Genomic DNA, 56,190 nt, shown 5'->3' on the forward strand with positions numbered 1-56,190 from the left:
CACCGAAGTCTCGCTCAAGAGCGGCCGTTTCGGTCCGTATGTCGAACGCGCTCCACAGTCAGAGGACGAAAAGCCCAAACGGGCCTCGATCCCGAGGGGCTGGAACCCGCAGGAGATCGACCTCGACAAGGCGCTCATGCTTCTCAACCTTCCCCGCGATGTCGGTCCGCACCCGGAGGATGGCCAGACCATCGAAGCCGGCATCGGGCGCTTCGGCCCCTTCGTGAAGCACGGCAAGACCTACGCATCGCTCGAGAGCGTCGATGATGTGTGGGAGATCGGTATCAACCGTGCCGTGACCCTGATTGCGGACAAGATCGCCAATCCCAGAGGCCGCGGCCGGGCAGCGGCGAAGCCCAAGAAAGAGCTTGGCAAGCATCCCGACACGGATGAAGTGGTCGGCCTCTATGACGGCCGCTACGGCCCCTACGTCAAGCATGGGAAGACCAACGCCACGATCCCGAAGGACATCAACCCCGACGAGATCACCCTCGAACAGGCCCTCGCCCTGATCGCCGACAAAGAGACCAAGAAGCCGACCAAGAAAAAGGCCACGAAGAAAAAGGCGGCGAAGAAGAAAGCTACAAAGAAGAAGGCCACCAAGAAGGCGACGAAGAAGACCACCAAGAAGGCTGCGCCGAAAGCCGACGCGGCGGATTGATCCCTGCTGTCATCCCGGGGCCGCGCAGCGGAGCCCGGGACCCAAACAGCGCTACCTATGGGTTCCGGGCTCAGGCTTCGCCTGCCCCGGAATGACAGGCTTTGAACTCTTCCGTGTCCCTCTTCGATTGCCTGCAGCCCATGCGGATCTTCCCCGCACTTGCGCCCACGCCCACCGACCCCAACATCTCCTCTGAAGCAGGGGAGACGATATCATGTGGCTAGGCATACTCTGGTGGCTGTTTGACGATCACCTCGCCGAGGCACTCGGCACGCCGGGGCTTGGCGAGCTGCCGATCTGGGTGCCGTTCCTGATCGGCATCGCGTTCAGTTTCACCATCTCCGCTTCGGTCAAGAGTGGACGGCGCGACTAGCGCATCTTCCGCGCGACTCGCTCGACCTCTTCCCAGACCCGCAGGGCATTGCCCGAGAGGATCTTCTTGATGTCCTCGTCGGAGTATCCGCGATCCATCAGGCCCTGCACAAGGTTCGGCATGGTCGAGGCGTCTTTCAGGTTCGTCGGAAGGCTATCGCCCACGCCATCATAGTCCGAGCCGAGCCCCACATGGTCGATCCCGGCCAGTTCCACCACGCGGTCGATATGGTCGAGGACATCTGAAAGATCCGCATAAGGATAGGGATTCTCTTCGCGGAAGATCGCATCGAACTCGGCGAACGCTTCATCGCTATGCTGACGGCCGTTCGCGCCCAGCCATTCGTTATAGGCATCGCTGCGCGCCTTCGACCAGTCACGCGGCTCGTTCGACAGGAAGCTCGAGCCGTAATTGATCATGATGACCCCGCCGTTCTCGCCCAGCTTGCGCACCATGTCATCGGACATGTTACGCTCGAATCCGGGCGTGAAGTGGCGAAGGGAAGAGTGCGAGGCGATCACTGGTGCCTTGGTGATCTCCATCACGTCGTCAAAGGCTTCGTCGGAGATATGGCTGACATCGACCATCACGCCGATGGCATTCATCCGTTCAACGAGCATCTTGCCGAATGGTGACAGCCCGCGCCAGCGGCGCTCATCGTCATAGGAGCTGTCCGAGATGTGGTTTACCTTGGAATGGGTCAGCGTGATGTAGCGGATGCCGCGGTCGTAGAAGTGCTCGAGGTTCTCGATATCCCCTTCGATCGGCGCACCGTTCTCCATGCCCAGCGGCAGCGCGATCTTGCCCGCCTTGGTGATACGGCGGACGTCCTTCGGAGATTTCGCAATCTCGAACTTGTCCGGGTGCTGATAGACAAGGCCTTCGATCAGGCCGATCAGGCGGTCCGCCTGTGCCTTGGCGCCGCCGGTCTCCTGGAAATCCGCCGCGACATAGATCGACATGAACGGCGCGTTGAGCCCGCCTTGCATGGCTCGGGGAAAGTCGAAGTCGCCCTTCTCCGTCGCCTCGCCGACATCTTCGCCCGAGCGAGCGACGCGATAGGGCACGTCCACATGGCCATCGAGGATGATCGTCTCCTGCGCGATGCGGCGGGCCTCCTCGGAGACTTCCATCTGGAATGCGAGCGCAGTAGTGAGAAGAAGGGTCGTCAGCATCGGAAATCTCCCGGAGTTCCGCGTTGCCTAGCCTGTTCGCTGCAGATGGCCAAACGCCGCATTTGCGTTGCGGGCGGTTTCTTGGTTCCCTCCCGGCCATGAGAAAGCTCGCCGCCCTTGCCGCCTCCGCCCTCGCCCTTTCCGCCGCATCCGCCCAGGACCTGAAAGCCGATGCCGCCAAGGACTGGAAAGCGCTGCGCCCGCTCTACGAGCACCTGCACGCCAATCCCGAGCTTTCCTTCGAGGAGCATGAGACCGCCAAGCGCATGGCGCGGGAGCTGAAGAAACTCGGCTTCAGGGTTACCGAGGGTGTCGGCGGCACCGGCGTCGTCGGCGTCATCGAGAACGGCGAAGGCCCCGTCGTCATGGTCCGCGCCGACATGGACGGCCTGCCCGTGGTCGAGGACACCGGGCTCCCCTACGCCTCGAAGGTCACCGCCAAGAACCGCTTTGGGGAGACCCAGCCTGCCATGCACGCCTGCGGCCATGACGTCCACATGACCGCCCTCATCGGAACGATGCGCCAGCTGATGAACCGGAAGGACGACTGGTCGGGCACGCTCATCGCTATCCTTCAGCCTGCCGAGGAAATTGGCGAGGGTGCCAAGGCCATGCTCGATGATGGTCTCTACGATCGCTTCCCGACCCCGGATTATGTCCTTGGCCTCCACGACGCAGCGCAAATGCCTGCGGGCATGGTTGGCTATTCCTCAGGCTGGGCGCTCGCGAACGTCGACTCCGTCGACCTCTACGTGAAAGGCGTCGGTGGCCACGGCGCCTATCCGCATACGACCAAGGACCCTATCGTCATCGCCTCGCAGATCGTGAATGGCCTGCAGACCCTTGTCAGCCGCGAGACTGATCCCCTGGACAGCGCCGTCGTGACCGTTGGCGCCTTCAATGCAGGCTACAAGCACAACATCATCCCGGACGAAGCCCACCTACAGCTTACCGTGCGGAGCTATTCCGACGAAACCCGCCAGCGCCTCCTTTCCGGGATCGAACGCATCGCCCGCGCCCAAGCCCTGGCGGCGGGCCTGCCGGAAGAGCTTATGCCGGTGGTGGAGATTTCCGATCCCTACACGCCCTCGACCTATAACGACCCGGACCTGACCGCCCGCGCGACGTCGGCCATGGCTGCAGTGCTCGGGGAGGAGAACGTGATCGCGACCCCGCCTGTCATGGGCGGCGAGGACTTCTCACAATTCGGACGGACCGAGGAGGATGTCCCGACGCTGATCTTCTGGGTCGGAGCGGTCGATCCTGAGACCTTCGCGAAGTCCCAGGCGGGCGAGGTCGAATTGCCCTCGCTCCACTCGCCCTTCTTCGCCCCGGATGCAGAGCCGACGATCACCACGGGCGTCACGGCCATGACCGCCGCGGTCCTCGATCTGATGGACACTGAATAAACTTCATTCCGGGGACCCGTGAAGCCGGGTCCCGGGACCCCGACAGTGCCGGCTTTGGATCAAGGGCTCGCTCGACCAGCGCCCGGGGATGACGGTCGGAGAGATCGCGCGCCTCGCCGACTTATCCCCCGGGCGGGATGATCTGCTTCACTCAGTCCGTATACGCGGGCGCAAGCACCACGGCATTGGCGACCAGCAGGTCGAGCCCGTCGAGATAGCCCCGCACCGTCGGGTCCTGCGCGAAACCGATGGCCATCCCGTCGCCGACACGGTCGGCAACGACGAATGGCTTGCGGCCAAGCTGCTTGCGCACGTCGTCCCAGAGATAGCCCGAGGCGAGGAGGTTGTCCGGCCCGCGATAGCTGAAGACATTCGTGCCCTCATTGGCTCGCATCGGCGCATAGATCGTGCTGCCGCGGAAGAGCGTGATGGCTTCGTCATAACCCGAGCTCAGGAAGTGGTCCTCGTTCGCGCTCGCACGGAGAAGCACCCCCGGCACCCGATCCGGTCGGCCGCCGGGCGAAGCCGTCGCGGCAGCGTAGTCCTCTTCCGACCAGAGCTCGGTGCCCGGCACGACTTTCTCGTCACCGTCGCTGGTCTCCTTCGCGCCGACCTTGTTCTCGCGCCGAAGGGTCAGAAGCCCCACATCATCGGAGGCAAGGGCATCGACGCCAGAGCCGAGGCCAATCACGACGCCGCCTTCTTCAGCGAACTCCTTGAGCGCCGCACCGCCACGCCCCAGCACCGTTCCGAAGCTGAAACGGGTTTCCGGCACGATGATGACATCATATCGTGAGAGATCGGCACGCCCCATGCTCCGCACCCGGATCGGTGTCACGGGGATGCCAAGACGCCGCTCGAGGACGTAGCGGGTGCTGCCAGCGGAAAGCGGGGATGTCCCCTCGCCCCAGGCCATGGCCACTTTTGGCATACGGACATCGCTGAAGCTTCGCGAACCGAAATTCGGGCCCTCATCGACCCAGCTTGAATCCATCGCCACGAGGTCGCCGCCATGCTCCGCGACAAGCTTGCTCAGCGTCTCGCGCAGTCCGTCTCCATTCATCGCATGCGTGAAGACCACCGTCCCGCGCGGCAGGCTTTCTCCACCGGTCACGAACCCCGTATCGGTCGTCCGCCCACGGATGCCGGCCTTCAGCGCTGCGACCAGGAGCTTCGCCTGCTCGGCATCGTCCCAGGGCAGCGCGTAGCCGAATTGCGCTTCAGGCAGCCGCGCAATGACCTGTTCCTTGCGGAACGGATCGAGCGCACTCTCGTCCAGCGTGGCACAGGTCGTGAAATCGAGGTCGTTCATCAGCGGGAGCGACCAGGCAGTGACGTCGTAGAGCTCATGGCCGAGCCCCCGCGAACGGCGATCTTCCTGCTCCTTGACGAAATCCTCCGGAAGCGGGGTATTCTCGTCGAGCAGTGTACGGACCAGACGACCATCGGGTTGCGCCCGGTCGATGACGATCGCACCCTCTGGATAGTCAGCGCCGCAGATCTTCGCGCCTTCGTCCGCCTTCATGACTTCGATGCCCTGCTCGACCAACCTCTCGGCCATGGCCTCGGCCTGGCTGTCGCGATGGCGGAGATCGATGACCGTATAGCGGTCCCGCGCCCTTTCGTTCTCCTCAATCGCGGAAGCACGGTCATCCGCGTAGACCGACAGGAAGCGGTCCTTGTTCCCGGCCACTGTCGCTGCAGTCATCAAGGTTGCATAGAAGTGGTTCCTGACGCCGTCCTCATAGGTCAGCGTCTCGCCGTCGGCCCGGTCATACTTCAAGCCGCGCGGCGAAGCCTGTTCATAGGTCATCGCCACGGCACCGCGCAGCGCCGGCCACATGTCGCCGAAGCCGGGATAGAAATTGTCGTACACTTCGCGGGTGAAGTACGGAATGCCCAGCTCGTCGAACTTGCTTGCGATGGACCGGCCCACGATCTCCTGACTCTCGCGAGTGTTCTCCGTAAGCTGAGGGTTGAATGGTCGCGCCGCCGGAGCGAAATAATAGGTCGAGTCCGAACCCATCTCATGCGCATCGACCACGGCGACCGGGTTCCAGTCGATGATCGCGCTGACCTTGCCCTTCGTCTCCGGCTGGGAGAGCGTGAACCAGTCGCGGTTCATGTCGAAGAGATAGTGATTGAAGCGCCCGCCCGGCCACGGCTCGTCACGCTCCGCCGCGTAGGCCGCTCCTTGTGTCTCAAGGCCACGGGCCTGCTCGAAGCTCGATACAAAGCGCGCCCTGCCATCCGGGTTCTGCATCGGATCGATGATGACGATCGTCTCGTCGAGAATCTCATCCACCGTCGCATCGTCTCGCGCGGCGAGCAGGTGGTAGGCGAGCGCTAGGCCGGCATCCGTGGACGTGATCTCATTGCCGTGGACGCCGTAAGCGAGCCAGGTGACGGCGGGCAGTTCCTCGACCAGCGCGTCCCGTTCCTCTTCGGACAGCACTCCGGAGGCAAGGCGGTCGAGGCCTTCCTTGATCTCGTCGATCCGCGAAATGTTCTCCTCGCCCCCGATCACTGCATAGACCAGCGGTCGGCCTTCCCAGCTCTCGGCATACTGGATGAGCTTCATGCGCTCGGGCGCTGCGGCCTGCAGCTTCTCGAGATAGCGGATCGCCTCGTCCGGCGCCGTGATCTCCGCACCATTCACGTGCCCGAGCACGGTTTGCATGGTCGGCACGCCGGCGGCGTAGGAGCCATCGGTGAAAGGAAGCTCAGCGTGAGCGGACGCGGCCAGAACAGCCACGGAAGCGAAAAGAGAACGCATACCCATCCCCAAAATCTGGAAGCCCCGAGGCTAGAAGAAAGGCGTGAATATTCCAAACACGCGGAAAGGGAACTTATATTCGGCCACTCCACTGACTTGTTTTCCACATAGCGTCACAGGATCATGCTAAGGACACGGGGCATGAGGGGAATTTGACCATGAGCGAGCGGTCTGACGCCGGCAAATTGGCGGCGATCAAGTCTTGGGTAATCCGCAACCGGGAGGCGCTGGAGCGCGGTGCCTTCGCAGCAGGCATTCTGTTCGTTGTGTTCATGGCCGGGCTCACCATGGGATTCCTCAAGATCGGCCCAAGCTTCATCGTCCGGGACACACTGGACGTCGCGCGGGAGCTGGCCCGTGACGGGAAAGCCTATTTTGCCTCCAAGCCGACCAAGCACATCGCCCCTCTTCGCTATGACGAGACGGGGATCGTTGTCGCTGATTCTTCACGGATGCAGCCCGGCGTCACCTTCATCACCGGGCTTTTCGGAAACACGCTTGGCGTGCGCCTTTATGCCGAAGACGGAGCATTGCTGCACGAGTGGCCGATCAATTTCTTCGATGTTGCGCGAGAGGAGATGGGGTATCCCTTCGATACCCTGATCCACGGCTCGGCCCTCATGCCGAACGGCGACATCATCGTGAACCTCGATGGCCGCGGCGTCATGCGGGTCTCCGCCTGCGGAGAAATCCTGTGGCGCAGCCGCGACCGGAGCCACCATGCTGTCGACCTTGCGAGCGACGGCACCATCTGGACGCCGATCTACAGGCCCCGCTACCGCGAGGAACGCCTCCTGCCAGGCACGACCTTCAACTATGACGCCATCGGAGCGTTCGACCCTGACAGCGGAGAGATGCTGCGGGAAGTCGACATCGTCGATGCCGTGATCGCCTCGGGGCGCCAAGGTCTCGTTCTCAGCAATGATGTCCATCCCGGCGACGTCATGCACCTCAACGATGTCGAGGTGCTGAGGCCGGATATGGCCGATGCCTTCCCCCTGTTCGAGGCAGGCGACCTCCTTCTCTCCAGTCGACACTTCAACCAGATCTGGGTGCTCGACGGGAAGACCGGTGCGCTCAAATGGTGGCATGTGGGCAGCACGATCGGCCAGCATGACCCGGACTTCCAGCCCGACGGCACGATCACCGTTTTCGACAACCGCACCCTTGGCCGGCCCGCTCCCGAAAATGGCTGGCTGGGCACCGGAGGCGGCAGCCGGATCGTCAGCATCGATCCTGTCACCCACGAGGACCGGGTCCTTTACCAGTCGACCCCGGACAATCCGTTCTACACAGCCTTTCGCGGCAAGCACCAGGTCCAACCCAATGGCAACATCCTCATCACCGAGACAGACGCCGGGCGCGTCTTCGAAGTGACGCCGGAGGGCGAGATCGTCTGGTCCCTCGTCAACGCCTATGACGAGGACGAGATCGGCTGGCTCATGGGTGCGCTGCGCTACCCAGCCGACCACCTCGCGCCGGGCAGCCTGAGCTGCGATGCGGAGGCGAGCTGAACCGTCGGCCCTTGCGCCCGCGGGCGCCCTCACGCACACGGGCAGCCCATGGCATTCCTTCGCGACAATTTCCGTTGGCTCCTCGGAGGCTTCCTGCTGACGCTCTTCTCCGGCTTCGGGCAGACAATCTTTATCGGCGCATCCGGCGGCGAGCTCCGCGAGGCCTTCGGCATGTCGAACGGGCAATGGGGCAATCTCTACGGCCTCGCGACCCTCGCCAGCGCGGCAACCCTGCCCTTCGTTGGCAAAATCATGGACTACCGCCCCGGTTGGCAGGTCGCGGCGATGGTCATTCCGGGCCTCGCCATCGCCTGCGTCTCGATGGCCTTCGCACAGTCGGTGCTGATGCTCGGCGTCAGCCTCTACCTGCTCCGTCTCCTCGGTCAGGGAATGATGAGCCACATCGCGCTGACCGAGACAGCGCGCTGGTTCGCTGCCAGTCGTGGCAAGGCGATCAGCCTTGTCGTCCTCGGCTTCCAGGCGCAGGAAGCGATCTTGCCCCTCACCTTCACCCTGCTGGTGGCGAATTACGGCTACCAGACCGGGTGGCTCGCGGGCGCGGCGGTCCTGGTGGTCTTCGCGCTCCCCGTGATCGTCTGGCTGCTGAAGAAACCGCGTGAGCCGCAGGGCGAAGCGGAGGTTGCCGTCACCTCGGGCCGCGACTGGACCCGTGGCGAGGTAATCCGTGACCCCCTTTTCTACGCCATGTCCACCGGTGTCCTCGCGCCGCCCTTCATTGGCACGACGCTCTTCTTCCACCGCGATCATCTGGCCGAGCTTCGCAGCCTTTCCGACGCCACCATGGGCGCAGGCATCCCGGTCATGGCTTTTCTCACGGTCGGTTTTGCTCTGCTGACCGGCAGGCTGGTGGACCGCTTCGGTGCCTCGCGGCTGCTTCCAATCGTCATGGCACCCCTGGCGCTTGGCTGCCTTGCCGTCGCCTTCCTCGACGGCGCCCTCGGCGTCATCATCTTCTTCGCACTCTTCGGTATCAGCTACGGCTTCGCCACCACCCTCTTCGGTTCGATCTGGCCCGAGGCCTATGGCACCCGCTATCTCGGCTCCATCCGCTCGGTGACCCAGTCGGCCATGGTGTTTGCCACGGCCCTCGGCCCGTGGATCACGGGAGCGCTGATCGATCAGGGCATCTCCCTGCCAACCCAGTTCGGCTGGATGGCGGTCTATTGCGCGGTCGCCGGCGTGTTCCTCATGGGTGCATCGCGCAGGCTCGTTGCCCGCAACGCCTCGGCCACCGCGACGGCCTGACGCTCGACCTCCCTCTTGCAGTTCCTTTCAAGACGGAACATTATGCGAACATGAGTATCTCCGAGAAGACGATCTCCAAGCTTCGCGTGCTTGCGGATGCGGCCAAATACGATGCCTCCTGCGCCTCGTCAGGCAGCACGAAGCGCGACAGCCGCGATGGCAAGGGGGTCGGCTCGGTCGAGGGCATGGGCATCTGCCACGCCTACGCGCCCGATGGCCGGTGCATCAGCCTGCTGAAGATCCTTCTCACCAATTCCTGCATTTTCGATTGCGCCTATTGCATCAACCGCAGCTCTTCCTCCGTGGAGCGCGCCCGCTTCACCCCGCGGGAGGTCGCCGACCTCACCCTCAATTTCTACAAGCGCAACTATATCGAGGGTCTTTTCCTCAGCTCAGGGATCATCCGCTCGCCCGATTACACGATGGAACAGATCGTCGAGGTCGCGCGAATACTGCGCGAGGAGTACGACTTCCGCGGCTATATTCACCTCAAGACGATCCCCGAGGCCGCGCCCGAGCTGATCGAGGCCGCTGGCAGGCACGCCGACCGCGTGTCGATCAATGTCGAACTCCCCTCCCGCAAGTCCCTGAAAGCGCTCGCGCCTGAGAAAGACCGTGACGGCATCGAGGGTGCCATGGCGAAGATGCGTGAACGGATCGATGCCTTCAAGGCGGACAAGACCCGCCGGGCAAGGAAACCGCTCTTCGCCCCCGGCGGCCAGTCGACCCAGATGATCATAGGCGCTGACGACGAGAAAGATGCCAGCGTCCTGCGCACGGCGACGGACCTTTACAACCGGCACCGCCTGCGCCGCGTCTACTATTCCGCTTATTCACCGATCCCCGATGCCAAGCCCGGCATGCCCGCCCAGAAACCGCCGCTGGTTCGCGAGCACAGGCTCTACCAAGCCGACTGGCTGACACGTTTCTACGGCTTCCAGCCCGATGAGATCATCTCCACCATGGAGAACGGGATGCTCGACCTCGCCACGGATCCTAAGCTCGTCTGGGCGCTCAAGAACCAGGGCTTCTTCCCGATCGACGTCAACCGGGCGACGAAGGAGCAGCTCCTGCGTATACCCGGCGTCGGCACGAAGGGCGTTGCCAAGATCATTGCCGCCCGCCGTCACGGGGCGCTCCGTTATGACGACCTCGCGAGGATCGCGGCGAGCATCCGCAAGATCAGTCCGTTCGTGACAACGCCCGATTGGCGTCCTACATCGCTTCTCGATTCAGGTGCTCTGGAGGCAAGAATGCGAAAGCCTGCCGAGCAGCAGGACCTTTTCGCGGTGGCGGCATGAGCAGCGGACGATTTCTCGAGAACACGACCGACGAGCTTTTTGACTGGTGCATGGTGGTTCTGGAAAACGCCTACGGCTTCTACGCAGAGCGTTTCCCTAACCTGCAGCCGCTGACCGACCAGTACGAACGCCAGCGGGACCTGCTCGAGAAGACCCGTTCCAATGACGACCTGCGCGGGATGCGCATCCTGTCGGTGGACTTCTTCGACGCAACCTCACGGGCGCATCACGACCTCGTCGCCCGCGTGAACGACGCGCTGGTCAGCCGCTTCGGACCGGACACCGCGCTGATCCCCACCCGTGATGAGCGCGCCTGAACGCATCGTCTCCCTTTCATCCGACGATGACCTTCAGGCCTGGAAGCGCGAGGCCCGCGCACTCCTCAAGGAAGGTGTCCATCCCGACAGCGTTGTCTGGCGTGTCGGTGGTGAAGGGGATCTCTTCGCCAGCGAGCTCGGCGGAACCTACGCTCCGCCTGCGGAGAAGGTCTCGATTCCGCGCAAGGCTGCAAAACTGGTCGAGACGGCGCTCCACCATTCTGGCTCGGGGCGCTTGGGGCTTCTTTATCGCTTTCTCTGGCGCGCCCAGCGTGACCGCTCGCTGCCGGACAACATGGCTGACCCCGACACACTTGCTGTCCACCGCCTGGAAAAAGCCGTGCGGCGCGACGCGCACAAGATGCACGCTTTCGTCCGCTTCCGGAAGGTTGGGGAGGACGATGGGCGCGAGCGGTATGCTGCCTGGTTCGAGCCTGACCATCACATCGTCGAGCGCGAGGCGCCTTTTTTCGTCCGTCGATTCGCCAATATGGATTGGGCCATCGTGACGCCGCGAAAGACAGCGATCTATTGGGGCGGCGAGGTGTTCTTCGCCGAAGGAGGCCGCCGCGAGGATGTTCCGGCGGAGGACGCTTTCGAGGATGCCTGGCGCGCCTATTACGCCAGCATCTTTAACCCTGCGAGGATCATGACCGATGCGATGCGCGCCGAGATGCCGAAGAAATACTGGAAGAACCTTCCCGAGGCGGCGCTCATTCCCGAGCTTCTCGAGCAGGCTCCGGCACGGGTCGCGGTGATGAACGCCCGCGCCGCCGCTGACGACACGGCCCGCCACACATCGAGAATGCTCCGCGTGGAGCCGGGTCACAACAGCCTCGAAAGCGTCCATGACGCCATCCGCCGTTTCCATGCGGAGGAACTAGGGGACGCCGTCACGAAACCCGTCCCCGGCGAAGGTCCGCCGGATGCCAATCTGTTCTTCATCGGCGAACAACCGGGCGATCAGGAAGACATCACAGGCCGTCCCTTCGTCGGGCCTGCGGGCCAGCTCTTCGATCGCTTCCTGCAGGCGGCTGGCATTGACAGGTCTTCCGCCTACGTGACGAATGCAGTCAAGCGCTTCAATTTCATCGAGCGCGGGAAGCGCCGTATCCACCAGACCCCGAAGGCCGGCGAGATCGACATTTGGGCGCCTTTCCTGATGCAGGAGCATCGCCTTGTGCAGCCCAAGGTGACGGTCACGCTCGGCGCGACCGCCCTGCGCGGCTTCTTCGGCAGGCCGGTCAAGCTGTCGGAAGTCCGCGGCGAAACCATTCCGCTGCCGGAGGAATTGGGTGGCGTCTGCGTGCCCACCTTCCACCCTTCCTATCTCTTGCGGATCCAGGACGAAGGCCAACGTGCGATCGAAGAACGAAAATTCGTTGCGGACCTTGAAAAGGCACGCGAGCTGGCCTTCGCTTGAAGCGTGACCGAGGAAACCGCCCGTCTCGACAAATGGCTCTGGTGCGTTCGCATCTACAAGACGCGCGCACTGGCGGCGCAGGTCATCTCGGGCAAGAGCCCGCGCATCACCCGCGATGGACAGACCATGCGCACGGACAAACCGGCCTTCAAGCTCAGGATCGGTGATACTGTGACAGTGATGCGCGGCCGCCAGCTCTTTGTTCTCGAAGTTTTGAACCTACCTGACAGGAGGGTCTCGGCGCCCGAAGCGCGGACCTGTTATGTGAACCATGCCGCCGAGGAGGAGCAGCCCGATGCTTGACCGCCTGTTCAAGAGCTTTGCGAAAGACAGGGGCGAGGAAACGCCAGACGAGGATGCCCTCCCCCGCGCCGTCGCTGCCCTGCTCGTCGAAGCCGCCAGGGCCGATGAAGAGTACACGGACGAAGAACGCGGGTTGATCGACCGCATTCTGATGGGACAGTTCAGACTGTCGGCCGAAGGTGCAGCCGATCTCCGCGCCAGGGCTGAAGCCGCGCAGGCGGAGGCAAATGACCTCTACCAGTTCAGCCGCGTGGTGAAGGATGCCCTCGACCGCGACGGCAAGATGCAGCTTGTCGAGGATATGTGGCGGGTGGTCCTTACCGATGAAGAACGCGACCCGCACGAAGAGATGGTGATCCGCAGGCTGATCGGCCTCATCCATCTCGAGGACACGGACAGCACCGCCGCAAGGCGCCGTGCCGAGGCTTCGGCGGAATAGCTCGGGCTTAAATCCCATCATCCCGGCCGTCCTGAGGGGGCCGGGATGCCAGCCAGCATAGCGCGCAACAAAAAAGGCGCCCGGAGGCGCCCTTTCCATTGCCTGGAAACCGAGCTCAGTCCGCTTTTCTGAACTCGATGATCTTTGTCGGGTTGGCCGGCGGCTCGCCTTTCGCGATGGCGTGCACGTTCTCCATGCCTTCGACGACCTTGCCCCAGACGGTGTACTGCTTGTCGAGGAAGCTTGCGTCATCGAGACAGATGAAGAACTGGCTGGACGCCGAATTGGGATCCTGCGCACGGGCCATCGAGCAGACACCTTCCTGGTGGCTGACATCGTTGAATTCGGCCGGGAGCTGCTTGTCCGCGCCGCCCATGCCGGTGCCGTCGGGGCAGCCGCCCTGCGCCATGAAGCCGTCGATGACGCGGTGGAAGGTCAGCCCGTCATAGAAGCCTTCTTCTGCGAGGCGGGTGATCTGTTCGACGTGCTTCGGCGCCTTGTCCTCGAAGGTTTCGATCAACACGTCGCCGGTTTCGAGCTTCAGTTTGAGCATGCCCATCAGCCAATTTCTCCATCAATGCGTACGGGAACATGGACGGAGCACGAATCGACGAGAAACCCGTCATCGGTGATCAGCCTGTTCGCCCGGAGCCACGCCTTGAAGGTTTCGCTCTCCGCCCTCAAGGCCTCCACGGTTTTTTGCTCTTCCGGCGGCAGGTCAGCCATGATCCGGGCGCGGAGAATGGGCGTCGGACGTTCGGGGGGCTCGCCGCGATTGATCCGGCGGACATTGCGCTCACCGTCGATCACCCGGCCCCACGCGGTGTATTGCTGGTCGAGCCCGCGGCGGTTGTCGCCGAACATGATGAAAAACTGCGAGTTTGCAGAGTTCGGATCGCCCGCACGGGCCATCGACAGGACTCCGGGGCAGTGCATCGGCCAGGCGCCGACCTCCTCGGTCTTCAGGAATTCCTTCATCGAGGGCGTCTGGCTCGCCACCGGCATGGTGCCGAGGAAACCGATATCCGAGGCGCGGTCATCGCGACCGATCGGGACATATTCGCTCAGCTCTTCGCGTGCCGTCACAAAGCGGCCCTGCAGGTTCGGGTAATCCGACCCGCCCTTCCCGGTGCCCGTGGGGTCGCCGCCCTGCGCCATGAAGCCGTCGATGACGCGGTGGAAGATGGTGTTGTTGTAGAACCCCTGCCGTGAAAGCGTCTTGATCCGCTCCACGTGCTTGGGCGCGAAATCGGGTCGCATCTCCACGAGGACCGGGCCTGAGGGCAGGTCGATGACCAGGATGTTCTCCGGATCGATGGTCCGCCATGCGCGATCGGGCGCTCTTTCGAGCAGCTCCTCGGGCGACGGACCCTCTTGGTCCTGAGCCACTGCAACACCGGCGGAAAGCGCGGCAGCCGCCGCGAACGCGAGAAACTTCTTCATGGGGTTCCGGTAGCCTATCACGGCCCGCTCTTCCAGCGGTCGCGCGCTTAAACGAAGGTCAGCCTTTGAGTTTTGCCTTCAGCGGCGCGGCCACGGCCTCGGGGACGAATTTCTCGAAATCCCCGCCGAGGACCGCGATCTCCTTCACCAGCCGACTGGCGATCGCCTGGTAGCGGACATCAGCCATCAGGAAGACGGTCTCGATCTCGTCATTGAGCTCGGCATTCATGCCAACCATCTGGAATTCATACTCGAAATCCGACACGGCCCGCAGGCCGCGGATGATGACACCGGCCTTGAGCCGCTCCGCATAGTGCATGAGAAGCCCCTCGAAAGGCTCCACCCGGATCGTCGCCCGCTGGCCCTCGTCCATGTCGGCAATCGACGCCTTCACCAGCTCCTGCCGTTCCTCGAGATCGAAAAGCGGGTTCTTGCCCGAATGCATCGCCACGCCGATGACCAGCTCATCCACGAGCTTCACCGCCCGCTTGATGATGTCCACATGCCCAAGGGTGATCGGATCGAACGTCCCAGGATAAAGGCCGATGAGCGGTTTGGTCATGACTACGCTATCTGTTCTCTCAACTGGCACCACTCACTGGCATAATGTTACAGCCTCGTGAAGCGTGGGGGTCAGGGATTTCGGGATGAACGAACCGGAGACACGGGCTCTCCCGGCAAAGGCTTGGAAAATCCTCAAGTCCGAGTGGGAGGATTATGGCGGCGGGATGGATGTGAACATCCTGCTTCCGAGCCTGCCTTTTGAGCATCGCCAGTTCCTACTTTCGACCGCCGTTTCGTATTTCAACGACCCAAGCATCAACCGCGGCGACACAGGAGAGACCGTCTCGCCCGCTGGGGCTCTCACGGCATTGGAGAAACCGACAAGCCTCTCGTTGGTTGGCAACGATATCCACGGTCGACACCTGCAGGTATATTTCTACACGGACGACCTGAAAACGATAATCGAACTGGAGATCACCTTCTTCGAACCCGAACAGCTCGATCGTGAACTGACTGATCCTGAAAACGTTGACCGGCTCAAAGCGCTGATCGAACTTTCAGATCGCTTCAACTCCATTGCACCCGGGAGCCCTCGCTATCTCTGCGAGGGAAACTACTCCCCCGGCTCGGAGCTCCTGCGCTTCTGACGAGTCTGGAAGAGCTACCAATGGCACACCATTCAGGCTTTACTCTGTGGACTGAGGCTCTGCGGACTGGTGAAGGACCGTATGTCTACGAGCCATCCCCGTATCTGAACCCGCTGGCGACGAGTTCACGCCAACGCGCCTGGCGGTGGCTGTAGAAGCTGCGCGCGAAGGCTGCAACAACCGGCGTCCGCCACCCTGCGTCGAGGGTCAGGCGGTCTTCGTAGCGGGTGCCCTCGCCTTCAGGTTCGATCGTCACCCAGTGGTCCCACCGCTTGATCGAAGCGCTGTGGCCATCGTCGCGGAGGAAGCGCTTGCCGCCCTCCGCCGGCGGGTAGGAGATGCCGATCACCTGCTGGCCGATCGGCAGCACCCCGGCGAGCTTCATGGCGCAGAGATAGTCACCGGTCTCCCAGCGCTCAGGAAACGCGGGAGGGTTGATCGCCTCGAAGGCGATCATCGGACTCGCGACGTAGTGGAGCACGCGCGGCTTCGTCGCGTGCTCCCAGACTTCGTCAGCAGACGCATCGAGATAGGTCGAAAGGACGACCTCGGCGGTCACCCTGCCGGGGCCTCATCGCCACCATCGTCGTCTTCGTCGCGTTCACCGACACCTTCGACAGAGACCACTTTCTCGTCCTTGCGGGTCTTGAGAATGGTCACGCCCTGGGTGTTGCGGCCCGCGATGCGGATGTCGTCGACCGGTGTACGGATGAGCTGCCCGCCGTCGGTGACGAGCATGACTTCCTCGCCGTCCATGGCCGGGAAGCTCGCGACCACGCGACCGTTCCGCTCATTCGTGACGATGGAGATGATGCCCTTGCCGCCGCGTCCTGACGTTCTGTACTCGAACGAAGATGTCCGCTTGCCGTAGCCGTTTTCGGTCACGGTGAGGATGAACTCCTCCGCCGCCGCCATGGCCGCGATCCGCTCCGAGCTGAGCGCGACATCTGCCGTGCCCTCGTCCTCGGTGCCTTCGGTCTCGCCATCGCCAGCCGCCCGGCGCATGGCCGCCGCGTGCTTGAGATAGGCTGCCTTCTCGTCCGCCGAAGCGTCGAAGCTGCGCACCACGGACATGCCGATGACTTCGTCACCCTCGGCGAGCCTGATGCCCCGGACGCCTGTGGAGGTCCGTCCACTGAAGACCCGGACAGCATCGACCGGGAATCGGATGGCCATCCCCTCGGCCGTGGTCAGCAGCACATCCTGGTCCGGCCGAGCCAGGCTGACACCGACGAGGTTGTCACCGTCATCGAGCTTCATGGCAATCTTGCCGGCCCGGTTGATGTTGGTGAAGTCCGCCAGCTTGTTCCGACGCACATTGCCCGACCTGGTTGCGAAGAGGATGTCGAAGCTCTCTTCATCCTCCGGCATCGGAAGAATGACGTTCACCCGTTCGCCCTGCTCAAGGGGCAGGAGGTTCACGAAAGCCTTCCCGCGCGAAGTCGGCGCGCCTTCGGGCAGGCGCCAGAGCTTGAGCCGGTAGACCATGCCGCGGTCGGTGAAAAACAGAAGCGGCGTATGCGTATTACCGACGAAGAGCTGGCTGACGAAATCCTCGTCCTTCATCGCCATGCCCGAGCGGCCCTTGCCGCCCCGGCGCTGGGCCCGGTAGGTCGAAAGCGGCGTCCGCTTGACGTAACCGGAATGCGTGACGGTGACGACCATGTCCTCGCGCGGGATGAGGTCTTCGTCCTCCATCTCGATTGCGTCAATGAATTGCGAGCGGCGCGGTGTGGCGAACTTCTCGCGTACCTCGGTCATCTCGTCCTTGGCAATCGTCAGCACACGGTCCCGGTTGGACAGGATGTCGAGATAGTCCTTGATCTGCTCGGCCAGCTTTTCGAGCTCGTCGCCGATTTCGTCGCGGCCGAGGGCCGTCAGGCGCTGGAGGCGCAGGTCGAGAATCGCGCGCGCCTGCACTTCGGACAGGCGAAGCGTTCCGTCCTCGGACAGCGTGTGGCGCGGATCCGCAACGAGGCGGATCAGCGGCGCCATGTCTTCGGCCGGCCAATCGCGCGCCATCAGCTGCTCACGGGCTGTCTGCGGGTTCGGCGCGGCGCGGATGAGGCGCACCACCTCGTCGATATTGGCAACGGCAATCGCAAGGCCCGTCAGGACATGGGCCCGGTCACGGGCCTTCCCCAGCTCGTGCTTCGTCCTCCGGGTGATGACCTCCTCGCGGAACCTGATGAAACTCGTCAGGACACTGCGCAGGTTCATCTGCTCGGGACGGCCACCATTGAGGGCCAGCATGTTGACGCCGAACGAAGTTTGCAGCGGACTCTGCTTGTAGAGGTTGTTGAGGACGACCTCGGCATTGGCGTCGCGCTTCAGCTCGATCACCACGCGGATGCCGTGGCGGTCGGACTCGTCGCGAAGGTCGGCGATGCCCTCGATCTTCTTGTCACGGACCAGTCCCGCGATCTTCTCGACCATCGCGGCCTTGTTCACCTGGAACGGGATCTCGGTGATAATGATGGCGTAGCGGTCCTTGCGGATCTCCTCGACATTGGCGACCCCGCGCATCACGACGGAGCCGCGTCCCGTCATCAGGCCCGATCGCGCACCGGAACGGCCAAGAATCAGGCCACCAGTGGGAAAGTCAGGACCCGGAACGATCTCGAGCAGTTCCTCGTCCGAAACATCCGGCTCGTCGATGAGCCTGATCGTCGCGTCGATGATCTCGCCGAGGTTATGGGGCGGGATGTTCGTCGCCATGCCGACGGCAATGCCGCCCGCGCCATTGACGAGGAGGTTCGGGAACCGCGCCGGCAGGCATACCGGCTCCTGGCGTTCGCCGTCATAGGTGTCCTGGAAATCGACGGTGTCCTTGTCGATGTCCGCGAGAAGCGCCATCGCCGGATGGTCCATCCGGACCTCCGTATACCGCATGGCGGCCGGCGGGTCGTTGTCGATGGAGCCGAAGTTGCCCTGCCCGTCGAGCAGCGGCAGGCGCATCGAGAAGTCCTGCGCCATCCGCACCAGCGCGTCATAAACGGCGCTGTCGCCATGGGGGTGGTACTTACCGATCACGTCACCGACGACGTTGGCGGATTTCTTGTGCTTCTTGTCCGGCGTGAAGCCGTTCTGGTGCATCGACCAGAGGATGCGGCGGTGGACCGGCTTGAGGCCGTCCCGCGCATCGGGGATCGCCCGGCTGACGATCACCGACATGGCGTAGTCGAGGTAGGATTTCTCCATTTCGCCAGTGATGGAGACGGGGCTGACGCCCGGCGTCAGCTCTCCTTCGACAGCGGGCTCATTCTTGTCGTCGTTTTCGTTTTCAGCCACGTTGGGCGCAACTTTCTTGAGGATGAATCATGGTCTGAAGGCGTTAGCAGTCTTCGAGAGACACCGCCACACAATGACCTCCGGAGGAACGATGACACCGAAGAAAATTGCGCTCTTTGCCGTCCCGCTGGCCCTGGCCGCCTGCTCCGAGGACGCGAGCATCGCCTCCAGCGCCGGCGCAGTGCCCGTCCCCGTGGCCGAAGACGCTGATCCCACTGGTGAAATGACGGTCGCCATCACCGGCACCGAAGGCACGGCCATCGGTGAGGCCACGGTCCGGCCCGGACCCCACGGAATGGTCATCCGGTTGATGGCGGAAGGGCTGCCCGAAGGCTGGCACGGCGTGCACCTGCATCAGGTCGGGGACTGCTCGGACTTTGACGGCGGATTCAAAAAATCCGGCAGCCACATCAATATCTCCGGCACGGAGCATGGCGTCCTGAACCCCGAAGGCTACCACACAGGCGCGGACTTCCCGAACCTGTGGGCGGACGCCGATGGCCTCCACGGAGAACTCTTTGCCGGTGGCCTTCTTCTCGACCAGGCCAGGGACGATGACGGCTTCGCGATGATTATTCACGCCAACGAGGACGATCACGTTACCCAGCCGATCGGCGGTGCGGGCCCCCGTCTCGCCTGCGCGGCCTTCCGCTAGGTTCTGACGCCTGCTTCGGGCGGTTCGGGCTCGGGGGCAGGCTCCTGCTCGCGCGGGTCGGCGCGGGGGTCGAGCTCGAAGATGCCCGTGTTGGTGCGCATGATGGGGACGTACTCCTCGCGCACCTTGGGCGCCTCGCGAAGGCTGATCCGGACGATACCAAACGCGGCAAGCGCCACATAGATCGCGGCGATCCACCAGAAGAGCGCGTTTGTCCCGAACAGCCTCATCAACTGGCTCGCCGCAAGGGGGCCAAAACAAGCCGATGCTCCGTAGAGGAGCAGGAGCCCGGCATTCACCGCGACACTGCTGCCGGGCTCAGCGTGGTCATTGGCATGGGCGATCGCCAGACCGAAGGCAGGCACGGCGACAGCGCCAAAGACGAGGCCTGAGACGATAAGCATCGCTTGGCCCAGGCCTGCCAGCAACGGAACGGAAAGAGCGATGACGACGGCGGCTGCAGCCATGCCGATAATGACGTAGCGCCGGTCCATCCGGTCGGAGAGCCAACCCAAGGGCCACTGCGCCAGCGCGCCACCGAAAATCAGCGCCCCGATGAAAAGACCCGTCGCCTCCGCGGGGTAGCCGAGCCCCGATACGAACAGCGGTCCCATCGACCAGTAAGAACTCGCTGAAAGCCCGATCAGCGCCGCCCCGACCGCAGCGAGCGGCGAGACTGTCCACAGCCGCCGCAGTTGCAGGCTCGATGACTTCGGAACGGGCGGCGCGGGAATGCGCGTCAGCGCCACAGGAACGAGCGCGACCGAGATCAGGATCGTCAGGACGCCAAAGGGGACGAAGCTCTTCGGATCGAAGACAGGCAGGATCGCCTGGAAAAGGGTTGCCGAGGTAAAATCGGTGACCCTGTAGACCGACAGCACCTGCCCGCGGTTCTCGTTCGTCGCCCGCTCGTTGAGCCAGCTTTCGAGGATCATCTGGAGGCCGGCGAAACAGAAACCGGTCACGACCCGCGTGGCGATCCAGAACCAGCTCTCCACGAGAAGCGCGTGGCTGACCGCAGCAGCCGAAGCGATCGAAGCGAAGGCCGTGAACGCCCGGATATGCCCCACGTCACGGATGATCTTCGGCGCACGCCTGCAGCCTGCGATGAAGCCGACATAGTAAGCCGTCAGGAACAGCGCGATCGCCGTCGCCGGAAATCCCTCCAGCGTCCCCCGCACACCGAGCAGGGTCGAATGCATCCCGTTGCTCCCGAACAGGAGCGCTGCGGCAAAGAGGAGGGAGATGAGAGAGAAGGCGACGCGCATCCGGCCCACATGGCACGGTTCAGAACCTGCGCAAGGGGGTTCGCCATCTCGTTCTAGGCAGGCTCTTTCTCGCGCTCGGGCTTGATCAGGGGCTTGTCCATGATCTCCTTCTTGGCGTGGACACCGTCCGCCTTCTGGGCCAGCAGGCGGGCCTTGTCGCGCTCGCGGAACTCCGCCTCGATATCGCCGATGATGCTGTCCGAGCGGCCGAGATAGCTCAGGGTCCGGGTGGCCATCTTCACCGCGCTCTCGAAGGTTTCGCGCACGATGAGGTCGATGTCCTCGTCAAGCAGTTCGAGTTCATGCAGACGGTCCCGCGCCCGGACGATGATCTTCACCTTGGGACAGCGTTCCCGGAGGGCGGCAAGAGCGTCCCGGACTCCCTTGTAGTCATCGATCGCGAAGATCACGGCATCGGCGCTGATCGCGCCTGCCCTCAGGAGGAGATGCAGCTTGGTCCCGTCGCCATAGAAGACCTTGGCGCCGAATTCACGGGCCGTCTCGATCCGCGCCGGATCGTTGTCGATCGCGGTGACGGAAATGTTCGAGCCGCGCAGGATCTGGGAGATGATCTGCCCCATCCGTCCGTAGCCCACGACGAGGACCTGGCCCTCCGAACCGTCGAGGCCGTCCGGCCCGGCGGGCGCTTCGCTTTTCGGGTCGGAGGCGATCCGGTTGATCGCGATCATGATGAACGGCGTGGCGATCATCGACAGTGTCACGATCGCCGAGGCGAGGGTCGCGAATTCGACATCGAAGATCCCGCGGCCGACGCCGAGGCTGAAGACGACGAAGCCGAACTCGCCGCCCTGGCTTAGGATACCACCGACGCGCATGGCCTGCCGGTGGTTCGAGCCGAAGAGCCGCGAAAGGCCGTAGATGATGACGCTCTTGGTGCTGATGAGTGCCAAGGCGCCGAGGATCACGATCCACCAGTTCGCCAGCATCACGGCAAGGTCGAGCTGCATCCCCACGGCGATGAAAAACAGGCCGAGCAGGACCTCGCGAAACGGCTCGATATCGGCTTCGATCTGGTGCCTGAACGAACTCTCCGCCAGGAGCACGCCCGCCATGAACGCGCCCAGCGCCATGGAGAGCCCTGCTTCGGCCAGCAACAGTGCCGTTGCCGCCACCACGAAGAGGGCTGCGGCAGTGAACGCCTCGCGCGACCCCGACACGGCGACCAGCCGGAAGAAACGGTTGAGCGCAAATCGTCCGACCAGGATCAATCCGACAATAGCCCCGACCGCGCGGAGGATGGCCGTCACGTCGATCGGCATCGGTCCGGCGCTCGACGAGCTTTGCGCAACAAAGGGTATCGCCGCGAGCAGCGGGATTACCGCGATGTCCTGGAACAGGAGGACCGAGAACGCCTTGGTCCCATAGGGCGTGTTGAGCTCCCCTCTTTCCTCGAGGAGGCTGAGCGCGAAGGCCGTCGACGAACAGGCGAGCGCGAAGCCTGCAATGTAGCTCGGCCCGTTCCCAAAAAATCCGAACTGCTTGATGACGAACCCGAACAGCGCACCCGTGACGACCATCTGGAGAAGGCCTAGGCCGAAGATCGTCTTTCGCAACGACCATAATCGGCCTGCGGACAATTCGAGACCTATCACGAACAGGAACAGGACAACGCCGAGCTCCGCGATCTCGAAGACGCCTTCTTCAGCGGACAGAATACCGAGGCCCGAAGGGCCGAACAGGACGCCCGCCGCAAGGAAGCCAAGGATCGTGCCAAGCTTCAGCTTCTTGAAGATCGGAACGGCAATCGCGGTCGCGCCGAGATAGACGGCCGCGTCGACCAGAAATTCCGAACCGCCTGCACCCGCCATTGAACACCTCTTTCCGTGAGTGGGAACCTAGGGAGCGTCGGTTGGCAAAGCCAGCTTCCTAGGCGCTCTCTATCGCAGCACCGAGCGAGGCCATGAGCGTGGCAAAGCCGGGAAAGCTCGTCGCGATCGCTTCGGCTCCGGTGATCCGCATCGGCTCCTGCGCGGAGAGCCCCAGAACCAGGGTTGCCATGCCGATCCTGTGGTCGTGGTCGGTGTCCACCGTTCCCCCGCCCCTGATGTCGCCGCCGTCGATCTCAAGCCAGTGGTCCCCGGTCCGGCAGGTCACGCCCGCAGCCGTCAGCAGCCCGGCGGTAGCCGCCAGCCGGTCGCTCTCCTTGACCTTCAGCTCTTCGAGCCCCTCGATCCGCGTTGTCCCCTCGGCGGAGGCTGCAGCCACGGCGAGGATCGGGATCTCGTCGATCATGTCCGGCACGTCGCTGGCGGGGACCTTCACCGCTTTCAACGGCGATGCCCGAACCCTCAGGTCAGCGACCTCCTCCCCGCCAACGAGGCGCAGGTGCTCTTCGGTGATCTCCGCACCCATGCGCCTGAGCGTCGCGAAGAGGCCCGTCCGGCGCGGGTTGAGCATCACCTCGGGCAGCACGACCTCGGAGCCAGGCCGCATCAGCGCTGCGACTATCGGGAAGGCCGCCGAAGACGGATCGGCGGGGATTGCCAGCGTCTGGCCGACAAGGCGCGCACCGGGTGTCAGCGTGATGCGGTGGCCATCGGTCTCGAGATCGGCACCGAACGCCTTCAGCATCCGCTCGGTGTGATCCCGCGTCGGCGTTTTCTCGATCACCGTCACCGGCCCTTGCGCGCCAAGGCCAGCCAGCAGGACCGCGGACTTCACCTGCGCGGAGGCCATCGGCAGCTCGTAGGTGAAGCTCCTGAGTTGCGAGGGCTTCAGCGTCACCGGCAGCCTGCCCTCCCGGTCATCCGCCTGTAGCCCCATCGCTCGCAGCGGGTCGAGGACCCGTCCCATCGGCCTGCGCATCAGGCTCGGATCGCCCGTGAAGGTGCATAAAGCGCCCTGCCCCGCAGCCAGCCCCATCAGGAGCCTGACGCCGGTTCCGGCATTGCCGAGGTCGAGCATTCGCGCCGGCGTCCGCCACGCATCGCCCCGGACGATGAACGTACCGTCGATGCGCTCAACGGAAACGCCGAAGGCCCGCAGCGCCGAAGCGGTGCTCAGGACATCACCGGCCTCGAGAATCGAGGACACCCGCGTCACCCCGGCGGAAATCGCGCCGAGCATCAGCGCGCGGTGGCTCATGCTCTTGTCACTTGGCACGCGAGCCGTGCCTTTCAGGGCTTCTGAGGGTCGGGCGACGGCCTCGGTCATGGACACTCCGCGGGATTACGATAGGTCCGCTTTGACAGCGCCGCTCGGCTCTGCCAACCAGCGCGGCTGGAACGACCTTCTTTTCTGACCCAACCCATCAGGACACTTAAGTGGCGAACGAAGAACTCGGTACGAAGCGCGACTGCCCGAACTGCGGCGCGCGATTCTACGACCTCAAAAAAGACCCCGCGCACTGCCCCAAGTGCGATCACGAATTCACGCCGGACGTGCTGCTGAAATCTCGCAAGCGCCTCCGCGAGGAAGAAGAAGCAGCGCACAAGGCCGCCAAGCCCTCGAAAGAGGTCGATGACGACGGCGAAGAGCTGGATGATGAAGTCCAGGAGATCGACGCCGAGGCCGAGAACACGACCAGCCTCGACGATGCCGAGGACGAAGTCGCTCCGGCCAAGTCCAAGCGCGCCAAGTCGCTCGACGAAGACGACGATGATGACGACGAGGACGAGGACGACGAACTCGCCGATCTCGATCTTCCCGACGATGACGACGACACACTGCTCGACGATGATGATGACGACGAAGACGACGTCGCAGGCATCGCGATCGGCGGAGACGATGACGACGACCGTTGATTTTGGGGGCTAAGCCCCCGAAACGACGCCTGTCGGAAGATTTTCACCCTGGCGCGCCGGCACTCACCGGAGTGGCCGCGCGCACAGACAGTAGAATTCAAGGAGACCACGCATGGCCAAGATCAAGGTCAAGAACCCCGTCGTCGAGCTCGACGGCGACGAGATGACGCGGATCATCTGGAAGCTGATCAAGGACAAGCTGATCCACCCCTACCTCGACATCAACCTGATCTACTTCGACCTCAGCATCCAGAATCGTGACGCGACGGACGACCAGGTGACGATCGATGCGGCCTACGCGATCAAGAAGCATGGCGTCGGCGTGAAATGCGCCACGATCACCCCGGACGAAGCGCGTGTCGAGGAATTCGGCCTCAAGAAGATGTGGCGCTCGCCGAACGGGACCATCCGCAACATCCTTGGCGGTGTCGTTTTCCGTGAGCCGATCATCATCCGTAACGTGCCGCGCCTCGTGCCTGGCTGGACCCAGCCGATCATCATCGGCCGTCATGCTTATGGCGACCAGTACCGCGCCACCGATTTCCTGTTCCCCGGCAAGGGCAAGCTGACGATCAAGTGGGAAGGCGAAAGCGGCGAGATCATCGAGCACGAGGTCTTCGACGCGCCCTCCTCGGGTGTCGCCATGGGCATGTACAACCTCGACGATTCGATCCGCGACTTCGCCCGTGCGACCTTCAACTACGGCCTGCAGCGGCAGTATCCGGTCTACCTGTCGACGAAGAACACGATCCTCAAAAAATACGACGGTCGCTTCAAGGACATCTTCCAGGAGATCTACGAGACCGAGTTCAAGGAAGAGTTCGAGAAGATCGGAACGCATTACGAGCACCGTCTCATCGACGACATGGTCGCTGCGTGCCTCAAATGGTCAGGCGGTTATGTCTGGGCCTGCAAGAACTATGACGGCGACGTCCAGTCGGACACCGTCGCACAGGGCTTCGGCTCGCTGGGCCTGATGACCTCGGTTCTCCTCACCCCCGACGGGAAGACGGCCGAGGCGGAAGCCGCCCACGGCACGGTCACCCGTCACTACCGCGCCCACCAGCGTGGCGAGGAAACCTCGACCAACTCGATCGCCTCGATCTATGCTTGGACCCGCGGCCTCAAGCACCGCGCCAAGCTCGACGACACGCCGGAGCTCGCGAATTTCGCCGAGACCCTGGAGAAGACCGTCGTCCAGACCGTCGAGAGCGGCCACATGACCAAGGACCTCGCACTCCTCATCGGCGCCGAGCAGGGCTGGCTCACCACCACCCAGTTCCTCGACAAGGTCGACGAGAATTTCCAGAAGGCCATGGCCTAGCCCAGCGCCTGGACAATCGAATGAGAGAGCCCGGCCGCCGTGCCGGGCTTTTTTGTGCATGGGATGCGCCTGTCCTCCTGCGACCCCCTGCCCCTTCCTGACGGTATCGGCAGGTGGTGAACTGGCGGAGTGCCCCCGCTGCGAGCCAGCGGAAGCCTCGATTTCCGCTTTAAGGGGAGGTGAAATTCCCGTGGCATTTGAGGCAAATTGAACGGCGTTGTTTGCGACACGCTTTACCCGCGTCTGAACAATGTGGCCGCAATAGGGCATGCGGAATGTTGCTGGCTTTGGGTTCCTTGTCGTTCGGGAACCCGCAGGGTACAGGCCATCCAAATCCCGTTTAGGTTGAATGATTTGGGGAGGAGCAACCTTGGCATTCATGAGCACCGAAGAGGCGGTGCGCGCATATTACCGGGACAGGCTTCTGAATGATCCCGAAGTGCTGCGCAGCTGGTTCACACGCGACGCGCAGGTGTCGATCAATGGCAGTGACGCGCTGTTTGGTCTCGACAACACATTTGGCATGAAGGACGGCGCCTCGGCGCAGGCCTTCACCAATTTTCTCGTCAACACCTGGAAACTACTCGACTTCGAGATCCTTTCACTGGTCAGCGAAGGCAATCGCGCGGCGACGCGCGTGATCGTCGAGGTCGAATGCATACCGACGGGCCTCAAGGGCCGCTCGGAGATCTGCAACCATTTCACATTCGATGGGGAGCGGATGACCTCGATCCTCGAATTCCTCGACACCGCTCACGCGGCGAAGCTGCTCGAAGGCGCCGAGAGCTTCCCGGCTGCCTATGCCGGGCAAGAGGCCTAGACCATGAAATACGACAACCTCGAAGAAGCCATCCGCGCCTATTACCGCGATCGCCTTCGCGCAGACGGGTTCCTTTCCTCCGAATGGTTCCATCCGAGCGCCGTCATCTCGCTGAACGGCAGCGGCATTGTCGATGCGCATGAGCCGCTGACACCGATCTCAGGCCGGCGCCGCTCCTCCGACGATCCCGAGGAGCAGCAGGCGCTTCTAGACACGTTGCGCAAGAGCTGGCGTATCCACACCGCGGAAATCATCGACACGCTGACCCAGGACGACGTCATCGTCCTGCGCGCGATCTGGGACGTCGAGTGCCTCGAGACGGGCGAGCGTGCGACCACAGAAGTCTGCGAGCACTACCGCTTCGCCGGCGACCGCATCGCTTCGGTCATCGCGTTCTTCGACACGGCGCTCGCCAAGCGGATGATCTCGGCCTGAACAGGTTGCGGGTGGACGGCAGGACGGGGCAGAAGGTGCCCCGTGCGACCGTCGATCCTGAACCCCCTCTTCGCTGATCTCACCACGCTTGAAGGCGTCGGCCCGAAGACGGCGGCGCTCCTGCAGAAGGTTGCCGGGCCGCGCCTCATCGACCTTGTATTCACGCTCCCCTCGGGGGTCATCGACCGCAGCCACAGGCCGCCCATCGAGGCGACACGGGACGGCGAGCACGCCACCCTCACGCTTACCGTCGATGCGCACGAGCCTCCCCCTGCGAACCGTCCGCGCTCACCCTATCGCATTCTTTGCTCTGACGGTACGGGTTGTATAAGGCTGGTCTTCTTTCGTGCCCATCGCGACTGGCTGGAGAAGCAGCTTCCCCAAGGCGCAACACGGATCGTTTCCGGGAAGGTCGAGCAGTATGGCAACCAGCGCCAGATGGTGCATCCTGACGCCATCGTCGATCCGGACAAGGACGGTGAGCTTCCCTCCGCCGAGCCCGTCTATCCCCTGACCGCAGGTCTGCAGCCGAAGATCATGCTCCGTGCCGTGAGAGATTCCGTTGCCCAGGTGCCCGATCTTCCTGAATGGCACCGCCCGGATGTCATTGCGCGCGAAGCCTTTCCTTCCTTCCAGACCGCGATCCGTGAGGCACACAACCCGGAAACGCGGATGGACCTCCTCCCCGACACGCCCCACAGGCGAAGGCTCGCCTATGACGAGTTCTTCGCCAGCCAGCTCGCTCTCGCCCTGACCCGCAGGCGCCAGCGTTCGCTCGGTGGGCGGAGCTTTCGGGGCGATGGCAGCCTCGTCGCCGCGGCGAAAGCGGCGCTGCCCTTCGACCTCACGGGGGACCAGCAGAAGGCGCTGCAGGAAATCCAGGAAGACCTTGCCCGTCCGCAGAAAATGGTCCGCCTGCTGCAGGGTGATGTCGGCTCGGGCAAGACCGCCGTTGGTGTCCTAGCCGCACTGTCGGTCATCGAAGCGGGCGCACAGGCGACCCTCATGGCCCCGACCGAAATCCTCGCGCGCCAGCATTTCGAGTCGATCGAACCCATGCTGAAGGCAGCGGGCGTTTCCTCCGTTCTCCTCACCGGGCGCGACAAGGGACAGGAGCGGGCCGCCAAGCGCCGGGCATTGGCCGAAGGCTTTGTCCAGCTCGCCGTCGGCACCCATGCCGTGTTCTCCGAGGACGTGGAGTTCGAAGACCTCGGCCTCGCCATCATCGACGAGCAGCACCGCTTCGGTGTCCAGCAGCGCCTGAAACTCCAGGAAAAAGGTCAGGGCACGGACGTCCTTGTCATGACCGCGACACCCATCCCGCGCACCCTCGCCCTTACCGCCTATGGCGACATGGATGTCAGCCAGATTCGAGAGAAGCCGCCCGGCCGCAAGCCGGTCGATACCCGCGCCATCCCCCTCGCCCGGCTCAATGACGTGGTCGCGGGCGTTCGCCGCGCGATGGACGCCGGCGGGCAGGTCTACTGGGTCTGTCCCCTCGTCGAGGCCAATGACCAGCTCGAAGCCACTGCGGCCGAGGAGCGCTTCGCCCACCTCCAGACCCTCTTCGGCGACCAGGTCGAACTCGTGCATGGAAAGATGAAGGGGCCGGAGAAGGACGCTGCCGTGGCGCGCTTCGCCTCGGGTGCCTGCAAGCTGCTGGTCGCCACCACAGTCATCGAGGTTGGCGTCAATGCTCCGGATGCGACCGTTATCGTCATCGAACACGCCGAGCGCTTTGGCCTCGCCCAGCTTCACCAGTTGCGAGGCCGAGTCGGTCGCGGCGAGAAGCCTGGGAGCTGCATCCTCCTTTACGGGGGTGAGCCGGGGGGCCTCTCGGAAACCACCAAGGCAAGGCTCAACGTGCTCAGGAACTCGCAAGACGGTTTCGAGATTGCCGAAGAAGACTTGCGCCTGCGGGGATCGGGCGATGCTCTCGGCACGGCGCAGTCGGGCTTCCCCACCTTCACCCTCGCCAGTCTCGGCGACCATCAGGGCTTGCTCGAAATGGCCGCAGCGGACGCCAAGATGGTCGTCGAAGAAGACCCGGAGCTGCAATCCGAACGCGGCGAAGCGCTCCGCGTGCTGCTCTACCTCTTCAGTCGTGACGATGCGGTTCGAAGGCTGCGGGCGGGCTAACCTCAGCTATCCGCCTCGACCTCGCGTTCGTAAGCTTCCTGGAGTTCAGGATCGGTCTCGGTCTTCTTGCGCTTGAGGAAGCTGAAGGCCCCTGCATTGGAGTGCAGGTCCACAGGCTTGTGCCCCTCGTCCTCAAGCACGAATTCCGGCGCCACGAGACCAGCCGAGAAGATCATCTTCGCTCCGTCCTCGACCGACATCGACAGCACACGAAGCTTCGACCGTGGAACGAACAGCAGGAACCCGGAGGTCGGGTTCGGCGTCGTCGGCACGAAGACGTTGGTCATGTCGTCGCCTATGTCTTTCAGCGCGTGAAGCGGTTCCCCCTTCGTCCGTGTCACGACGAAGCAAAGCGTCCAGAGGCCCGGACGTGGATACTCGATCATCGCCACTTCCTTGAACGACTGCTCCGACTGCTGAAGCCCCATCTCGAAGACGTTCTTGAAGAAGCCATAGAGGTTCCGCACCAGCGGTGTTGAATCGACGAGGCCCTCACCCATGCTGATGAAGAAGCGGCCGATGACGTTCTTTGCGAACATCCCGAGCAGGGTCAGGAGGACGATCGTCACCAGGATACCGAAGCCGGGCACGTAGAGATCGGCCCAGGCCGGCGGCAGCCATGCGTCGGGGATGTAATTCTGGACCGTGCCGTCGACCTGGGCCAGCGGCCCGGTGATCAGCCAGTACATCACCCCGGCAGTGATCAGGAGCGGCGCGGCAATGACCACGCCCGCAAAGAAGCTGTTGCGCAGGCCTGCTATAGGCCCGGTGCGGGGGATCATCGCTCCCTCCTGTTTTCTCTTGCGCCTGGTGCGTCCCTGATTTTCGCTTTTTGCCATAATCTTTCCGCCGACGCGTCCTAGATGCCACGCAAGTCCAAATTTCGCGTTAGACCTGCATGTAGGGCCTTAGCGCGCGCCTCAACAGGCGCTAGCACCGACCTTGCGACAGGGAAAAGTTCCGCGTCCGTAATCTGGAGACTGACACCCTTGCGACTGGTTCTGATCCTGATGCTGGGTATTTTTGCGGCGCTGGGCGCGCTCGCCTGGCACTATCAGGACGAGCTGACCCTCGCATGGATCAACCCCGACCGCAGCTATGAGGGCTACACGCCACCGCCAGCACCCGATTACCGGGAGGACGAGGCATGGTTCCGGCGCGGAGGGCCGCAGGATGGCGGCGCGCAGGTCTTCGTCATCCACTCGAATGTCTATCGCGGCGACGGGAACTGGAACGCGCCCTATGACCGCGAGACCCAGGCCGATTTTATCGAGGATGTCATTCTCGTCGCGGAGGCGACCCCGTTCGAGCCTCTCGGCCCGGTCTGGGCACCGAAATACCGCCAGCCGACCATCTTCGCGCGCTTCACGCAGAAGCATCCCGGCGCGGCTTCCCGCGCCACGGCTTATCAGGACATCAGCGCCGCTTTCACCCAATTCCTGCAGGAGGCTGATCCCGAAGCGCCGGTCATCGTCGCTGGCTATGGCGACGGCGCTCTTTTCGCCGGGCAGCTCTTCCTTGAACGAATCGCCGACGACCCGGACGTCATCCGCCGCACCGCCGCGGTCTACGCCATCGGGATGCCGCTACCGGCGCGGCTCTTCGAGGGTCAGGTCTGCGAGGGAGAGGAGCAGCCACGCTGCATCGTCGCCTTTACGCCAGTGGACGCGCGCTTTGAAGGCTATCAGGACCGCCTGCGGACCCGGACGCTGACCCTCGGACCCGGCGGCAGCTACGTCTCGACGTCCGGCGTCGGCAAGCTCTGCGCTCCACCGCCGATGGGCAAAGAGCTCTCCGCGATTGACGCCCGGTCCCGGCGGCTCATCGACGTCACCCTCGACGCCGAATGCGTCGACGGCCTTTTCGTCTTCCAGCCGCCCGAACCCCAGGCGCTGCGCAGGCGCCGCCTGTTCGGCCAGCAATGGTTCCCCGATGGCGTGAACCTCTTCGCCGAACCCATTGCCGAGGACGCCGCCCGCCGTGTTGCCGGGGCCTATCGCATCATGGCCAAGGAAGAGAATGCCGTGCCGCCGCTTGTGGCGCCCGAAGAGATTGTCCCAAGCCCGATCAACAAGGTGCCCGAGCCGAACTAGCGCAGTCATGTCTCGCACTGTCATCCCGGACAGCGCGCAGGCGCTTCTCCGGGACCCAGACGCAGCGATCTATGGGTTCAGGGCTCCGGCTTCGCCGTCTCCGCAATGACACGCAGGGGCGCCTAGAAAATCCCGAGGAATTTCTTCCGCTTACGGCGCAGTTTGTCGGAATGGTATTTCTGCGCATATTCGAGGTAGTCGGATCCAGAACGCCGCACGCGTGCCTCGGTGAATTTGAGATCTGCGAGCAGCCGGTCGTCGAGACCCTGAAAGCTCGTCGCTTCCGCCTCCGCGTCGAAGCTGGCCTGCGGCTGCCCCCCACGGCGCCCGCCGCGTTTGGCCTTGCGCTGAATGTCTGCGTGCAGAGCGGCAAAAGCAGCCTGAACGGCATCGCTCTTGTCGTCGTGCCCTGCCTCCAGGGCCTTCGCGGCACCGGCGCGCAGCTCGGCCCGCTCGACAGCGGAAGGCCGCTGCACCGTATCGATATCCACCGATGTCAGCCGCGCGCTCGTCCGTCCTGCGAACTCGCCCCAGATCTGTTTCAGCCTGTCCGCCATGGTCAGAGCTCCGCTTTCTCTTTGCCCATCACCAGACCCTCATTGCGGGTGATGGTCGCAAGGCTGATCGGCCCGCCCACGGTCTCCACCGAGTTCATCACCTTCTGCTGGAAGGAGTTGAGCTTGATGAGCGACGCGGCGGTCTCGCCCAGTTCCTTCTTCGGCAGTACACTGACGGCCCTGAGGATAGGCATGGTGTGGACGTGGTACTGGAACTGGTCGATCGAAGTGAAGAACGCCTTCAGCGCATTGGCGAGATTGCCTTCGGAATAGTCCTGCATCAGCTGCGCGCGCTGCTGGTCGTTCATGCCCGGCGCGCGCCCGATGACGTCAGCGACCAGATGGCTCGACAGCTTCAGGGTCTCGCCAAACAGGAACATCCTGAGATGCGCGTCCATGCCGGTCAGGAAGGTCCGGATCATCCGGTCCTGCGCGAACGGAGCGATCACCGGACCTGAATCCGCGCTCATGTCCTGCGCCCGGTCCATGCGGTTCTTCATCTTTCCGAGGACCACGGACGATGTCAGGTAGCTCCGCATCGAGGGGAACTTCTCGGTCCGTCCGAAGCCGGCGAAAACGACGCCGGTATAGTGCTCGAAGAACGCATCCTGCGTGACCGACATCACCGCGATATCCCGCAGCTTGGCGATGGTGTCGTTGGCCACCGACAGGGTCGGGAACTCGTTTTTCAGGGCGTTGACGAGGCTCGCGATCAGTTCGTCAATCTCCGCGCCGTACCGCCGGAGGAGCTGCTCTTCCGTCCCCTCCGGGAAGACTTCGAGGCGCCCGCGCGGCGTGCCATCGAGATTTCGGGTCAGGTCGCCATAGAGCTCCTCGACGACATAGGCGAAGACCGCCGAGACGTGATCGCGGATGCGCCCTGCCTGAGCCTGCTTGAGCTGTTCGAGCTGGAAGTCGAAATCCTCGGCGATGATCGAGAAAATGACGGCAACATGCTTGAAGAATTCGGTGTCCTGGTGGTCCTGCGGGAACAGCTCGGGATTGTCCGACAGGAAAGCGATGAAATCGCGCGCATGGGCGTCCAGCGTGTCCAGCGCCCGGCCCCGCGCCTGCTCGCGATACAGGGAGATGATCGTCTCCCACGGCGTGCTCATCAGCTCGGCATTGTTGTAGATCATGACGCCGATCGGCTGGCCTTCGACCAGCGGGAAAAGCTTATCAACCGACTGATATGTCTTGAGATAATTCGCCCCGGAGATCGTCACAGCGCTGTCGGCGGCCATGGCCACCGCAGACCGGTTCATCAGGACCACTTCAGACGTCATGCCCCACCCGTCTCCCTGGTCTGGCCCCCTGGCCAGGTTTGACGCGGGGGTGGAACCCTCGCGCCCTCTCATCCGTATCTATTCCAAAAGTGACGTTCTCGCCAGTGGGCGGGGCCAGAAAGGGTTAATCATCATGGCCAAGCATCTCGACACGAACGAAGCGCGTCAGGGTCGCAACCGTCCGTTCCAGTGGAGGGTCTTCATCATCTCGACGACGGCGGCTGCGGCGATCTTGCTGGCGATCTGGCTGTTGTTCCTCGGCGGAAGCTTCTAACTGGACGCTGACCTCTCACGCGGACGGAAGGAAGCTCCATGATCACCGCACTTCAGTATTTCCTGATCCCTCTCGCGATCCTCGCGACCACGGCGTTTCTCGTCATGGGAATTTACTCGCTCGCCAAGGGCGGGGAGTTCGCGGAGAAGAACTCGAACAAGCTGATGCGCGCGCGGGTGGCCGCCCAGGCGGTCGCTGTCGCGCTTCTGCTGCTCCTCGCCTACCTCCTCTCGCGAGGTGGCAACTGACAACGTAGTCATCTATCCTGCGGTGGACAAAGGGGCTTTGCATGTTTCCCATTCACCGCAGGATCACACCCACTGACCGCAAAAAGATTGTCGCGGGTCAGAGTCGGCAACAGGCTTGCCCGATGGCCAGGTCGATCTCTCTCCGCCCCTTGTCTTCGATGAGCAGGCTTCTCGCAGCCGCGCTTCTCGGCTTCTCCTTGGCAGCGTGCGGCGGCGGGGGATCGTCTGGCGGCAGCAACGCCCCGGCGGGAGGCAGCACGCCTCCGCCCACGACCCCTCCGCCGACCACAAGTGAGCCCGACCGGCCACCAGTCCCCAGCACCCCGCCTTCCGGGCCGGATTACTTGCCTTCCGGCAAGGGCTGGAACCTCGTCTGGTCCGACGAATTCGACGGAACGGCTCTCGACGACACGAAATGGAGTGCTGAGGAAGCCTGCTGGGGCGGCGGCAACAATGAACGCCAGTGCTACACCCAGCGGCAGGACAATGTCGAAGTCGTCAATGGCGTCCTGCGCCTCGTCGCGCTCGAGGAGAGCTTCACGGGCTCGACCCTGCCGGTGACCACCAATCCGAATGACACGGCGACAAACACGCAGCCTTATACCAGTGGCCAGGTCCGCTCCATCGGCAAGGCGTCATGGACCTATGGCCGGATCTCCGTCCGCGCAAAACTGCCCTCGGGCCAGGGGACATGGCCTGCGATCTGGATGCTCGCCGACAGCGAAACCTACGGCACCGTCTGGCCCCTTCACGGCGAGATCGACATCATGGAGGCGGTCAACCTCAAGGCGACCTGCAGCCAGTGCGGCGGCTCCACCGGTGAGAACCGCACCTCCTCCGCGATCCATTTCGGCAGCGAATGGCCGAACAACCAGTTCGTGGACGAGAAGACCCCTCTCCCAGGCGAGGTCAATCCTGCTGATGGCTACCACGTCTACTCCGTCGAATGGGCCGAAGGGATCATGCAGTTCTTCGTCGACGACGTGCTGCATTTCACCGTCAGGAATTTCGAATGGTACACGGATCATCCGGCGGGCGCCGGAAATCCGAACGCACCCTTCGATGCGCCCTTCTACCTCATCATGAACCTCGCCATCGGCGGCAACTGGCCCGAAAGCGTCAATGATGGCGGCGTCGCCCCGGACGTTGCACCGAGCCAGATGCTGGTGGACTGGGTGAGGGTCTATGAGTGCACCGGCGATACGACAGCGGTGGCCTGCCTGTCGAACTGACGCGGTGGCGTTTCTCAGGGGCACGGCCTAGAAGCTTGCCATGGTCACCCTGAACAAGATCTACACCCGCACCGGCGATGGCGGCGACACCGGCATTGTCGGCAGTTACCGCCTTTCCAAGCATCACCCGCGCATCGCCGCCATCGGCGACGTGGACGAGCTGAACGCCGCCATTGGCGTTGCCATGCAGGCCGACCTCGGTGACGCGTTGCGCGGCATGCTGCTGGCCATCCAGAACGACCTCTTCGACCTCGGCGCGGACCTCGCAACCCCCGAGACCCAGAAGGGCGAGCTTCGCCTCGCCCCCGGCCGGATCCAGAAACTCGAAGAGATGATCGACGAGATCAACGACAAGCTTCCGCCGCTCGAAAGCTTCGTCTTGCCATCAGGGCCAGGCGGCGCCCCCGCCCTCCACCTCGCCCGCGCCATCGCGCGCCGCGCCGAGCGCTCGGTCTGGGCACTGAAGGAGCTTGGCGAGCCCGAGGGCAAGGTTTCCGAGCCGGTGCCCACCTTCCTCAACCGCCTGTCGGACCTCCTCTTCGTCGCCGCGCGCAAGGCGAGCCGGGACAAGGGCGGCGAAGTCCTTTGGGTCCCCGGCGGCGCGTCAGGCGAATAATCCCGCACACTCTTACAAGGCGACGGCCCTGACCTTACCTGCCTGTCATCGTCAGCAGGGAAGTCTTCCATGATCCGTCGCCTCGGCCTCCCCGGCCTCTCCGCCGCTCTTCTCACAGCCTGCGCCTCCACCGGGCATGGAGAAGGCCCCCACGAGGCCCCGATCGAGGTGATGGTAATCGGCAGCTGGCACATGCAGTCGACCGACAGCAACGTCATCGACGTCGATGGCCCGGACGTCCTGACCGCTGAGCGGCAGGCAGAGTTGGAGGCCCTCATCGACCGCCTCGAGCGCTTCGCACCCACCGTAGTCGCCGTCGAGGAGAGCACCGATGAGCCGGGCTTCATCGATGACGGCTATTCCCGGTTCAGTCCGGACATGCTGCTGGCAAACCCCACTGAGGAGCTGCAGATCGGCTACCGCCTTGCCCGCCGCATGGGCCATGACGAAGTCTACGGCATCGACGAACAGCCCGGCGCGGGCGAGCCCGACTATTTCCCCTTCGGCAAGCTGATGGCCCACATGGCAGAGACCGGCGAGGCCGAGGCCCTGCAGGCGACGCTCGCCGAGATGGAGACCCGCATCGAAGCGACCATGGCCTCCTTCGAAGAGATGACCATCGGCGAAGCCCTCGCGGAGACCAATCGCGGCCTCCTCAGCTCGGCGGACCTCTATTACGACATGCTCCGCTACGACCAAGGCGAGAGCCAGCCAGCCGCCGAGCTCTACGCCTATTACATGATGCGCAACGCCAAGATCTTCTCGAAGCTTCTCGACGTAACCGAGCCAGGCGACCGCGTGGTCGTTGTCTACGGCGCAGGCCACAAGCACTTCCTCGAACTCCTTGCCGAGAACATGCCCGGCGTCGAAAGGGTCGATCCGATGCCCTATCTCGAGGGTCGCTAATCACACACTGCCGAGCAGCCCTTCGTCGCGTTGCGTCGGGCGCTGACACCGCCTAGACCCCGGCCCAACCATAGAAACCCCAAGCGTAAGGAGTGACGCCCATGAAGGTGCTCGTCCCTGTCAAAAGGGTGGTCGACTATAACGTGAAGGTCCGCGTGAAACCGGATCAGACCGACGTCGACCTCGCCAACGTCAAGATGTCGATGAACCCCTTCGACGAGATTGCCGTCGAAGAAGCCGTTCGCCTGAAAGAGGCCGGCATCGCCGACGAAATCGTCGTCGTCTCGATCGGCCCCGAAAAGGCCCAGGACCAGATCCGTCAGGCACTCGCCATGGGCGCGGACCGCGGCATTCTCGTCACCACCGACCAAGAGGTCGAAAGCCTAGCTGTTGCCAAGATCCTCAAGAAAATCTGCGAGGAAGAGCAACCGGGTCTCGTCATCATGGGCAAGCAGGCCATCGATGATGATCGCAACCAGACAGGCCAGATGCTCGCCGCGCTGCTCGACTGGCCGCAGGGCACCTTCGCTTCGGAAGTGAAGAAGGAAGGCGACAAGCTGCTCGTCACCCGTGAAATCGACGGCGGTCTGCAGACCGTTGCGTTGAACCTTCCTGCGGTTGTCACCACCGACCTTCGCCTGAACGAGCCGCGCTACGCTTCCCTGCCGAACATCATGAAGGCGAAGAAGAAGCCGCTCGACAAGAAGGCCGCGGCCGACTTCGGCATCGACCTGACCCCGCGCCTCAAGAAGCTCAAGGTCACCGAACCGCCGAAGCGCAAGGCTGGCATCAAGGTCGAGAGTGTCGAAGAGCTCGTCGACAAACTGAAGAACGAAGCGGGGGTCCTCTAAGCCATGGCCATTCTCGTTATCGCTGACCACAACAACGAAGAACTGAACGACGCGACCCTGAAGGTCGTCGGCGCGGCCCAGAAGATCGGCGGCGACATCGACGTCCTCGTTGCGGGCGAGAACGCTGGCGCTGTCGCTGAAGCGGCGTCGAAGATCTCCGGCGTGCGCAAGGTTCTGCACGCTGACGATCCGCACTATGCGAAACGCCTTGCCGAGCCGATGACCGAACTCATCGTGCGCTTGGCGGATGACTACGACTACATCCTCAGCTCGACCAGCACCGACGGCCGTAACTTCATGCCGCGCGTCGCTGCCAAGCTCGACGTGATGCAGATCTCGGCCATCACGGGCGTTGAGAGCCCTGACACCTTCGTGCGTCCGATCTATGCGGGCAACGCGCTGGCGACGGTCCAGTCGTCCGACCCCAAGAAGGTCATCACGGTCCAGCCGACGGCCTTCGAGGCCGTGGGGATGGACGGTTCTGCCCCCATCGAGAAGATCGAAGGTGGTCCTTTCCCGGAAGTCTCGGAATTCGTCTCCGAAGAACTGACCAAGTCCGACCGTCCGGACCTTGCCAGCGCCAAGATCGTCATTTCCGGCGGTCGCGCCCTCGGCTCGGCCGAAGCGTTCGAGAAGTATATCTTCCCGCTCGCTGACAAGCTCAACGCCGCCGTCGGTGCGTCCCGTGCCGCGGTCGACGCCGGTTACGTGCCGAACGATTACCAGGTCGGCCAGACCGGCAAGGTCGTCGCGCCGGAGCTCTACATCGCCGTGGGCATCTCGGGTGCGATCCAGCACCTCGCCGGCATGACGGACTCCAAGGTCATCGTCGCCATCAACAAGGACGAAGAAGCCCCGATCTTCCAGGTCGCGGACTATGGCCTCGTGGCGGACCTCTTCGAAGCGCTTCCGAAACTGCAGGAAGCTCTCTGAGCCTGCCAGGTTATCCTGGACGGCCGAAGGTCGATCCAGGACCCAAGGCCCGCTGCCTCCCGCAGCGGGCTTTTTTGTTCCAGACTCCCGCGCCATCTTGTCCCGCGCCCAGAAGTACCCTTGCGGCTGTCATGAATTGCGCGATTTTGGTTCCAAAGGTCGACGCCCGGCGGTGTCGGGCGTAACCTCTCGGGGATGTGCCCGCGCCGGATACCGGGCCTAACGCATGCGCCAACGGCGTGGCATGAAGGGACGAACAGGGCATGAGCGAAGCGGTCAGAATGGACCCGATGAGTGAGCTGACACAGCCTGCGAATGACGGCTCGAAACCGGCGGCCTGCGTCGTCGGCGCGGGCTTTGGTGGGCTCACCCTCGCCTGCCGCCTTCAGTCGATGGGTTTCCAGACCACCCTGATCGAGGCGCGCGACAAGCTCGGCGGCCGTGCCTATGTCTATGAGAAGGACCAGTTCTTCTTCGACGGCGGTCCGACGGTCATCACCGACCCCTCCTGCCTCGAGGAAGTCTTCGCTCTCTCCGGTCGGAAGCTATCGGATTACGTGGAGCTGCTCCCCGTCGAGCCGATGTACCGACTCGCCTGGGAAGACGGCGAAATCTTTGACTATTTTCAGGACACGGAAAAACTGGTCAAGGAGATCGAGCGTCTCAGCCCACAGGACGTCGAGGGCTACCACAAGTTCTACAAGTATTCCGAAGCCCTCTTCGAACACGGCTATCTCAAGCTCGGCCATGTCCCGTTCCTGAACTTCTGGTCGATGATCAAGCAGGCCCCCGCCCTTGCAACGCTGCAGGCACAACGCTCCGTGGCCGGACGGGTCAAGGACTTCATCAAGGACGACAAGCTGCGCCAGGCATTCAGCTTCCACACCCTTCTCGTCGGCGGCGACCCGCACAAGACCAGCGCCGTCTATGCCCTGATCCACGCGCTCGAGCGCAAATGGGGTGTCTGGTTCCCGCGCGGCGGCACGGGCGCCCTCGTCCGTGCCTTCGGCAAGCTGTTCGAGGACCTTGGCGGCAAGACCATCATCGGCGACCCGGTGGAGGAGATCACCGAGGTCGGCGGCAAGCTCAAGACCGTCCGCACCAAGAGCGGTTTCGAGCAGGATTTCGACTGCGTCGCCTCCAACGCCGACATTGTCCACACCTACGACAAGCTTCTCGGCAAGACCCCGCGCGGCCGCAAGATGGGCCCGGCGATGAAAAGCAAGCGCTTCTCCATGTCGCTCTTCGTCGCCTATTTCGCGACCGACCAGAAATACGAAGACGTCCGCCACCACACGATCTGCTTCGGCCCTCGGTACAAGGAGCTTATCGCGGAAATCTTCTCAGGCCCGAACCTGCCTGACGATTTCTCCCTCTACCTCCACAGGCCGACGGCCACCGATCCCGGCATGGCGCCGGAGGGGCACGACACCTGGTACGTCCTCTCCCCGGTTCCGCACCTCGGCAAGGCACCGATCGACTGGTCCGTAGAAGGACCGAAATACAAGCAGAAGATCTACGACTACCTCGAGAAGCACTACCTGCCGGACCTGAACAAGCACATCGTTGCCGATCACTTCATCACGCCGCAGAGCTTCAAGGACGACCTCGTCGCCCACCACGGCTCGGCCTTCAGCCTCGAGCCCGTGCTGACCCAGTCCGCCTTCTTCCGGACCCACAACCGCGACGACGAGATCCCGAACCTCTACTTCGCCGGCGCAGGCACCCACCCGGGCGCAGGCATCCCCGGCGTCGTCGGCTCGGCCAAGGCCACGGCAAAGCTGATGGCCGAAGACTTCGGCATGGCCGAGCGCTACAAGGCGATGGCTGCGGAGTAAGAATTGATGGACGGCACCCTCGCCAAACGTTCAGCAGACGCCATCGCCGAGGGCTCGAAGAGCTTCGCCCTCGCTTCGCTTCTCTTCCGTCCACGGATGAAGAAGCACGCGCACATGCTCTACGCCTGGTGCCGTTACTGTGACGACGTCATCGACGGCCAGAATCTCGGCTTCGGCGAAACCGTGGCTGCAGGCCGCGAGGGCCACCCCGACGCCGAAGACCTCGCCTTCCTCGAAGCGGAAACCGACAAGGTCTATCGTGGCGAAGATCCCAAGACCTGGCAGTTCGAAGCCTTCCAGCAAGTTGTCCAAGAAACGGGTATGCCGCGTCAGCATGCGGACGACCTCCTGCGCGGCTTCCAGATGGACGTCGCCCAGCACAGCTACGACACCCTCGAAGACACGCTGCGCTACAGCTACCACGTGGCCGGCGTCGTCGGCGTCATGATGGCGATCGTCATGGGCATCGACCCCTCTGACGACAACACTCTCGATCGCGCCTCCGACTTGGGCATCGCCTTCCAGCTCACCAACATCGCCCGCGACGTGATCGACGATGCGGCGATTGGCAGGGTGTACCTCCCCGGCGACTGGCTCGAAGAGGCAGGCGTGCAACCCGAACCGCGCCATGTCCTCGACGAACGCAACCGCGAAGCGGTCTGGAACGTCGCCATCCGCCTCTTGGACGAAGCGGACAAGTACTATGTCTCGTCAGGACCCGGCGTCAGGAAGCTCCCCATCCGCGCAGGCTTCGCCGTCGCCGCTGCCCGCGGCGTCTACCGCGATATCGGCCGGGTCATCCGCGCCAAGGGGCCGGAAGCGTGGAAGGAGCGCGCCCGAACCTCGGCCCGCCGCAAGCTCGCCCTTGCGGGCCTTGGCTGCCTCCAGGGTGCAGGCTCGAAGTCTCTCTTCTTCCGCCAGCTTCCTCCGCGCGCAGACCTATGGAAGCGCCCCATGCTCAAGGGCTTGCCTTCGTGACAGCAAAAGAGATGCAACGGCAGGGGGTCATCGGCCTGACCCTGGCGGGCCTCGTCACCTTGGCCTGGCTGACGCTGCACGTCTACGCTGTCCATGTCTTCGAGATCGGCCCGGAGAGCGGATGGCTCATCCCCGTGATGGTTCTCAGTCTTTGCTGGCTCTCCGTCGGCCTCTTCATCATCAGCCACGACGCCATCCATGGCAGCCTCGCACCGGGTCGGCCGCGCATCAATCGGACCATCGGCTGGATCGTGACGACGCTCTACGCTGGCTTTGATTTCGACCGCCTCGAAGACAACCACAACAGGCACCATGCAGCACCCGGCACCGCCGCGGATCCTGATTTCTCCGCCGATCATCCCCGTGCCTTCGTGCCGTGGTTCAGGGAGTTCTTCCTCCGCCATTTCGGCTGGCGCCCGCTCCTCTTCGTGAACGCAGTGGTCCTCGTCTATTGGCTCGTCTTCGACGCCTCGATAGTCAACCTCGTGCTTTTCTATGGCATTCCCGCCTTGGGAAGCGCCGTGCAACTCTTCTATTTCGGCACCTACCGCCCGCACCGGCACGAGGGTGACAGCTTCGCCGATCACCACCGCACCCGCAGCAGCGGCTATGGCTGGCTCACCAGCCTCCTCACCTGCTATCATTTCGGCTATCATCACGAGCACCACCTCTACCCGCATGAGCCGTGGTGGAGACTGCCGCAACGCCGCGGCCAGACAAAGGAGGTGACAGCGTGACCCTCGAACTCTGGCAAAAGATCGCCCTCGTCCTCGGCACCGCCGTCCTGATGGAAGGCTGGGCCTGGTGGGCGCATAAATACATCATGCACGGTTGGGGCTGGAGTTGGCACGCCGACCACCATGAACCGCACGACAACCTGTTCGAGAAGAACGACCTCTTCGCAGTCGTCTTCGGCAGCTTCGCGATGGCCCTGTTCGTCATCGGCTGGTTATGGTTCCCGCCGCTCTGGTACGTCGCGGCTGGGATTACCGTCTACGGACTGGTTTACAGCTTCGTCCATGACGGCTTGGTGCACCAGCGCTTCCCTTACAAATGGGTGCCCAAGAAGGGCTACTGGAAGCGCCTCGTCCAGGCGCACAAGCTCCACCACGCGACCACCTGCAAGGAAGGCGCGGTCAGCTTCGGTTTCGTGCTCGCGCCCGATCCGCAAAAGCTGCGTGTCAAACTCCGTGAATTGAAAGAAGCGCGCCGCGCTGCCGGCTCGCTCTAGGCAGCGATCGTCGTGGCGAAATAGCTGCGGATGAACTCCGCCAGCGTGGCCAGCGGCGTGTCCTCACCGACAGCCTTCACGGCTGTATCGAGATGGCGGTTCGCAAGCGCCGTTGCGCTTTCGATACTCGCGCGCCTCCCCAGCACGGCAGTCGACTTGCCGCTATCCTTGCCGGTCGTCTTCCCGGCTGTCTCTTCGCAGGCCACTTGGTCGAGCACGTCATCATAGGCCTGATAGGCAAAGCCCAGCGCCCTGCCATAGGACCGCAAAGCACGCCGGTCATCATCCGTGGACCCGGGAGCAGCGATCCCGCCGCATTCGGCCGCCGCGATGAACAGGACGCCGGTCTTGCCTTCGTGGATGGCATCGAGGCTTGCCGTGTTCTCGCCCGAGGAAAGGTCCAGCGCCTGGCCATGGACAAGCCCCTGCCAGCCCACCGCGCGGGTGATGACCCTGAGGACCTCCAGACGCCGCTCGGCATCCATCGCCCTCGAATTCGCCACCACCTCATAGGCCCCGTTGATGAGACCAATGCCCGCGAGGATCGCGATATCCTGACCGAACATCGCATGAGCCGTTGGCACGCCACGGCGCAAATCCGCGTCATCCATCGCCGGAAGGTCATCGAAAACGAGGCTAGATGTGTGGATCATCTCGATCGCACAGGCGGCGTCGAGAGCATCCTCTATCTTCCCGCCGAGCGACCGTGCCGCGCTCAGCGTGATGATCGCCCGCAGGCGTTTTCCGGGTGCGAGGAGGCTGTGCCGTGCCGCAACGGCAGGCCCAGAAGCGGCCCCCTCGGGGACCAGCTGGGCCAAGCGGACATTGATGAGCTCCCGAAGGCTTTCGAGATCCACGCCGGGCGCACCGGGTGTTGGCATCGCTCACACTCCCTTGAGCGGAACGATAGGCCCGAATCCCGTCCGAGGAAAAGCGATTCCAACGGATTCGCGGCAGAATGCTGCTTTTCGGGGGATGCGACGATCAGGTCCGGCGCAGGCGCTTGATCTCGACGAGGGCGGTTTCGACGCAGGCCTGGATCTGCTGCTTGAGCGCGATACGCGCCTCGCGAACATCGTCCGGCGTGCCGCTCAGCTTTTCCGCCTGCTCGCAGACGGCGCCGACTTCCCATGCGCCAATCCCGCGCGAAGCACCCTTGAGTGCGTGGGCGATCGAGCGCCACTCCTCGTTCGGGCCGTCGACGTCCAGAAGCCGGAGGCAGCGAGCAACCTGACCCTCGAAGATGGTCAGAACTTCGTCTCGAAGCGCCGCGTCGCCAGCGACGTAGCGGTCGAGGTGATCAAAATCGATGGCCTGGTCAGTCATGCCCCCGGTGTAGCGCAGAGCGGTTAACACCCTGTCTTCACTTGCGGGATTTGTGCAGCGATCAGTCGTGGGGCTTGATCACATGATCGACAAATGCCCGCAGGCCGGTCTGGCGGCGTCGTTTCAGCCGCTCGGCCATCAGGATGGCGCGCAGCTGGGTATCGGCCTTGTCGATGTCGTCATTGACGATAACGTAGTCATACTCGGCATAGTGGCTGATCTCGCTGTCTGCCATCGCCATGCGTTGGGCCACCACCTCGTCGGAGTCCTGCGCCCGTTTCCGCAACCGCTCCTCCAGCGCCGCGCGTGACGGCGGCAGGATGAAAACCGAGACGACATCGCCACCCGCCCGCTCGTCGAGCTGCTGCTTCCCCTGCCAGTCGATGTCGAAAAGGATGTCGGTCCCCTCCTCCAGCATGTTGAAGACGTGCTCCTTCGGCGTGCCGTAGAAATTGCCGAAGACCTCGGCGCTTTCGAGGAACTGTCCTTCCTGCTCCCGGCGGCGGAATTCCTCCACCGAGAGAAAATGGTAGTCCTTGCCGTCGATCTCGCCAGGCCGCATCGGCCGCGTCGTGGCGGACACGGACAGGGTGATGTTCGGATCTGAGCCGAGCAGCCTTTTTGACAGCGTCGTCTTGCCTGCGCCCGAAGGGCTCGAGACGACCAGGAGAAGGCCGCGGCGTTCGATGGGTTTGGGATTGCTCATGCGATGTTCAGCACCTGCTCGCGGAGGCCGTCGATCAGCTCTTTCATGTCGAGGCCATCATTCTTGAGGTGCGCCGTATGGAGTTTCGCGGTCAGCGTCGAGGCTTCGCGCATCAGCTCCTGGGTGAGGAATTCGAGGCGCCGCCCGGCTGCCCCGTCGGATTTCAGCAACTCACGGAAGGACGCCGTGTGCACGTCGAGCCTGTCGAGCTCCTCGGTGACATCAGCGCGAATGGCGAGCATCGCTGCTTCCTGCGCCAGCCGTTCCGGTGCCACCTGGTCAGCCAGCAGCTCGCCGAGCTGGGCCTTGAGCCGCTCAGCAATCTGTTCACGAGTTGTCGCGGTCTTCTCGCGGATTGCGGCGATGTTCCTGGCCATCTCCGCGCAGCGTTCTTCGAGAAGCTTGCGCACGCGGTCGCCTTCCGCCCTGCGCGAAGCGAGAAGGGCCGCGAGCGCCTCTTCAAACCCGCCCTTGAGCGATGCGAGTTCCTTGGGTGTGAGGCCGTTATCCGTCGCCGGAGTCGTCAGCACGCCGCGCATCTGGAGGACTGCTTCGGGCCGCGGCGGGTCGCAGGTGATGACCTCCTGCACCCGGCCGATGGCCTTCGCCGCCGCCGCAAGCGCTTCCTCGTCGATGACGAGGGCCGAAGCCGCCTCGGCACGGTCGAGCTTCAGGCTGATATTCACTGTGCCCCGGTGAAGAACCCGCAGCGCGCTGCGGATGTCGGGCTCGAGAGCCTCCGCACCCGGAGGGAGCCTGAACTTGGCATCAAGTCCGCGCCCGTTGACCGTGCGCAGCTCCCAGCGCCACTTGATCGAGCCCGCTTCGCCCTCGGATGCGCCATAGCCCGTCATCGACTGCAGGCCGGAGGTCTCCGCCTTGGTCATTGTCCGTTCTGCCGCGCGCGCTCGATGGCACGCCAGCGCGCGACATTGGCGTTGTGTTCGCGCAGGGTCGCGGCGAAGACGTGCCCCCCTGTCCCGTCGGCCACGAAGTACAGATCGTTCGTGTCGGCAGGATTGAGCACCGCGGCCAGAGAGGCCCGGCCCGGATTGGCGATCGGCGTCGGCGGCAGGCCACCGCGGCGATAGGTGTTGTACGGATTGTCGGCGTTATCGAGTTCGGACCGGCGGATGCCCCGGCCCAACGGCTCGCCGCCGGTGATGCCATAGATGATCGTCGGATCCGACTGCAGGCGCATGCCGCGCTTCAGCCGGTTGATAAACACTGCGGCCACCCGCGGACGCTCTTCGGCCAGAGCGGTTTCCTTCTCGACGATCGAGGCGAGGATCACCGCCTCCTCCTTGGTCTTGATCGGCAGGCCCGGCGCGCGCTGGGGCCAGAGCTCGTCGAGAAGCTCCCGATGCGCATCGACCATCCTCTTGACCAGGGCATCGCGGGTCTCGCCGCGCTGGTAGGCATAGGTCTCCGGCAGGAGGTCGCCCTCCGCCACGTCGAGGGTGATCGGTCCCTCGAGGACCGGCGCTTCTTCGATGATCCGAAACGCCTGCTGCACGGTCCGCCCCTCGGGGACGGTCACGAAGCGCAACAATGGCTCGCCCTCGCGCAGGATCTCTGCGACCTCCTTGATCGACGCGCCTGGCGGGATCACGAACTCGCCGGCGCGCAGGTTTTCCGCGAGGCCGGTTCCGCGACCGTAGTAATAGAAGAGTTGCGGGCCTTCGAGGACGCCCGCGCGGATCAGCTTGCTCTCGACCGTCTTCAGCCCGTCGCCCCGCTCGATCCAGACCACGACTTCCTCGTCCAGGGGTCCCGGAGCCTGCACCCGCCTTGTCGCCTCGAAGGCCACGAAGGCGACACCGGCCAGAATCGCCAGCGCCAGCAGCACCAGAACCCGAACGAAGCCGCGGCTGTCCCGCATGATGTCAGACCTTGCGCATGATGATCGACGCATTGGTGCCCCCAAATCCGAAGGAATTGGATAGCACGCAATCGATGGTCTTCTCCACCGGCGTCTTGGGCGCAAGGTTGATCGGCGTTTCCACAGAGGGGTTGTCGAGGTTCAGCGTGGCTGGAGCGACACCGTGCTTCATCGCAAGCAGGGAGTAGATCGCCTCGATCGCCCCCGCCGCACCCAGGAGGTGCCCCACCGACGACTTGGTCGAGGACATGACGAGGCCTTGGGCGGCATCGCCGAACAGGCGCTCGACGGCCCGCAATTCGGCTTCGTCGCCCAACGGCGTCGAGGTGCCATGGGCATTGACGTAGCCAATCTCGGACGGGCTGACGCCAGCCCGCTTCATCGCCGCTTCCATGGCGCGATAGCCGCCATTGCCGTCTTCGGCCGGGGCGGTGATGTGATAGGCATCGCCGGACAAGCCGTAGCCGATCACTTCGCCATAGATCTGCGCGCCGCGGGCCTTCGCCTGTTCGTACTCCTCTAGGATCACGACGCCCGCGCCCTCGCCCATCAGGAAACCGTCACGGTCCTTGTCGTAAGGCCGCGAAGCAGCCGTCGGATTGTCGTTGAAGCTCGTCGTCAGTGCCTTGCAGGCGAGGAAGCCCGCATAGCCGATCCGGCAGATCGCCGCCTCGGCGCCGCCCGCGACCATCGCGTCGGCATCGCCGAGCGCGATCAGGCGCGCCGCGTCACCGATGGCGTGCACGCCGGTGGCGCAGGCTGTGACCACCGAATGGTTGGGGCCCTTGAGGCCGTATTTGATCGAGATCTGGCCCGAGGCGAGATTGATGAGGCAGGCCGGAATGAAGAACGGCGAGACCCGGCGCGGCCCCTTCTCGTTCAGCAATTGGGTGGTTTCGGCAATGCCTTCGAGGCCGCCGATGCCGGAGCCGACGAGAACGCCTGTACGCTCCTGCTGTTCATCCGTATCGAGGGGCAGCCCGGAATCGGCCAGCGCCATCTCGGCAGCGGCCATGCCATAGATGATGAAGTCCTCGACCCGGCGCTGCTCTTTCGGCGGCACGAAGTCGTCGGGATTGAACGCACCCTCGCCTTCGCGGGGGACGGGGGCTCCGATCTGGCAGGCCAAATCGGAGACATCGAACTTGTCATCGATGCGGCGGGCGCCGGAAGCGCCGGAAATCAGCGCTTCCCAAGGTTGCTGCCAGGGCTTCTCGCGAGTTCCGCTGCCCAGAGGGGTGACCAGGCCCATCCCGGTCACAACGACGCGTCTCAACATAATCAGGCCTCCTCACCACGCCCGGGGCCGGTCCGTAGGAACCCTATAACCCAAGGGCGCGGCACCGGCCTACCCGCGCCGGGCCGGAGGCTTAGCTCTGGCGTTCTTTGATGAAGTTGATCGCGTCGCCAACGGTCTGAATGGTTTCAGCGGCGTCGTCGGGGATCTCGATGTCGAATTCTTCTTCGAACGCCATGACCAGCTCGACGATGTCGAGGCTGTCCGCGCCGAGGTCGTCGATGAAGCTGGCCTTCGGCTCAACTTTGGACGCGTCCACATCGAGGTGCTCGACGGTGATCTTCTGAACGCGTGCCTGGATATCGTCCGACATTGGAAACTCCTTGTTCGTCTCTCTTTTGGTCCAGAGAGGCGTTTGATGATTTTCGCGCTGTAAGGGAAGCAAAAATGCCGCGCAAGGCGGCGCTTCCATGGAAAATGCGGTTATTCCGCGGCCATGCCGTGGCTTTCGCCGTCATCATCATTGGCTGATTGCCCCCGAATCGGCAACGGCTCCTTGAAGGTGAGCGTCCTGTAAGGGAACGGGATCTCGATTCCGGCGTCGTCCAGCGCCTCCTTGATTGCCTGCACGACCTGGTCCCGGCTCTTGTGCATGTCGAGGGGCTCGGGCTCGGCCCACCAGCGGACATTGAAGTTGATCGAGCTGGCACCGAATTCCGCGGCGAAGACCTGAGGCTTCTTCGAGCTGCCGAAATCGAGGCCATCCATCGCTTTCTGGATGACTTCACGGCACTGGGCGACGTCTTCGTCATAGCCCACCCCGACGACGATATCGTAGCGGCGATAATCGGGGTCGGTCCACACTCGCACCGGGTTTTCAAAGAGATGGGCGTTGGGGACGAGCACCAGCTCGCCATCGACCCGTCTCAGATAGGTATCGCGCAGGGTGATGTGCTCGATCCTTCCCTCGACACTTTCGCTCTGGATGTAGTCCCCGATCGCCATGGTCTTGCGGGCAAGGATCAGGACACCGGCCATGAAGTTCTTGAAGATGTCTTGGAACGCGATGCCGATCACGATACCGCCGACGCCAAGGCCAGCGACGATCGAGCCGGCATTGATCGAGGGAAAGAGCACCGTCAGCGCGGCGAAGCCGCCGAACAGCCACACGACGACCCCCGACAGCGTCTTGAACAGGTCCCTCAACGAGGGCCGGGTATCGGCCCGGCGCGACAGCCAACCGACCAGCAGCCTGACGCCCCGCGCCACCATCCAGGTGATGAGCAGGATCACCGCGACGACGATCAGCTTCGGCGTCAGCGCCAGCGCGCTGTCCCAGTAATCGGCGAAGCGGTCGGCCAGGTATTCCGGCAGGTCGGAGATGCTCGTCACCTCCTCCGGCTTGATCGCATCGGCAGAGGGCGAGGCGCCCGGGTTCTCGGGGTTGGCGTTCTGTTGGTCCTGCATAGTGACAGGAAAACGACGACGCCCACCCGAAGTTCACACCCCTCACGCGCTGTTCAGAACTGCAAGGGACGCCAGGAACACTGCCGGAACAGGAGGAGTGACCCACTCCTCCTGCACCTTGGCATCATCAGATCATCGCCATGCCGCCATTCACGTGCAGGGTGTGGCCGGTCACGTATGCTGCCTCGTCAGAGGCCAGATACGCCGCCGCAGCCGCGATCTCCTCTGGCGTGCCCATGCGGGCGGCGGGGATGTTGTTGTTGATCGCCGCCTTCTGGTCGTCGGTCAGGGCTTCGGTCATCGCCGTCGCGATGAAGCCCGGCGCGATGCAGTTCGCGGTGATGTTCCGGCTCGCCACTTCCGCTGCGAGGGACTTCATCATGCCGATCATCCCGGCCTTGGAGGCGGCGTAGTTCGTCTGGCCCGGATTGCCGGTCACGCCGACGATCGACGTGATCCCGATGATCCGGCCCTTTTTCGCCTTCATCATCCCGCGCAGGCAGGCCTTGGCGAGATGCCAGGTGGCCGTGAGGTTCACCTTCAGCACTTCATCGAAGTCCTCGGGCTTCATCCGCATCATCAGGTTGTCCCGCGTGATCCCGGCATTGGCGACGAGGATTTCGAGGCCGCCCATCGCGTCCTGCGCGCGCTTCGGCAGCTCGTCGCAGGCGCCAAGGTCCGAAAGGTCCGCAGGCAGGATATGCACCCGCTCGCCAAGGTCGGAGGCCAGCGCCTCGAGCTTGCTTTCGTTGCGGCCGGAGATCGCGACGGTCGCGCCCTGGCCGTGCAGCGTGCGGGCGATCGATTCGCCGATGCCGCCCGTGGCACCGGTGATGAGAGCGGTTTTGGATGTCAGGTCAAACATGCACGGAGGGTTAGGCCCTGCCGCAGCGGCTGTCACCCACTGTCACCCACTGTCACCCGAGCAGCTCCCCGCGCCCCCGCTCCCTCGCCTGCTCGTCGTAATAGACAAGAGCGATCTCCCGCTTGAGGGTTTCGGGCTTGAGGGGTTTCGACACGAAGCCGTCGGCGCCCTTGGCGAGCATCGCGAACCTGTCAGCTTCCATCGCATCCGCCGTCACGGCGATGATCGGGACCAGCGCCTTTTCATCCTTCCGTGCCCGGATCTGTTCGACGACGCCCTCGCCGTCGAGGCGCGGCATCTGCCGGTCCACGAGGACGACGTCGAAATCCGCGGTGTCGAGGAGTTCGAGGGCTTCGACCCCGTCGACGGCGAAGACGGGCTTGGCATGCCACGCGGTCAGGAACTCCCCCAGCACCAGCCGGTTGACCGCATTGTCCTCGGCCACCAGGACCCGCAGCCCCTCTAGCCCGCCGGCAAGCAGGCCCGAACCCGTGCGGTCGGCCTCGGGCTTCGCCGCGTGAGGAAGCGGAAGCGTCACCATGAACACGGTCTCTCCGGGTTCGGACCGCACCAGCTCGATGGACCCGCCCATGAGAACACACAGCTGGCGACAGATCGACAGGCCGAGCCCGGTTCCGCCGAAGCGCCGCGTCGTTCCCCGGTCGCCCTGTTCGAAGGGCTCGAAGATGATGCTCCGCGTCGCCTCGGGAATGCCCTTGCCGGTATCGGTCACGGTAAAGACGATTGCGTCGTCCTCGCCATCTTCCGCGACAAGGCGGACGCCGCCCTCCTCGGTAAATTTGACGCCGTTGGAGACAAGGTTGTTCAGGACCTGCCGCACCCGCTGGTCGTCGCCCAGGACCCATTCGGGAACCGCATCCGAGACCTCGAGTTCGAGCGCGATCCCCTTGGCCACCGCCGTCTCGGCATAGGTTTCCTTCACTGCATCGAGCAGCGTCGGCAGGTGGAAGGGCCGCGGATCGAGCTTGATCTTCCCCGCTTCAATCTTCGACAGGTCGAGAAGGTCGTTGAGGAGGGCCAGCAGATGCTCGCCCGATCCCCGCACGGAGCCGAGCAACGTTCTCTGCCGGTCGTTCACCGGGCCCGGTCCTTCGGACAGGACGGCTTCGGTCAGCCCAAGGACGCCGTTCATCGGTGTTCGCAGCTCGTGGCTCATCACGGCGAGGAAGTCGTTCTTCGCTCGCGCGGATTTCTCCGCCCGGACCCTCGCTCGCTCGGCGCGCATGAAGGCATTGTGGCACGTCGCGCTCAGCGCCGCACTCATCGCTGTCCCCATGATGATCGAGAACACCGCCTGGAAGTAGCGTTGCTCCGTTCGCTCCACCGTCCAACCAGCCTCTGCGCCCAGAAGGCTGAGAGAGTTCGTGTACTGATATGTGACGAAGGCAATCGCGCCGATTCCGATCACGGTCGCTGTCCGCCATCCACAGACGAACGCTGCCATCATCGGGCCAAGGACGATTGCCGGGAGGAGCGACGTATGGATCCCCGCACTAAGGGACGACATCCACAAAGCGACGAGGGAAACCCCCGAGTAAATCGCCACGAAGAGAATGAAATTCTTGGTCCAGCGTAGCAGCAGCATCGTGGCGAGATGGACCGAGATCGCGATCACGGCTGCCCAGTGGTCGATCACCCAGCCGCCATAGGTCCGGGTCATGCCGAAGAGGTTCAGGACCTGAAGGCTGCAGGTCAGCAGGGCGTAGAGATAAACGCCGCGGGCGCGCATCACGTCCCACGGCTTCATCCTGCGATCGATGCGCAAAAAGCGCTCGAGGTCTTCGATTGCCGCCTTCAACACGTCGCGTTGTCCTGCCCTGCCTCAGGCAGGCTAGGCGGCGCCGGGTTGAAACGAGGTCAACACTTCGGGCTAAAGGCCAACAACCCTTTTCTTTTTCAGTTGCCGAGCAGGGCCTTCACCGCGTCCAGTTCTTCGGTCTCGCCGAAATTCGCGATCTGCACGTCGCCTGCGATCTTTTTCACGAGGCCGGACAGCACCTTGCCTGCCCCGAGCTCGACAAAGGTCGTGGCGCCTTCCGCCTCGAGCTTCCGGACACAGTCCTGCCAGCGAACGCGGCCGGAGACCTGCTCGGTCAGGGTCCGGCGCACCTCGTCGGGCTCGGTGACAAGCGAGGCGTCGATATTCGCCACCACCGGCCGCTGCGGCGCGTTGATCGCGGCTTCGGCCAGGGCCTCCGCCATCTTCTCCTGCGCCGGCAACATTCCTTTCGAGTGGAAGGCCGCGGAGACGTCGAGCTTCAGCGCGCGTTTGGCGCCAGCATCTTTCGCCGCGGCGCAGGCCCTGTCGATGGCCTCCGTCGGGCCGGAGATCACGACCTGTCCCGGACAGTTGTCATTGGCGATCTCGACGCCGGCTTCCTTCGCGACCTTCTCCAGCTCTTCGATCGAAAGCCCGAGGATCGCCGCCATCGCCCCCTGCCCCAGCGGCATGGCCGACTGCATGGCATTGCCGCGGATGCGCAGGAGCTTCGCCGTGGTCGTCAGGTCGAAGCTGCCAGCGCAGGCATGAGCCGAATATTCGCCCAGCGAGTGACCGGCGAGCCCGACAACGTGATCGAGCGACAGCCCCGCCTCTTCCTTCAGCACGCGGAACGCTGCGACGGAGCAGGCCATCAGCGCGGGCTGCGCATTGGCCGTCATCGTCAGCTCGGACTGGTCGCCCTCGAACATCAGCTGCGAGAGCTTCTGCGACAGCGCCTCATCGACCTCCTCGAAGACCTGCTTTGCCACCGCAAAATTCTCGGCAAGGTCCTTGCCCATGCCGACTTTCTGGCTGCCCTGTCCGGGGAAGATAAGCGCGAGATGGGTCATGGTCTGGCCTCCTGTTCTGCTGCGCCGAAGGGCTAGCGGAGGCCGTGGCGCGGTGCAATCACGTGCTCAGCGCATCCCGAAACCGTCATCCCGGAATCTGCGAAGCAGATATCCGGGACCTACGGCCTGCCGTTCAGCGAGGCGCGCCTCGAATGAAGGTCTGGCCGTGCTTCCGGGGAAGCGCTGACACGCTTTCCGAAATCAGGATAGGCATCGAACCTACCGCAGCTTCACCGCCGTCCCGTTGCAACTCACCATCAGCATGCTGCCTTTCTGCGTGTCCACGGCCTCGTAGTCGATATCGACGCCGATCACCGCATCTGCGCCCAGCGCAACTGCTTCGGCTTCCATGTCCCGCATCGCATGGTTCCGCGCCTCGCGGAGCGCTTTCTGGTAGCCGCCGGAGCGCCCGCCGATGATGTCCCGGACCCCTGCAAAGAGGTCCCTGAACACATTGACACCGAGGATCGCTTCCCCGGCCACGATATCGAGATGCTGGGCCGTCTCCCGGCCCGGCACATTGTCCGTCGTCGTCACGATCATTGCTCGGTCTCCGTTCCACGGGTCGGGTAGTCTTTCTTGAGAATGTACTCGATGCCTTCGGCGAGGTCCTCGAATTTCGGCCGCGCGAAGGGAACGCTTTGGTAGTATGCCGCGTAAAGCTCGCCAGAAGGACGCACAAGGAACATCGCAGGCTCCGAGAAGATCTCCGGCTCGCTTTCCTGGAACCCCTTGGACAGGTAAAGGCCCCAGTCCTTCGCCTGCTCGCGGGTCAGGTCGAACAGCAGCGGCACGCCGCGGATTTCCCATTCCTCGAACGTCTTCTGCGCGCGCTCCTGGCTGTCCATAGAGACCGCGAAAGGGCTCACCCCCAGCTCCTCGAACCGCCCGAGGTGCTGCTTCAGCTCCTGAAGCTGGCTCTTGCAGATCGGGCAGTGATAGCCGCGATAGAAGACCAGGAGCGTGAAGTTCTCCGAAGCGGCGTTGGCAAGCCGCCAATTGTCCGCGCCGAGCATCGAGAGCTCAAGCTCGGGCACGTGCTTCCCGGGTATCAGCATGGCTTCCTCCTTTCAGAACATGACTGCCTGAAAGGTAGGAACACCGGCTCAGAAGGGAACGATCCGCCTGCAGTGGGCCGAAAAAGAGTAAAGCCCGGCCAGCGCGAAGCTGGCCGGGCTCTGCCCCCTCCCGGGACGCCGCGTGTTACGCAGCGGCGTCCTGTGCAGTGTAGACCTTGGTCGTGACCGAGCCTTCCAGCTTGAAGGCGGCAACGACGCGGTCGAGGTGGTCGAATTCGTGTTTCGCCTCGGTGATTGCGTGGTTGTTCCGGTCGACAAGGGTGTTATTGCCCTGCGTCAGGCGATCGAGGTCCGACATCGCCGCATTGATCTCGCGCAGGGTGAGGTTCTGGCTGTCCGTGGCCTGAGAAATCTCGTCGATGAGATCGACGTTCTGGGCCACTTCCTCGACGATCGCCTTGAGGTCCTCGGCAGCTTTCGACACCAGGGTCACGCCGCCCTTGATTTCCTCATTGGACTGACCGATCAGCTGGCCGATCTCTTTCGAGGCATTCGCCGTGGACTGGGCGAGGTTCCGGACCTCTGCCGCGACGACGGCAAAGCCCTTGCCGGCCTCCCCTGCCCGCGCCGCTTCGACCGAAGCGTTGAGGGCCAGAAGGTTCGTCTGGAAGGCGATCGATTCGATCACGCTCGTGATCTCCGTGACCTTCTTCGACGACTTGGCGACGCGATCCATAGCCTCCGTGGCCTCTTCCATGACGCGCCCGCCCTCTTCGGCTTTCGTCTGGGTTGCACGGGCATTGTCGCGCATCTCGGCGGTCCGCTTGGCCGTGCTCTCCACGGTGGTGGTGAAGCTCTGGAGGGACGCCGAAGTCTCCTCGAGCGTCGCTGCCTGGGTCGAGGTCTGTGCCGACAGCTCGTCCACGCCCTGCATCAGCTCGCTGAGCGACGTGCCGACACGGGCGGAGGTCTTGCGCAGGTTGGTCAGCACGTTAGCCAATCCGTCTGCGGAGAAGTTCACGCCGTCGCGGAGGTCCGCGAAGCTACCTTCATAGTCGCCCTCGATACGCTTGGTCAGGTCACTGTCTTGCAGGGCCTTCAGCACGAAGATCGTCTCTTCGAGGCCACCCTTCACGGTGCTGACCAGCTTGTTGAGGTTCGCAGCCAGCTCGTTGAGCTCTTCGTCCTCGAAGTCGGCTTCGACTTCCTTGGTGAAGTCGCCCGCCTGGGCAGCACGGACCACTTCGCCAATCGACGAGCCGAGCTTCTGGATCATGGCGCGGCGTTCTGCTTCCAGGCGCTCCTGCGCTTCGATCTCTGCCTGGCGTTGGCGCTCGGCAGCGGCTTCGCGCTCTTCCTGGGCACGGCGCTCGGCTTCCGCGCGCTCTTCGAGGCGGCGTTTCTCCTCTTCGGCCTTCTCGCGCAGGGCCTTGGCTTCGGCCTCCTGGCGCTTCTTCTCGGCGATGCGCTCCTTCTCGGCGGCCTCTTCGCGGAGCTTGCGCTCCCGCTCTTCGGCGGCGAGTTTTTCCTGGCGGCGCTTTTCTTCTTCCTGGCGCTGGCGTTCCGCAGCGGCTTCGCGCTCCTTGCGGGCTTCCTCTTCAGCAGCCGCCTTCTCGGCCAGCAGGCGCTTCTCTTCCTCGAGGCGCTTGCGCTCGGCTTCGGCTTCACGCTGGCGTTGGCGCTCGCGCTGCTCCATTTCTTTCCGGGCAGCTTCTTCCTTCAGCTGACGTTCGCGCTCGGCGGCAGCTTCGCGTTCGAGGCGCGCCTTTTCTTCGGCCTCGCGGCGCTCTTTCTCGGCCTTCGCCTCGGCGATGCGGCGCTTCTCGGCGGCCTCGCGTTCGCGGCGTTCGGCTTCGAGCTTTTCTTCCTGTGCGGCCAGCATCTCCTTATTGAGCTGCTCGGCCTTGATCGCATTCTCGCGGAAGACCTCCAGCGCGCGCGCCATGGTGCCGATCTCGTCCTGGATCTTCAGGCCACGCGGCTTCTGCGACAGGTCACCTTCAGCCACCTTGCCCATGACGCCGGACAGGTCGTCCATGCGGCGCAGGATCCCTCTGTGCACGTAGAAATAGCCGAGCCACGTCGCCATGCCGAGGCTGAGAACGGCAATCGCGGAAAGGATCCAGCTGTTGGCTTCGACGCTTCGCAGGGTCTCTTGCGCGGCTGTTTCAGCAGCCACGGAGATGTCACGGACGACGCCCTGGATGGCTTCGTTCTGGCGGATCACGGCCGCCTCGGCCAGGCGGCGGGCCGAACGCGCTTCACTGGCAGCGTTCAGCTCCTCGCGGCGGACGGCGAACAGGCCTTCGTCCCCGGAGCCAATGCCCAGGAAGCGCTCGCTGAGGTCGCGTACGGCCGGCGTGGCGGCGTTTTGCAGGATGGCGAGGTTGATGCGGATATCGTCCGCAAAGGTTGAATATTCGGATTCGAGGCGGTCAACGGCGTCCGGTGAGTTGGCTCCCGTCACGTCCGCATAAAGAACAGCGACAGAGTTCACCGCAAGAGCAAGGCGGAGCAGCGTCTCGACGTCGGCTTCATCGGCACC

The 56,190-nt window shown here is 63.6% G+C and carries 56 protein-coding genes (2 of these 56 running past the window's edge); 29 read left to right on the forward strand and 27 right to left on the reverse strand.

Annotated features, from left to right (window positions below):
• Window positions 1–661, forward strand: partial view of a type I DNA topoisomerase gene (gene topA, locus IE053_RS04290; RefSeq protein ID WP_189572336.1) — the final stretch only. Its footprint begins 1,931 nt before the window's first position; 661 of the gene's 2,592 nt are visible here — the last part of the coding sequence; its start codon lies off the left edge, out of view; it ends in the stop codon at window positions 659–661.
• 214 nt (window positions 662–875) lie between these two features.
• A complete protein-coding gene (locus IE053_RS04295) occupies window positions 876–1,034 on the forward strand; it encodes a hypothetical protein (protein WP_189572338.1) in 159 nt (52 codons plus the stop codon).
• On the opposite strand, the gene IE053_RS04300 is transcribed toward IE053_RS04295, so the two are convergent.
• Complete coding sequence (locus tag IE053_RS04300) at window positions 1,031–2,209, reverse strand: dipeptidase (protein ID WP_189572341.1); 1,179 nt, start codon at window positions 2,207–2,209, stop codon at window positions 1,031–1,033. The genes IE053_RS04295 and IE053_RS04300 overlap by 4 nt on opposite strands.
• A 98-nt stretch (window positions 2,210–2,307) precedes the next feature.
• Between IE053_RS04300 and IE053_RS04305 the strand changes: the two genes are divergently transcribed.
• Window positions 2,308–3,618: an amidohydrolase gene (locus tag IE053_RS04305; RefSeq protein ID WP_189572344.1), complete on the forward strand. Its 1,311-nt coding sequence runs from the start codon at window positions 2,308–2,310 to the stop codon at window positions 3,616–3,618.
• Between the two features lie 151 nt (window positions 3,619–3,769).
• On the opposite strand, the gene IE053_RS04310 is transcribed toward IE053_RS04305, so the two are convergent.
• Window positions 3,770–6,394, reverse strand: coding sequence for a M14 family metallopeptidase (locus IE053_RS04310; RefSeq protein WP_189572347.1), 2,625 nt, complete (start codon window positions 6,392–6,394; stop codon window positions 3,770–3,772).
• Between the two features lie 158 nt (window positions 6,395–6,552).
• Between IE053_RS04310 and IE053_RS04315 the strand changes: the two genes are divergently transcribed.
• Genes IE053_RS04315 through IE053_RS04345 form a run of 7 tightly spaced genes read left to right on the forward strand, consistent with a single transcriptional unit; the run spans window position 6,553 to window position 12,957 of the window.
• The gene (locus IE053_RS04315; RefSeq protein WP_189572350.1) at window positions 6,553–7,908 is read left to right on the forward strand and encodes an arylsulfotransferase family protein; all 1,356 of its coding nucleotides are present in this window, start codon (window positions 6,553–6,555) and stop codon (window positions 7,906–7,908) included.
• Window positions 7,909–7,956: 48 nt separating this feature from the next.
• Window positions 7,957–9,174, forward strand: a complete 1,218-nt coding sequence (locus IE053_RS04320; protein ID WP_189572353.1) for an MFS transporter — start codon at window positions 7,957–7,959, stop codon at window positions 9,172–9,174.
• A 50-nt stretch (window positions 9,175–9,224) separates the two neighbouring features.
• Window positions 9,225–10,475: a putative DNA modification/repair radical SAM protein gene (locus IE053_RS04325; protein ID WP_189572356.1), complete on the forward strand. Its 1,251-nt coding sequence runs from the start codon at window positions 9,225–9,227 to the stop codon at window positions 10,473–10,475.
• The gene (locus IE053_RS04330; protein ID WP_189572359.1) at window positions 10,472–10,792 is read left to right on the forward strand and encodes a hypothetical protein; all 321 of its coding nucleotides are present in this window, start codon (window positions 10,472–10,474) and stop codon (window positions 10,790–10,792) included. The genes IE053_RS04325 and IE053_RS04330 overlap by 4 nt, the downstream gene beginning before the upstream one ends.
• On the forward strand, window positions 10,779–12,215 hold the full coding sequence (locus IE053_RS04335; protein ID WP_189572361.1) for a UdgX family uracil-DNA binding protein: 1,437 nt from the start codon (window positions 10,779–10,781) through the stop codon (window positions 12,213–12,215). Before IE053_RS04330 ends, IE053_RS04335 begins: the two co-directional genes overlap by 14 nt.
• 3 nt (window positions 12,216–12,218) lie before the next feature.
• Window positions 12,219–12,518 (forward strand): RNA-binding S4 domain-containing protein, encoded by a 300-nt coding sequence (locus IE053_RS04340; protein WP_189572363.1) that lies wholly within the window; start codon window positions 12,219–12,221, stop codon window positions 12,516–12,518.
• Entirely contained in the window at window positions 12,511–12,957 is a 447-nt protein-coding gene (locus IE053_RS04345) for a tellurite resistance TerB family protein (protein ID WP_189572366.1), read from the forward strand. The genes IE053_RS04340 and IE053_RS04345 overlap by 8 nt, the downstream gene beginning before the upstream one ends.
• A gap of 115 nt (window positions 12,958–13,072) precedes the next feature.
• Here the strand turns inward: IE053_RS04345 and IE053_RS04350 are convergent, their stop codons facing one another.
• From IE053_RS04350 to coaD, 3 genes are read right to left on the reverse strand one after another with little or no spacing between them, the layout of a single operon-like run.
• Window positions 13,073–13,516, reverse strand: a complete 444-nt coding sequence (locus tag IE053_RS04350; RefSeq protein ID WP_189572368.1) for a peptidylprolyl isomerase — start codon at window positions 13,514–13,516, stop codon at window positions 13,073–13,075.
• Complete coding sequence (locus IE053_RS04355) at window positions 13,516–14,400, reverse strand: peptidylprolyl isomerase (protein WP_189572370.1); 885 nt, start codon at window positions 14,398–14,400, stop codon at window positions 13,516–13,518. Before IE053_RS04355 ends, IE053_RS04350 begins: the two co-directional genes overlap by 1 nt.
• Before the next feature lie 58 nt (window positions 14,401–14,458).
• On the reverse strand, window positions 14,459–14,962 hold the full coding sequence (coaD, locus tag IE053_RS04360) for a pantetheine-phosphate adenylyltransferase (protein ID WP_189572372.1): 504 nt from the start codon (window positions 14,960–14,962) through the stop codon (window positions 14,459–14,461).
• Between the two features lie 85 nt (window positions 14,963–15,047).
• Here coaD and IE053_RS04365 point away from each other — a divergent pair, with 85 nt between their 5' ends.
• On the forward strand, window positions 15,048–15,551 hold the full coding sequence (locus IE053_RS04365; RefSeq protein ID WP_189572375.1) for a hypothetical protein: 504 nt from the start codon (window positions 15,048–15,050) through the stop codon (window positions 15,549–15,551).
• 85 nt (window positions 15,552–15,636) lie between these two features.
• On the opposite strand, the gene IE053_RS04370 is transcribed toward IE053_RS04365, so the two are convergent.
• Both IE053_RS04370 and gyrA read right to left on the reverse strand, forming a co-directional pair.
• Window positions 15,637–16,110 (reverse strand): Rv1443c family protein, encoded by a 474-nt coding sequence (locus IE053_RS04370; RefSeq protein WP_189572377.1) that lies wholly within the window; start codon window positions 16,108–16,110, stop codon window positions 15,637–15,639.
• The gene (gyrA, locus tag IE053_RS04375; protein WP_229786048.1) at window positions 16,107–18,842 is read right to left on the reverse strand and encodes a DNA gyrase subunit A; all 2,736 of its coding nucleotides are present in this window, start codon (window positions 18,840–18,842) and stop codon (window positions 16,107–16,109) included. The genes IE053_RS04370 and gyrA overlap by 4 nt, the downstream gene beginning before the upstream one ends.
• Before the next feature lie 91 nt (window positions 18,843–18,933).
• Here gyrA and IE053_RS04380 point away from each other — a divergent pair, with 91 nt between their 5' ends.
• Window positions 18,934–19,497 (forward strand): superoxide dismutase family protein, encoded by a 564-nt coding sequence (locus IE053_RS04380; RefSeq protein ID WP_189572379.1) that lies wholly within the window; start codon window positions 18,934–18,936, stop codon window positions 19,495–19,497.
• On the opposite strand, the gene IE053_RS04385 is transcribed toward IE053_RS04380, so the two are convergent.
• Genes IE053_RS04385 through aroA form a run of 3 tightly spaced genes read right to left on the reverse strand, consistent with a single transcriptional unit; the run spans window position 19,494 to window position 23,939 of the window.
• Window positions 19,494–20,765, reverse strand: a complete 1,272-nt coding sequence (locus IE053_RS04385; protein WP_229786131.1) for an MFS transporter — start codon at window positions 20,763–20,765, stop codon at window positions 19,494–19,496. The genes IE053_RS04380 and IE053_RS04385 overlap by 4 nt on opposite strands.
• Before the next feature lie 53 nt (window positions 20,766–20,818).
• Window positions 20,819–22,594, reverse strand: coding sequence for a monovalent cation:proton antiporter-2 (CPA2) family protein (locus IE053_RS04390; protein ID WP_189572385.1), 1,776 nt, complete (start codon window positions 22,592–22,594; stop codon window positions 20,819–20,821).
• A 58-nt stretch (window positions 22,595–22,652) separates the two neighbouring features.
• A complete protein-coding gene (gene aroA / locus IE053_RS04395) occupies window positions 22,653–23,939 on the reverse strand; it encodes a 3-phosphoshikimate 1-carboxyvinyltransferase (protein ID WP_189572388.1) in 1,287 nt (428 codons plus the stop codon).
• Window positions 23,940–24,049: 110 nt separating this feature from the next.
• Between aroA and IE053_RS04400 the strand changes: the two genes are divergently transcribed.
• The 5 genes from IE053_RS04400 (at window position 24,050) to recG (ending at window position 29,247) form a co-directional block, all read left to right on the forward strand.
• Entirely contained in the window at window positions 24,050–24,529 is a 480-nt protein-coding gene (locus IE053_RS04400) for a TIGR02300 family protein (RefSeq protein ID WP_189572391.1), read from the forward strand.
• A 112-nt stretch (window positions 24,530–24,641) separates the two neighbouring features.
• Window positions 24,642–25,853 carry an NADP-dependent isocitrate dehydrogenase gene (locus IE053_RS04405; protein ID WP_189572394.1) on the forward strand — a complete coding sequence of 404 codons (1,212 nt, stop codon included), beginning with the start codon at window positions 24,642–24,644 and terminating at the stop codon, window positions 25,851–25,853.
• 379 nt (window positions 25,854–26,232) lie between these two features.
• Window positions 26,233–26,673, forward strand: coding sequence for a nuclear transport factor 2 family protein (locus tag IE053_RS04410; protein WP_189572397.1), 441 nt, complete (start codon window positions 26,233–26,235; stop codon window positions 26,671–26,673).
• Window positions 26,674–26,676: 3 nt separating this feature from the next.
• Window positions 26,677–27,108 carry a nuclear transport factor 2 family protein gene (locus IE053_RS04415; protein WP_189572400.1) on the forward strand — a complete coding sequence of 144 codons (432 nt, stop codon included), beginning with the start codon at window positions 26,677–26,679 and terminating at the stop codon, window positions 27,106–27,108.
• Window positions 27,109–27,150: 42 nt separating this feature from the next.
• Window positions 27,151–29,247: an ATP-dependent DNA helicase RecG gene (gene recG, locus IE053_RS04420; RefSeq protein ID WP_189572403.1), complete on the forward strand. Its 2,097-nt coding sequence runs from the start codon at window positions 27,151–27,153 to the stop codon at window positions 29,245–29,247.
• 2 nt (window positions 29,248–29,249) lie between these two features.
• On the opposite strand, the gene IE053_RS04425 is transcribed toward recG, so the two are convergent.
• Window positions 29,250–30,029: a DUF502 domain-containing protein gene (locus tag IE053_RS04425; RefSeq protein ID WP_189572406.1), complete on the reverse strand. Its 780-nt coding sequence runs from the start codon at window positions 30,027–30,029 to the stop codon at window positions 29,250–29,252.
• Window positions 30,030–30,236: 207 nt separating this feature from the next.
• On the opposite strand from IE053_RS04425, the gene IE053_RS04430 reads away from it, so the two are divergent.
• Entirely contained in the window at window positions 30,237–31,340 is a 1,104-nt protein-coding gene (locus IE053_RS04430; protein WP_189572409.1) for a DUF3089 domain-containing protein, read from the forward strand.
• A 122-nt stretch (window positions 31,341–31,462) separates the two neighbouring features.
• Here the strand turns inward: IE053_RS04430 and IE053_RS04435 are convergent, their stop codons facing one another.
• On the reverse strand, window positions 31,463–31,897 hold the full coding sequence (locus tag IE053_RS04435; RefSeq protein ID WP_189572412.1) for a hypothetical protein: 435 nt from the start codon (window positions 31,895–31,897) through the stop codon (window positions 31,463–31,465).
• 2 nt (window positions 31,898–31,899) lie between these two features.
• On the reverse strand, window positions 31,900–33,183 hold the full coding sequence (locus tag IE053_RS04440) for a hypothetical protein (protein WP_189572414.1): 1,284 nt from the start codon (window positions 33,181–33,183) through the stop codon (window positions 31,900–31,902).
• A 133-nt stretch (window positions 33,184–33,316) separates the two neighbouring features.
• On the opposite strand from IE053_RS04440, the gene IE053_RS04445 reads away from it, so the two are divergent.
• The 11 genes from IE053_RS04445 to IE053_RS04495 all read left to right on the forward strand — a co-directional run bounded on the left by IE053_RS04445 (window position 33,317) and on the right by IE053_RS04495 (window position 42,290).
• Complete coding sequence (locus tag IE053_RS04445) at window positions 33,317–33,457, forward strand: hypothetical protein (protein WP_189572417.1); 141 nt, start codon at window positions 33,317–33,319, stop codon at window positions 33,455–33,457.
• Window positions 33,458–33,495: 38 nt separating this feature from the next.
• The gene (locus IE053_RS04450; protein WP_189572420.1) at window positions 33,496–33,705 is read left to right on the forward strand and encodes a twin transmembrane helix small protein; all 210 of its coding nucleotides are present in this window, start codon (window positions 33,496–33,498) and stop codon (window positions 33,703–33,705) included.
• Window positions 33,706–33,863: 158 nt separating this feature from the next.
• The gene (locus tag IE053_RS04455) at window positions 33,864–34,937 is read left to right on the forward strand and encodes a glycoside hydrolase family 16 protein (protein ID WP_189572422.1); all 1,074 of its coding nucleotides are present in this window, start codon (window positions 33,864–33,866) and stop codon (window positions 34,935–34,937) included.
• Window positions 34,938–34,977: 40 nt separating this feature from the next.
• Window positions 34,978–35,553 carry a cob(I)yrinic acid a,c-diamide adenosyltransferase gene (locus tag IE053_RS04460; protein ID WP_189572425.1) on the forward strand — a complete coding sequence of 192 codons (576 nt, stop codon included), beginning with the start codon at window positions 34,978–34,980 and terminating at the stop codon, window positions 35,551–35,553.
• 69 nt (window positions 35,554–35,622) lie between these two features.
• Window positions 35,623–36,459: a DUF5694 domain-containing protein gene (locus IE053_RS04465; protein WP_189572428.1), complete on the forward strand. Its 837-nt coding sequence runs from the start codon at window positions 35,623–35,625 to the stop codon at window positions 36,457–36,459.
• 101 nt (window positions 36,460–36,560) lie between these two features.
• Window positions 36,561–37,310 (forward strand): electron transfer flavoprotein subunit beta/FixA family protein, encoded by a 750-nt coding sequence (locus IE053_RS04470; protein ID WP_189572430.1) that lies wholly within the window; start codon window positions 36,561–36,563, stop codon window positions 37,308–37,310.
• Between the two features lie 3 nt (window positions 37,311–37,313).
• Window positions 37,314–38,243 carry an electron transfer flavoprotein subunit alpha/FixB family protein gene (locus tag IE053_RS04475; RefSeq protein WP_189572433.1) on the forward strand — a complete coding sequence of 310 codons (930 nt, stop codon included), beginning with the start codon at window positions 37,314–37,316 and terminating at the stop codon, window positions 38,241–38,243.
• 290 nt (window positions 38,244–38,533) lie between these two features.
• Window positions 38,534–40,081, forward strand: a complete 1,548-nt coding sequence (locus IE053_RS04480) for a phytoene desaturase (RefSeq protein WP_189574721.1) — start codon at window positions 38,534–38,536, stop codon at window positions 40,079–40,081.
• A 6-nt stretch (window positions 40,082–40,087) separates the two neighbouring features.
• Window positions 40,088–41,059 carry a phytoene/squalene synthase family protein gene (locus IE053_RS04485; RefSeq protein ID WP_189572436.1) on the forward strand — a complete coding sequence of 324 codons (972 nt, stop codon included), beginning with the start codon at window positions 40,088–40,090 and terminating at the stop codon, window positions 41,057–41,059.
• Window positions 41,056–41,796, forward strand: a complete 741-nt coding sequence (locus tag IE053_RS04490; RefSeq protein ID WP_229786050.1) for a fatty acid desaturase — start codon at window positions 41,056–41,058, stop codon at window positions 41,794–41,796. Before IE053_RS04485 ends, IE053_RS04490 begins: the two co-directional genes overlap by 4 nt.
• Before the next feature lie 50 nt (window positions 41,797–41,846).
• Window positions 41,847–42,290 carry a sterol desaturase family protein gene (locus tag IE053_RS04495; protein WP_189574735.1) on the forward strand — a complete coding sequence of 148 codons (444 nt, stop codon included), beginning with the start codon at window positions 41,847–41,849 and terminating at the stop codon, window positions 42,288–42,290.
• Here IE053_RS04495 and IE053_RS04500 read toward each other — a convergent pair.
• The 14 genes from IE053_RS04500 to IE053_RS04565 form a co-directional block, all read right to left on the reverse strand.
• Entirely contained in the window at window positions 42,287–43,171 is an 885-nt protein-coding gene (locus IE053_RS04500) for a polyprenyl synthetase family protein (RefSeq protein ID WP_189572441.1), read from the reverse strand. The genes IE053_RS04495 and IE053_RS04500 overlap by 4 nt on opposite strands.
• A 103-nt stretch (window positions 43,172–43,274) precedes the next feature.
• On the reverse strand, window positions 43,275–43,616 hold the full coding sequence (locus IE053_RS04505) for an Hpt domain-containing protein (protein ID WP_189572444.1): 342 nt from the start codon (window positions 43,614–43,616) through the stop codon (window positions 43,275–43,277).
• A 61-nt stretch (window positions 43,617–43,677) separates the two neighbouring features.
• The gene (gmk, locus tag IE053_RS04510) at window positions 43,678–44,322 is read right to left on the reverse strand and encodes a guanylate kinase (RefSeq protein ID WP_189572447.1); all 645 of its coding nucleotides are present in this window, start codon (window positions 44,320–44,322) and stop codon (window positions 43,678–43,680) included.
• Complete coding sequence (locus tag IE053_RS04515; RefSeq protein WP_189572450.1) at window positions 44,319–45,209, reverse strand: YicC/YloC family endoribonuclease; 891 nt, start codon at window positions 45,207–45,209, stop codon at window positions 44,319–44,321. Before IE053_RS04515 ends, gmk begins: the two co-directional genes overlap by 4 nt.
• Window positions 45,206–46,204, reverse strand: a complete 999-nt coding sequence (gene mltG, locus IE053_RS04520) for an endolytic transglycosylase MltG (RefSeq protein ID WP_189572453.1) — start codon at window positions 46,202–46,204, stop codon at window positions 45,206–45,208. The genes IE053_RS04515 and mltG overlap by 4 nt, the downstream gene beginning before the upstream one ends.
• 4 nt (window positions 46,205–46,208) lie before the next feature.
• A complete protein-coding gene (gene fabF, locus IE053_RS04525; protein ID WP_189574738.1) occupies window positions 46,209–47,480 on the reverse strand; it encodes a beta-ketoacyl-ACP synthase II in 1,272 nt (423 codons plus the stop codon).
• A gap of 94 nt (window positions 47,481–47,574) precedes the next feature.
• Window positions 47,575–47,814: an acyl carrier protein gene (locus tag IE053_RS04530; RefSeq protein WP_189572456.1), complete on the reverse strand. Its 240-nt coding sequence runs from the start codon at window positions 47,812–47,814 to the stop codon at window positions 47,575–47,577.
• A gap of 110 nt (window positions 47,815–47,924) precedes the next feature.
• The gene (locus IE053_RS04535; protein WP_189572459.1) at window positions 47,925–48,908 is read right to left on the reverse strand and encodes a mechanosensitive ion channel family protein; all 984 of its coding nucleotides are present in this window, start codon (window positions 48,906–48,908) and stop codon (window positions 47,925–47,927) included.
• A 127-nt stretch (window positions 48,909–49,035) separates the two neighbouring features.
• Window positions 49,036–49,773 carry a 3-oxoacyl-[acyl-carrier-protein] reductase gene (gene fabG / locus IE053_RS04540; RefSeq protein WP_189572462.1) on the reverse strand — a complete coding sequence of 246 codons (738 nt, stop codon included), beginning with the start codon at window positions 49,771–49,773 and terminating at the stop codon, window positions 49,036–49,038.
• Between the two features lie 52 nt (window positions 49,774–49,825).
• The gene (locus tag IE053_RS04545; protein WP_189572465.1) at window positions 49,826–51,595 is read right to left on the reverse strand and encodes an ATP-binding protein; all 1,770 of its coding nucleotides are present in this window, start codon (window positions 51,593–51,595) and stop codon (window positions 49,826–49,828) included.
• 95 nt (window positions 51,596–51,690) lie between these two features.
• Window positions 51,691–52,626, reverse strand: coding sequence for an ACP S-malonyltransferase (gene fabD, locus IE053_RS04550; protein WP_189572468.1), 936 nt, complete (start codon window positions 52,624–52,626; stop codon window positions 51,691–51,693).
• A 219-nt stretch (window positions 52,627–52,845) separates the two neighbouring features.
• Entirely contained in the window at window positions 52,846–53,169 is a 324-nt protein-coding gene (locus IE053_RS04555) for a YbjQ family protein (RefSeq protein ID WP_189572471.1), read from the reverse strand.
• Window positions 53,166–53,684 carry a peroxiredoxin-like family protein gene (locus tag IE053_RS04560; protein WP_189572473.1) on the reverse strand — a complete coding sequence of 173 codons (519 nt, stop codon included), beginning with the start codon at window positions 53,682–53,684 and terminating at the stop codon, window positions 53,166–53,168. The genes IE053_RS04555 and IE053_RS04560 overlap by 4 nt, the downstream gene beginning before the upstream one ends.
• Before the next feature lie 145 nt (window positions 53,685–53,829).
• Window positions 53,830–56,190, reverse strand: the 3' portion of a protein-coding gene (locus IE053_RS04565) for a methyl-accepting chemotaxis protein (RefSeq protein ID WP_189572476.1). The gene runs 426 nt beyond the window's last position; 2,361 of the gene's 2,787 nt are visible here — the last part of the coding sequence; its start codon lies off the right edge, out of view; it ends in the stop codon at window positions 53,830–53,832.

The sequence above is a fragment of the Parvularcula lutaonensis genome (genome assembly GCF_014651915.1).
Taxonomy (GTDB): Bacteria; Pseudomonadota; Alphaproteobacteria; order Caulobacterales; family Parvularculaceae; genus Parvularcula; species Parvularcula lutaonensis.

Bases quoted from the DNA above. Each gene is read 5' to 3' on its own strand.
- IE053_RS04425 (WP_189572406.1), bottom strand. From the start codon at position 30,029: ATGATCCCCCGCACCGGGCCTATAGCAGGCCTGCGCAACAGCTTCTTT.
- IE053_RS04315 (WP_189572350.1), top strand. From the start codon at position 6,553: ATGAGCGAGCGGTCTGACGCCGGCAAATTGGCGGCGATCAAGTCTTGG.
- IE053_RS04310 (WP_189572347.1), bottom strand. From the start codon at position 6,394: ATGCGTTCTCTTTTCGCTTCCGTGGCTGTTCTGGCCGCGTCCGCTCAC.
- IE053_RS04380 (WP_189572379.1), top strand. From the start codon at position 18,934: ATGACACCGAAGAAAATTGCGCTCTTTGCCGTCCCGCTGGCCCTGGCC.
- IE053_RS04495 (WP_189574735.1), top strand. From the start codon at position 41,847: ATGGAAGGCTGGGCCTGGTGGGCGCATAAATACATCATGCACGGTTGG.
- IE053_RS04560 (WP_189572473.1), bottom strand. From the start codon at position 53,684: ATGCTGATACCCGGGAAGCACGTGCCCGAGCTTGAGCTCTCGATGCTC.
- IE053_RS04505 (WP_189572444.1), bottom strand. From the start codon at position 43,616: ATGACTGACCAGGCCATCGATTTTGATCACCTCGACCGCTACGTCGCT.
- IE053_RS04295 (WP_189572338.1), top strand. From the start codon at position 876: ATGTGGCTAGGCATACTCTGGTGGCTGTTTGACGATCACCTCGCCGAG.
- IE053_RS04405 (WP_189572394.1), top strand. From the start codon at position 24,642: ATGGCCAAGATCAAGGTCAAGAACCCCGTCGTCGAGCTCGACGGCGAC.
- IE053_RS04465 (WP_189572428.1), top strand. From the start codon at position 35,623: ATGATCCGTCGCCTCGGCCTCCCCGGCCTCTCCGCCGCTCTTCTCACA.
- IE053_RS04530 (WP_189572456.1), bottom strand. From the start codon at position 47,814: ATGTCGGACGATATCCAGGCACGCGTTCAGAAGATCACCGTCGAGCAC.
- IE053_RS04385 (WP_229786131.1), bottom strand. From the start codon at position 20,765: ATGCGCGTCGCCTTCTCTCTCATCTCCCTCCTCTTTGCCGCAGCGCTC.
- IE053_RS04475 (WP_189572433.1), top strand. From the start codon at position 37,314: ATGGCCATTCTCGTTATCGCTGACCACAACAACGAAGAACTGAACGAC.
- IE053_RS04320 (WP_189572353.1), top strand. From the start codon at position 7,957: ATGGCATTCCTTCGCGACAATTTCCGTTGGCTCCTCGGAGGCTTCCTG.
- IE053_RS04335 (WP_189572361.1), top strand. From the start codon at position 10,779: ATGAGCGCGCCTGAACGCATCGTCTCCCTTTCATCCGACGATGACCTT.
- IE053_RS04440 (WP_189572414.1), bottom strand. From the start codon at position 33,183: ATGACGTCTGAAGTGGTCCTGATGAACCGGTCTGCGGTGGCCATGGCC.
- IE053_RS04365 (WP_189572375.1), top strand. From the start codon at position 15,048: ATGAACGAACCGGAGACACGGGCTCTCCCGGCAAAGGCTTGGAAAATC.
- IE053_RS04455 (WP_189572422.1), top strand. From the start codon at position 33,864: ATGAGCAGGCTTCTCGCAGCCGCGCTTCTCGGCTTCTCCTTGGCAGCG.
- coaD (WP_189572372.1), bottom strand. From the start codon at position 14,962: ATGACCAAACCGCTCATCGGCCTTTATCCTGGGACGTTCGATCCGATC.
- IE053_RS04480 (WP_189574721.1), top strand. From the start codon at position 38,534: ATGAGTGAGCTGACACAGCCTGCGAATGACGGCTCGAAACCGGCGGCC.
- IE053_RS04345 (WP_189572366.1), top strand. From the start codon at position 12,511: ATGCTTGACCGCCTGTTCAAGAGCTTTGCGAAAGACAGGGGCGAGGAA.
- IE053_RS04390 (WP_189572385.1), bottom strand. From the start codon at position 22,594: ATGGCGGGTGCAGGCGGTTCGGAATTTCTGGTCGACGCGGCCGTCTAT.
- IE053_RS04435 (WP_189572412.1), bottom strand. From the start codon at position 31,897: ATGGCGGACAGGCTGAAACAGATCTGGGGCGAGTTCGCAGGACGGACG.
- IE053_RS04470 (WP_189572430.1), top strand. From the start codon at position 36,561: ATGAAGGTGCTCGTCCCTGTCAAAAGGGTGGTCGACTATAACGTGAAG.
- IE053_RS04330 (WP_189572359.1), top strand. From the start codon at position 10,472: ATGAGCAGCGGACGATTTCTCGAGAACACGACCGACGAGCTTTTTGAC.
- IE053_RS04410 (WP_189572397.1), top strand. From the start codon at position 26,233: ATGAGCACCGAAGAGGCGGTGCGCGCATATTACCGGGACAGGCTTCTG.
- gmk (WP_189572447.1), bottom strand. From the start codon at position 44,322: ATGAGCAATCCCAAACCCATCGAACGCCGCGGCCTTCTCCTGGTCGTC.
- IE053_RS04415 (WP_189572400.1), top strand. From the start codon at position 26,677: ATGAAATACGACAACCTCGAAGAAGCCATCCGCGCCTATTACCGCGAT.
- IE053_RS04350 (WP_189572368.1), bottom strand. From the start codon at position 13,516: ATGGGCATGCTCAAACTGAAGCTCGAAACCGGCGACGTGTTGATCGAA.
- IE053_RS04535 (WP_189572459.1), bottom strand. From the start codon at position 48,908: ATGCAGGACCAACAGAACGCCAACCCCGAGAACCCGGGCGCCTCGCCC.
- IE053_RS04355 (WP_189572370.1), bottom strand. From the start codon at position 14,400: ATGAAGAAGTTTCTCGCGTTCGCGGCGGCTGCCGCGCTTTCCGCCGGT.
- mltG (WP_189572453.1), bottom strand. From the start codon at position 46,204: ATGCGGGACAGCCGCGGCTTCGTTCGGGTTCTGGTGCTGCTGGCGCTG.
- fabG (WP_189572462.1), bottom strand. From the start codon at position 49,773: ATGTTTGACCTGACATCCAAAACCGCTCTCATCACCGGTGCCACGGGC.
- IE053_RS04555 (WP_189572471.1), bottom strand. From the start codon at position 53,169: ATGATCGTGACGACGACGGACAATGTGCCGGGCCGGGAGACGGCCCAG.
- IE053_RS04325 (WP_189572356.1), top strand. From the start codon at position 9,225: ATGAGTATCTCCGAGAAGACGATCTCCAAGCTTCGCGTGCTTGCGGAT.
- IE053_RS04445 (WP_189572417.1), top strand. From the start codon at position 33,317: ATGGCCAAGCATCTCGACACGAACGAAGCGCGTCAGGGTCGCAACCGT.
- fabD (WP_189572468.1), bottom strand. From the start codon at position 52,626: ATGACCCATCTCGCGCTTATCTTCCCCGGACAGGGCAGCCAGAAAGTC.
- IE053_RS04500 (WP_189572441.1), bottom strand. From the start codon at position 43,171: ATGCCAACACCCGGTGCGCCCGGCGTGGATCTCGAAAGCCTTCGGGAG.
- IE053_RS04305 (WP_189572344.1), top strand. From the start codon at position 2,308: ATGAGAAAGCTCGCCGCCCTTGCCGCCTCCGCCCTCGCCCTTTCCGCC.
- IE053_RS04485 (WP_189572436.1), top strand. From the start codon at position 40,088: ATGGACGGCACCCTCGCCAAACGTTCAGCAGACGCCATCGCCGAGGGC.
- IE053_RS04460 (WP_189572425.1), top strand. From the start codon at position 34,978: ATGGTCACCCTGAACAAGATCTACACCCGCACCGGCGATGGCGGCGAC.
- IE053_RS04300 (WP_189572341.1), bottom strand. From the start codon at position 2,209: ATGCTGACGACCCTTCTTCTCACTACTGCGCTCGCATTCCAGATGGAA.
- IE053_RS04515 (WP_189572450.1), bottom strand. From the start codon at position 45,209: ATGACCAAGGCGGAGACCTCCGGCCTGCAGTCGATGACGGGCTATGGC.
- aroA (WP_189572388.1), bottom strand. From the start codon at position 23,939: ATGACCGAGGCCGTCGCCCGACCCTCAGAAGCCCTGAAAGGCACGGCT.
- IE053_RS04450 (WP_189572420.1), top strand. From the start codon at position 33,496: ATGATCACCGCACTTCAGTATTTCCTGATCCCTCTCGCGATCCTCGCG.